The sequence below is a fragment of the Enterobacter cloacae complex sp. SHL020 genome, assembly GCF_049236945.1.
Lineage (GTDB): Bacteria > Pseudomonadota > Gammaproteobacteria > Enterobacterales > Enterobacteriaceae > Enterobacter > Enterobacter dykesii.
Map to the genome: position 1 here is coordinate 1 of NZ_JBMKJF010000006.1, position 57,671 is coordinate 57,671.

The following is a 57,671-nucleotide window of genomic DNA, read 5'->3' on the forward strand; positions in this document are numbered from 1 at the left end:
CCCTCTTCATCCGTACTGCCGCCGGACGGCGTCTGGTGGTAAGGAATGACCTCATAGCCGCTGAACGGCTGATGCTGCGTGGCAGCGTCGGTGAGTACCAGGGTGTGCTTGTCCGCCTCGTGGCGGAAGTGATACGCAATCCCCTCCAGCTCCATCAGGCGGCTGATGAAGTCCAGGCTCGACTCCTGATACTGCACGCAGTAGTCCCACACCCGGTAGCTGCCGGTGAGTTTGTCCTCAACGTTGACCTGATGCTCAGCCAGCAGGGTTTTGACAATCTGCGGCACCGTCTGCCCCTGGAAGATACGCAGGTTACGGTCGCGCTTCATCGGCCACAGGTCCGGCTCAACCGTCAGCTGGTACACCGCATAGCGGGTGCCCGTCAGCTCAACGGCGCTGACCGCCACGCGGGTAATCTTGCCGTTAACATAGCGGGACGTCAGCAGGCTCTGCGTCGGGATGGTCACCGTGACCGGCTGGCCCAGCAGCTTGCTGCGGTCAATGCGCGCGTCCGTGCCGAGCACGGTCAGCGTCAGCGCGAACGACTCGGACATCGCCTCGCAACCCGTCAGTTTCCAGAACAGAAGCCCCTCCACCGGGAGCTGAACGGTAATTCGGTTGAGCATAATCGTTAATCCATATGGCTTATGCGATACAAAGGATTCCTGTAACAAACCTGCCGTGCTGAATACTCTTCAAACCCAGGCCTTTAATTTATGCAGGTTGTTTTTTATTAAAATAAATCAGCGAATAGATCTTTAAAAATTCAGACAACACAAACAACCCCAAATTTAGCCAAACATTCGAAACACCGAAAATGCTTACTAATACAGGGAATAGTGGCACTGAAAATCTGAACGAGATCAGACGGAAAACTTCCTGAAACAGTGCAAATTTAATTGCGTAGGTCTTTCTTTTAAAGAAAAACCAGGCTGATGCAATAAGCGATAGTAAAAGAATCAGATCTAAAATGAAAAAGAGCGTTACCAGTCCGCCGCCTGAGACATCGTTCGTCAGGCTGTTAAAAGCCATAATATCTGAAATAAATGGAACTCTATCCTGCCGCAGTGCATTAATGCAGTAAAGTAAGACCGCCAGAACATCCATACATCCCCAGAAATACCATAACTTACTTTTTAAACTCATAATCTTCTTCTCTTACTCCTGGGATCCAATGCCATGATTTACCGCCAATAGCCCAGGCATCATCCCCTTCCTGATACTTTTGGTAAATAGAACGCTTTTCTCCATAACGTCTGATGACAGACTGTTCAGAGAGTAATGCCCGCGAAGTGCTATCCAACTCTGCGGGTAAAGGGGTCCATTGTTGAATTTTGTCACGTGAGGTATTCATATAATCTTTACCGTCCGATCCAAAAACTCGCCCCTCATCCCCCATGCTTGTTAAACGGTTTATCACCATTACCAGAACATTTTTCGTGCCATGATAATCATTGTCTACCGTTTTCCAGTATCCCGGACCATAGTGAGCCGTTACAGGAACAAATGTATCTCTCGTTGGCGCGGGTTTGCCGAACAGAGCAACATTATTACGATAACGCTCAAGGACATAATTTATATAAGCAGAGTTATAACGCGTTTCATCAACACAAAATAACTCTCCTGATTCTGATATGAAAAAAGGATAAGTCGCCTTTGTCCGTTGCCGCCGGTCAATTAACACTACTGCACCCGTGTCAATTAAGCGCTCGATCTTATTAAGATTTTGTGCATACAGCGGATCAAAAACCGCGTTAGGATTAAATTCGTAGCGATGTCGTAACGTCAAACCCTCTATGCTGTGGAAAGGATTTGACACCCCACGTACCACAACAAACTCGCGTCCTACATCGCTCCGGGCATAAACAGGAGAGACAATCTTTTCAAATTCCTTTGGATGAAGCCTTTGGTTTCGAAGATCGTACACTTCCATAAAATCTCCTGTTTATCTATTTACGGATTCACCAGCCAGGTGCCCGGCTTGGTGATATCCAGCGTCTGGCCACGCGTTCTTCCATTGCCCTGGAGTTCAATCTTCACCTCACCGGCCGGCAGCTTGAGCGATGCATAGCCGTTGGTCGCCGGACGCAGCGCTTTTGGCTCGCCGTTCACTTTCAGCGTTTCGCCGTCGAGGATGCGGATATAGACCAGCGCGACCGGGCTGGTGTCGACAGGCGGCGGAGTCTGCTGGGCCGTCGCCTGCTCGTTAACCTTCGCCGTTTCCGGCTTCACGTCCGGCGCGTTTGCGGCGGTCTCAGTCGGACGCGTCTCTGCCGGTGCCTGTGCAGCCTGCTCGGGAGCATCGTTACCGCCGCTGAACAGCATCGCCCCAGCGACAATACCCACCAGCACGCCTGCGGCAACCATGCCCGGGATCTTGTAGCGGCGCCAGTCGAGCAGCGAAGCCGGCTGTTCCTCTTCCACCGGTACCAGCATCGTGCCAGGCTTTTTCGCCGTCAGCACGTCGTTGATACCGGCGACCGGCATCTCAATCAGCGCGGCGAACTCGTCGATGGACTGGGGACGGTCCTCCATGTGCAGCGCCAGCGCGCGGTCAATGGCCTGCAGCAGCGGAATGGAATAGCCCTGCGGCATGATTTCCACCAGCGGTTTGCAGGTATCCTGAATCGAACGCACCACGCTGACCGGCGGCGGAGAACCCACAATCAGGGTACGCAGCACGGCGCCGAGGGCGTAAATATCCGTCCACGGGCCCTGCTCGCTTTCGTTATCGTCGGTGTACTGCTCGATCGGCGCAAAGCCAGGGCGCAGCATGGTTTCGGTTTCGTCGGAGAGGTTACCGATGGTGCGGCGCGCGGAGCCGAAATCAAGCAGCACCGGCAGGCCGTTATCCTGAATCTGAATGTTATCCAGAGAGATGTCGCGGTGCAGATAGCCTTCGTTGTGGATGGTCTTGATCGCACCGAACAGCATCGGCAGCGTGCGGCGGATCCAGGCCTCGTTGATCAGCTCCGGCTTTTCCTCACGCAGGCGCGAAAGCGTGGTGCCGCTGTAAAACAGCGTCCCCATGTAGGCCGTGTCGTTTTGTACCCAGAAACGCAGGACGTGCAGCAGATTCGGGTGGTTAAAACGCGCCAGCAGACGGGCTTCCTGGATGAAGCTGTTCAGGCCTGCGGAAAACGCTTTGCCAAAGCGCTCGCTGCGCAGCACCAGGGTCATGTCGTCGCCGCGCACGGCGAGCGACGAAGGCATAAATTCTTTGATAGCGATAGTGCGTTCGAGCTGGTGATCCCACGCGCGATAGACGATGCCAAAACCGCCGCCGCCGATCACCTCTTTGATTTCAAACTCGTTGAAGCGGTACCCGACCGGGAGCGCGTTTGGGACAGTCCGATTGTTATCATTATCCGTCATCTTTTACAGTTCTCTTGATGATTATTACGCGGCAAACTGACAGTGAAACTCGCCCTGCTCGCAGGTGACGTGCAGACGTCGGTACTGCTCGTCGCTGCGGCTGGCGGTAAGTAAGATCTGGCTCATCTGAGGCAGCAAGGTGTTGGTCAGAATAGCATCCACCATGCGGCCGCCGGACTCCACCTCGGTACAGCGCTGAACAATCTGTTCCACCACGCTGTCGTCAAACTCAGAAATAATGCTGTGATTCTCTTCCAGACGACGCTGAATGCGCTTGAGCTGCAGGCGAACAATCTGCCCCAGCATCTCGTCGCTGAGCGGGTAGTACGGCACCACCAGCAGGCGGCCCAGCAGCGCCGGTGGGAAGACCTCCAGCAGCGGCTGGCGCAGAGCGCCGCTTAACGCGTCAGGCTCCGGCATCAGCTCCGGATCGGCGCACATGGCGCTAATCAGGTCGGTGCCGACGTTGGAGGTCAGAATAATGATGGTGTTACGGAAATCGATGTGGCGCCCCTCGCCGTCTTCCATCCAGCCTTTATCAAAGACCTGGAAGAAGATCTCGTGGACGTCCGGGTGCGCTTTTTCAATTTCGTCCAGCAGCACCACGCTGTACGGACGGCGGCGAACGGCCTCGGTTAACACCCCGCCTTCACCATACCCTACGTACCCCGGAGGCGCACCTTTTAAGGTGGAAACGGTGTGCGCTTCCTGGAACTCGCTCATGTTGATGGTGATAACGTTCTGCTCGCCGCCGTACAGGGATTCGGCGAGCGCCAGCGCGGTTTCAGTTTTACCGACGCCGGACGGGCCGCACAGCATAAAGACGCCCACCGGTTTGTTCGGATCGTCCAGCTTCGCCCGCGAGGTTTTCACGCGGCGGGCAATGAGATCCAGGCCGTGACGCTGGCCGATAACGCGCTGGTTGAGCGTGTCGGCGAGGTTGAGCACCGCGTCGATCTCGTTTTTCACCATCCGGCCCAACGGGATCCCGGTCCAGTCAGAGACCACCGCGGCAACCACGTTTTCATCCACCGCCGCAAACAGCAGCGGTTCATCGCCCTGCAGGGCGTTCAGCGCCTGCTGCTGCTCCGCCAGCTGGCCGCGCAGCTCGGCGCTATCTTCCTCGCCCGCCGCGAACAGCGCCGCGCGCAGGCGAATGATCTCCTGCACCAGGCTACGCTCTTCTTCCCAGCGCCGGGACAGGGCTTCGCGTTTTGCTTCATACGCGTCGCGATCGGCGAGTAAAGCGGTCACGCGATCGGCATCACCGGCCCCCACGCGCGCTTCGCGTTCAGCAATCTCAATTTCCACATCCAGCGCGGCAAGGTGGCGCAGGCAGTCTTCCAGCTGCGCAGGGGGGGCGCTCTGGCTGACCGCGACGCGGGCGCAGGCGGTGTCGAGCAGCGCAACGGCTTTATCCGGCAGCTGACGCGCCGGGATGTAACGATGCGACAGCTTCACCGCCGCGCTGACCGCTTCGTCGAGCAGCAGGACCTGGTGATGCGTCTCCAGCGGCGAAACGGTGCTGCGCAGCATCAGAATGGCTTTCGCTTCGTCCGGCTCGTGAACCTGCACCGTCTGGAAACGGCGGGTCAGCGCCGGGTCTTTCTCGATGTATTTTTTGTATTCCGCCCAGGTGGTGGCGCCGATGGTGCGCAGCTGACCGCGCGCCAGGGCAGGCTTCAGCAGGTTCGCCGCATCGCCGGTTCCCTGCTGGCCGCCTGTGCCAATCAGGGTGTGGATCTCATCGATAAACAGAATGATCGGCGTGGCGCTGGACTGGACCTCATTGATTAACGCCTGCAGACGGGCCTCGAACTCGCCTTTCATGCCTGCGCCTGCCTGCAGCATGCCAATATCCAGCAGCCACAGCTGAATATTTTGCAGCGGCTCCGGCACGTCGCCGTCGGCAATACGCAGCGCCAGCCCTTCCACCACCGCCGTTTTCCCGACCCCGGCTTCCCCGGTCAGCAGCGGGTTGTTCTGACGGCGACGCATCAGGATATCCACCATCTGGCGGATCTCCTCGTCGCGCCCGACAACCGGGTCAATCTTCCCTTCGCGGGCGCGGGCGGTCAGGTCCTGGCCGTACTGGGCCAGCGTCCCCTGCGCCGCCGGTACCGCACCCGCCGGTGAGTCGACGGCGGCGGCGGCCTGCTGCGTCTCTTTGCTGTTGGCGCAGATAGCGTCGAACTGCTCAATCAGCACCTCGACGTTAAGGCGGGTGAACTGCGACGAGATGCTTTTCAGCACGTTCGCCAGGTTCCAGGTTTTAAGCATGCCGATCAGCAAATGGCCGCCACGAATACGGCTGACGCCAAACTTCAGCGATCCAAACACCCAGGCGCGCTCCACGGCGCTGTCGATATGCTCGGAGAGATCGGAAACGGAACTGGCGCCACGCGGAAGGACATCCAGCGCGGCCACGATATCGCGGGTCAGCTGCTGTTCATCAAGGGCAAAGTGGCGGATGACCTGCTGCAGATCGCCATCCTGCTGCTGCATCAGCTGATGCAGCCAGTGCACCAGCTCAACATAGGGGTTGCCGCGCAGCTTGCAGAACGCAGTGGCGCTTTCCAGAGAGGTAAATAACAGCGTATCCAGTTTGCCGAAAAGCACGGCACGGCTAATTTCTGACATGTTAGTTTCCATTAACAATGATTCGGTATACGGAAGGATTACCGCTCTGCGCGATACACCAGATCGCCACGCGGGACGGGCTGCGGCTGAAGGCCCAGCCAGGTGTTATAGCCTAATCGCCCCTTGCTGCCGAGCGTGGTGCCCTGCACCGCGTCTTCACGCAGGATCACCCGCGTTTCCCATTCAAACTCCACCCCGGCGTACTGACGCACCCAGTCGCGCAGCTCGGTGACCCACGCTTCCCCCGGCAGAAAACGGTTGTACTCCTCCGCGCTCAGCGGGCCAATTTCGATGCGAAACTTGTGCTGCACGTCGCGGACGGCGACGCCGAGAAAGGCGGACTCCCCCATGCGCGGCATGCGGCGCCCTGCTCCCAACTGCGCCTGCTCGCGCGTGGAGAGCGGCATCCACTGCGGCACGTTGCTGACCAGTTTGACCGGCGCCTTAAAATAGCTGCGCAGGATCTTCTCCAGTCCCTCCGGATCCCGCCCGTGCCGGGTCAGGTGTCCGGCGTGGGTAAATCGCGCGTGCGAGCTCAGGCTGCCTTTGTTCATCTGCCCCGGCTGGCCCATGCCAATCAGCGACGCCAGATACCCCTCAAAGCGCCTGTTATCGGCGCGATCCAGAGAGACCGCCGGCTGCGCATCCGCCCAGGCGCGGTAAAACAGCAGCGTCAGGCGATGATGGAACAGGTCGGCAAACGCGCTGAGGCTGGTGTCCTGATGATGATAAATCCGCTCGCGGGCGTATTCGGTCATGTGGACCGGCAGCGGGCCGTTCGGGCCAAACAGGCCGAAGCTGAGGATAGATACCTCATGCAGCCCGCTCTCCTCCCGCTGGCGGACCTGAGCCAGCGTCGACGGCGCAAAACTCATCGACGGCTGCTGGCCGATGCGCAGCGGTTCAAATTTCGGCAGCGGCGCGCGTCCCAGCGGGTAGCGCTCGCCGCCCTGGGCATCAATGCGCCTTAACAGCTGAAACAGATCGTAGCGCCAGGGCGTCTCGCGAACCCCTTGCCAGAACGCGTCCGGCAGCCGGGTCAGGCGATGCACGCGCAGCGGTGCAGTGGCAGCGTCACTCATATCAGCGCCCTTTTACCCATGCGCGGCGCCCAGTAGCCAATCTCGCCGCGCTGCTGACTCTTCAGGGTGAATTCCGTAAAGCTGTTGATGGACACCAGGCGGGCAAAGAGACGTTCCATTACGCTGCCGAAAAGCCACGGGCTGGCGCCGGAAAAGGCTCGCTCATCCACCGTCAGGGTGATGCCGATCCCGCGGGCGAAAACGACCGGGCCGGGTTCAGGCACGCGGCGGTGAACCGGCTCCAGCACGCAGTGGCGTACCCCCTCCACCTGGCGCGCAACGGGCGTTTCTGCCAGGTTGGCGTACAGCCCTAACAGCTGGCGCAACGCGGCCGCGCCGTCTTCGTTTTCGCTGTCCATCAGGCTGAGGTAGTTCATCTGCAGCTGGCTGATGAGCCGCCAGGTGCTGAACCCTTCCGCCAGCGCCGGACGCGGCGGCGTCGGGCCTTTGCGCAGGGTGAGGGATTTCACCGGCATGGAGTCGGCCATAATGAACTGCCCGAGCTCCTGCTGCAGCATCAGCGGCAGATCGCGGCTGGTGCAGAGCACCTCGGCAGAGATATAGCGCAGGTTGTCCTGCCACGGGGCGTGCTGTTCATCCACCAGCGAAACAAACACCTCTGAACCGATATAGCCGGTACGGGTGCCGTAGCGCAGGGCGTGCTCGGACAGCACGCGCTGTTCGCGGCGCAGGGAAAAATAGGCCCCGTAGTTGCCCGCATCGCCGCTCCAGGTGCTCCAGAATGGACGAAACGTCTGGTCATCGCGCTGGCCGTCCGCGCTGCCATAGATTTTTTTGACCGCGTAAATTTCATAATCCAGCGGACGAATGTTATCGACCACCAGATGGTATTCATGCTGGCCTTCATTCAGCTTCTGACGCGCCGCGACCTTTGGGAAAAGGTTGATGACCGGCGTACAGTGCAGCGCCAGATGGCTGGCATCGACCACCCGCTCCAGCTGTTCATCTAACTTATCCAGCAGAATGAAGATGTCGAAGGCTTTTTCGCCTTCACAGCGCTGGATAAGCTTGCCCAGACCGCTCAGGCTAATGAAGCGGAAGCGGGCCGGAAACGCAAAGTACTCCTGCAGCAGGCGATAGCCGTCAAAGTTGCGCAGATCGTCCGGAAGCAGAGCCTGGTCAGGATCAAAGCCCTCCTGGCGCAGCGCGTCCGACGCCAGCAGCTGTCGCTGCGGCTGCGGGCTGACCGTCTGGCAGACGATCCCGGCGTGATGCTCCATCACCAGCTCCAGCAGCTTCAGCGCTTCAATGTCCGGACCGCCGAGGAAAAATTCCAGACGGTCGAAATCCAGGTGCCCGAGGTTTTGCGGGCCGTCACAGGCGATGCGGATCCGCAAGGCGCTGCCGATCCCCTGCTGGCTCAGCCCCAGCTGCGCCAGCGGCAGATCGGCTGGCACGCCGCCCAGTTCGACCTTGTCGATTTTCAGCGGCAGCAGGTTGACCTCGTGCGCCGTGGTATAGCTGCAGGTCACGCCGGTTTTTTTCAGCGCCAGGCTGTCCATCATGGTGCCGCGCGGCACAATGAAGCCTTTGCTCAGGTCGCCCCGGCTGCTGTCGGGCTCAATCTCCGCGATCGCCATCGACGGCGTGGGCGCGAGATAGTTAGGGGCAATCATCTCCAGCAGACGCTGGGAGAAGCGCGGAAACTCCGCGTCCATTTTCATCTGCACGCGGGAGGTCAGGAAGGCGAAGCCCTCCATCAGACGTTCGGTATACGGGTCCGCCACCTCGATGCCGCGCATGCCCAGCCGCCCGGCGACCTTAGGATAGCGCTCGGCAAACTCGGCCCCCATTTCGCGCAGGTAGGCCAGCTCGCGGTTGTAATATTCGAGCAGTTTACTTTCCATGATTACCCCGCATCTTTCAGTTCAAAATGGCCGTTTTCCAGATCGACATCGGTACGAAACAGAAACTCCAGCGGGTACGGCACGCACCATAAACGCCCTTTGATCTCGATGGAGAGCACGTTGTGCAGATCCAGCGAGGAGGTATCCGACACGCAGCGGACCTGCAGCCCCTGCGGCAAAATGCGCGGCTCAAAATTGATGATGGCCTCGGTGAGCTTGCGCTGAATGTCGTGCCATTCGATATCCGACATTCTTTTCCCGGCCAGCGGCGCGACGCCGAAGTTGACCACCGAGCGGTTCACGTGCGGCAAGGCGCTCAAGTCGCCGGAGGCATCGTGGTTGATGGTATTAAACAGCCACTGCAGATCGCGCAGGACGTTGCGGCGCAGGGCGGCGTGGGTGATCAGATTGCTGTTGGCCGACTCGCGCTTTTTGTCCGGGTCGTTATCGGTGAGACGATCCAGCAGCGAGGGCTGCATTTTGTCGCGCGCCCCCACCTTCTCCTGCTTGCTGCGGGCTTGCCAGCCGCTGCGCAGCAGATCGCCTTCGCCAGCGGGATTACTCATCGGCTCCATCCGTCGCAAACGTCACGAGGCTTAAGGACAGCAGCGGGCTTTCGCTTTGCTCGCTCAGCCAGACCTTCTGGCCCCTGCCTTCGTAAAGAGTGCCGTCTTCGTCGAGCGGCTGCCATTCTGTGGTGCGGCCCAGCTTGACCGCATCAGTGGCATCGGCAGCAAACGGGTAACGCGCCGGGATCTGACACACCTGCTCCGTCCCGTCCGTCAGGCGCACCAGCGCGTGACGCCAGACCAGATCGGTCACGCTGGCGGGCGCCTGGAAACGGATCTCCGCGATGGCGCTGAACGGCAGCCAGGAATAACGGCCGTTCACGATGGTTTCGCAGACCGGGCCGAGACGGGCATCGCCATCCATCAGCCACTCGAAAGCCTGCGTCTCCTCGTTTTCGAGGATAATCTGGCCGGAGGTGGCCTCAGCCCGATCGAGGGCTTCCAGACGCAGCGCCCGGGCGCGCTCGCCCTCCTCGCTCAGCGCCGCGGCCAGGGTCGTCAGCCACGGCCACTGGGTTTCTGGCATGGCCGGACGCGCCTGTCCCGCCATCACCTGGGCGCGCTGCAGCTCGCCCTGAATGGATTGCTCCAGCAGCGTGACGGTGGGCTTCGCCTGCGGCTTCAGCGCCAGCCAGCTTTTCAGCTGGGTCAGCGCGCGCGTCCAGTTGCCGCTGAGGGTTAAAAACTGCACGAACGCGGCGCGGAGGTCGGCATCCGCCGGACGGGCTTTGATTTCAGCTTCAAGACGCGCCAGCGCATCGCTGAGCGACTCGCCCGCCAGGTGTTGATAGAGCGTATTCATAGCCATTCCTTAATTCGCCGCGCGCCATGCGCCGATGGCCGGGTCGCGCAGCTGAGGACGCAGGGTGTCAATCAGGACGATATTCAGCGGCGTGCCGGGTGCAACCCAGGCGCTCCAGGTTTTTTTCACCGCCGCAATACGCGCCTGCAGTTTTGCATCGTCGCTGGCGATTTCGCGGGAAATCTCCACCGCTACGGTGCCGTTGCTTTTCCAGCTGTTCAGGGCGCTATCGTAAGGCAGGATCATCCAGCTCTGGTCGCTGTTTGGGGTGCTGAATACCATGCGCTCTTTGTTGACGGAGGTGATCAGCGCGTTTTCAGGATCGGCGCTTTGATTCAGCCCGGTCACCGGGAAGCCGTGGATGTAGGTCACCGCCATCTCTTTCTGTCCGCCGTTGCGGGACTGCGAAACCACGGTGTGTCCGCTCAGCCAGCTGCCGTTACCGCAGCGGGTAGTGTCAGAATCCGGAATAAAGAGCGCCGGAGCGGAAGCGCCACCCTCCCAGAAGGTGCGCAGGTGGCAGCCGTCCTGCAGGGTAAATTCCTGCCACGGCGTGCGGTCAGCCGCGACAGTGCGGGAAGCCACGTTCTGGTCCGGCGGCAGCAGCGCGCCGCTGGCTGGGGTTGCGGTGACGGTCGCAGCAGGCGCGGCCTGCTCCTGTTTCACCACCAGCGCCCAGTCCTGCGCTTTGCCTGCCGTACCCTGCGCCAGCGTGGTACCCGCCGGATCGTTGAGCGTCCAGCTAAGCTTATTCACTTTGCTGCACTGGTGTTCCAGCAGGGAGCCAAGACGCGGCACAAAGTTCTCCAGCACGGAGACGTCTTTCTTGCCGTTCGCCACAATGCGCAGCGCCACCTCAGGCTTACACCAGCTCTGCGGCGTGTTGTCTTTGATGTTGTCGATCCAGATATCCAGCTTCTGCGCAGGAGACTGCACGATGCGGAAATTCTCAGCCTGCGCGGTGGAGGTGACCGCCAGAAGTGCCAAACCCGATAGCCAAAGTTTCATATCGTTCCTTGTGTGTCTAATCAGTTCCGCAGGGAAGAAATTGTGCTGCGTCAGAGAGGGTGTGCAGCAAAGTGGTGTCCTGAGGGTTGCCCATCCATACCGCCAGGGCAGTATAGTTATCCTGAGCATTCCCCTCCTGTTCGCCATTCTTTTGAATGATTTGGTTCATTAAGGTCAGCCACTCCTGCGGCGTATTGACCATATGCAGCGACTGCTTCATTTGCTCTTCGCTGACGCCGTGCCAGAACCCGTCGGTGCAGAGTAAGAATGCATCGCCGTCTTCAACCTGCACCACGTCGCTGTAGCTCGCTTCCGGCCCGCCGTTTTCAATTCCCAGCGCCAGATAGAGCAGGTTGCTGTTCAGGTTGTCGGTCTGGTGTCCGGCGTCTTTCATCTGCTGCACCAGGCTATGGTCGGTGGTCACATGCCACAGCCATCCCCGGCGAAACAGGTACAGGCGGCTGTCTCCGGCGTGCGCCCAGTAGGCCAGGCCGTAATCACGGTCAATGAACAGGCTGACCAGCGTCGTGCCCATCCGGCGATAGTCCTGAACGGCCTGCTGTTCGCTGAGGATAGTGCGGTTAGCCGTCTGCACGTAGTCGCGGATATGCTGCGCATTAAGATGTTTGTCGCCATCGAAGCGGGAGATAATGCTGTTGCGGGCCAGCTCTGCCGCCACCTCACCGCCCGGCAGGCCCGCGATGCCGTCGCAGACGACAAAGCAGGCTGAACGTTCCCCTATGGTTTCTCCCGTCTGATCCTGGTTGCTGGCGCGCGTCCCCTGGCGGGAGAGAGAAGCCGTTGCGATATTCATTTGTCTTCCGATCCGCTCTGTGAGTCTTTGTACTGATTCACCTCCATGTCGTACGCATGAAGGAAGGCCTCGCCGAACAGGGTGTGGAAGTCATCCTCAATTTCGCCAGCCGTCTCGCCATAGCTGCGAACAAAATAGTCCCACAGGGCGGCTTTGCGGCTGCCCGGCAGCGCCAGACGAGAGGTCATCCCGTTCTGCTTCGCCTGCTCTTCCAGCTGTTCCGGATTAAAGGACTGTAGCATCGCGGCAATGATGGCGCGGATACCGGAGATCATGCCCAGCTGGTGCGCCTGCAGGTCGATCAGCGCGTCGCGCACGGATTTGGTCGGCGGCATAAAGCCCGGCATCGGGGTGCCGAACATCTGGATCAGCACGGTTTTGCCGGTCGGCAGCAGCTTGAACGGGTTGTTGGCATCGTCCAACACCATGGTCATGTCGGCTTTTACGCCGCGCTTTAGAATGGATCGCGAGGAGAGCAGCGCCACGGTCCCCTGAGAGAACATGCCGAGGATCTGCCCGAGCTGACGCATATTTTCACGGTCAAACTGCGGGACGGGCTGCATTTCGCTCAGACCCATCCCCTCCAGCAGCGCCTCCAGCAGCTCGCCCTGCAGCACTTCGCCCTTCTCACCGCTGTTTGCCGTGGCGGCAGGGGCGGCGGCGTTATTGACAGGGTCAATGCGCAGACGGCCTTTCGGTGCCTGAGCGCTGCTGCGCGCAACGGCCTGTGGCGTAGGCATGGTGAAGCCTGCGTAATCCGTTCGCGCGGGCTCTTCTTCAGCACGCGGTTCTTCCAGCGGCTCAGGGGCGAACAGCGGAGAATCGGCCAGCACGTCCTCTTCCTGCTCGGGTTCAGGCACTGGCGCAGGCTTTTCGGCAAGAATGTCATCCGGATGGGTTAATGGCGCGCCGCCCATCAGCCCGAGCGGGTCGTCATTACGCGCGGCTGGCGCGCTGGCCTTACCGCCAAACAGGGCCAGCGGATCGAGCTCGTCCGTCGCCTCGTCTTCCGGCTTCACGGGGCTATTCTCGCCCGGCGGCACCAGCGTTGACGGGGTGACGTCGTCAAAAATACTCTCTTTTTTGAACAACGCTTCGTCGCTGAACAGCGTGTCCGGGTCAACGTTCTTACGCTCAAGCTTTGGATCGCTGTCGTTAAACATCGCCAGCGGATCTTCCGCGTTACGCTCCGGGGCCGCAGACTGGGAGAACGGATCGTGCGATGCCGCAGGCTGCGGTTTTGTACGGTTGCTGGAGATGCTGTCGGAGATGGAGAACTCCTGCATCAGGCTATCCCAGATTTCCGTTGGCACGGCGGTTGGCTCGGCCTTCCCGCGCGGTGCGGCGCTCGCCGGCTTCGGTTGCGGAGCGGGCGCGGACGCGGCTGCCGGACGCGCCTGCTGATGCATGCTGGCCGCCATACGGCTCACGGGCTGGGTATCGTGGATCAGTTCGGTGACTTCGATACGGTAGTCATCAATACCGAGAATGTCGCCATCCTGCAGCTCAACCTGACGCCCTCGCTCCAGCGGAATGTCATTTAATACCACGCGGGTGACGCTGCCACGGTTGGTCACGCGGCATTCGCCCTGGGCGTCAACGTGAACAATGGCCTGCAGGCGAGAGATGGTGCGGTCATTGTCCGGCAACACCAGATTGTTATCCGTACCGCGCCCAATGGTGCCGCCCGGGGCGTAAAAATCACAGCTGCTTTGCGGCGGCTGATGACCGGGTTTCGTAGAAATAATCGTGAATCGCATGGCGTATTCCTGCTGGTATGATTAGCGCTCAAACGCTGCCGCTCTCGGGGCGAGAACGGCGGCGTTTGGGGGCCGATTCCATCTGTTCTATTCTGGCGTTTTGAGCGGACGAATCGCGTCGCTATTGGCGATTAAGCTGCACTTCAATACCTGATAATGACCCGGCTGAGTGCCACCCACTTTCTCTTTCAGTAGAGAAGCAATCACCTTATCTGCTTTTTCAAAATTCTCAGCAGGCAAATTGCTAGCTTCGAGCCATGCGGCGGCGCTGGCCTCTGCATCAGCTTTCAGGGCTTTGCTGTCCGCAATCTTACCGATACACCGGTTTTGCACCCAGTTTTCAAAGATTTGTTGCTGAGAAAAAGCACTGATATCAGGCAGCGTTTGGGCATAAACAACAGAGGCATTTAATGCCAACACGAGCAGCAGTAAACGTTTCATTTCAGGCTCCAGAACGTTGCGTTGGTAGGAATAAACGAGCCATTTCCAGGAGAACCAAGGAAATGACAGTCATCAGAGCAAATATTTCCATTCCAGAGTGTTACGTGCCCGGTAGCATCACTCCAGCCGTGCCCGGTAAAGATGATAATGCCTTGCTTCCCAGCAAATTGGGAAGGCGTTGGGGAAGAAACTGACATATCTGCATTGCCCAGTACCGTGGGTAGAAATGCAATCATATCTTTAACGCGGAACATATAGCGCTTTTTGTCGTTTCCGGTAACTGTCGCATATTTGCTATTAGAAGGAATCGGGATACCACAGTAATTTAAAACGTAGCTCATACGAATTGGGCAGGCATTTTTAAAAATACCAGCATCAATATTATGCTGAACTTTTCCACCCAATAACTTGCCAACCTGTTCTACGTTTACGTTCACTTCTCTGAATCGGTTCCAGGCGGCGCCAAAAGCAGGACGCATTTGAGACATCTAGTTTCTCCTTGATAAGAAGCTCAGGATAAAGTGAGCCCTTTCGGGCCCACTATTATTATGCTTCTTTGTTTTCTTTGATGTTCCAGCCAGCGCTGCTTTCAGCACCTTTACCACCAGACGTGGTCTGCTCCCAGTACTGTTGTTTCACTTTCGCAGCCTGGAATGCATAGGTCACACCAACGGTATCGCCGTTGTCTGCACCGGTGTACTGAACAGAAGTGACCAGCACATCTTCCAGCGTGATGCGGGAGTATTCCACCTGCTGGCCGCCGGCTTTACAGACGGACAGCTCAACTTTAGTCAGGTGTTTACCGCTGGCGCAGTGTTTCAGGATAGCGGTGGTGGATTTGTCGATCAGCGCGTTAACGTGCAGGTCGTTAAAGTTAACTTTACCGGCACCGCCGCCACCGCCAACGCTCATATTACCTGGCTGGGAAGCACCCCAGGAGAAGGAGGTAATATCAGTCCAGCCGGTGTGGTTAGAATCTTTAGATTCGCCCGTAACACCCTCGACCTTCAGAAACATATCAATAGCCATAATATCTACTCTTCGTGGATGAACAATATTGCTTTCGAAAAAGCACTTATATGGCAAACAGGAAAGCATGGGGCTGAATAAAACCGTCCATATTTTACCTCTGCCTCACATCAAATGACCCGTGTCATTTGACAGTCTTACATTCCTTCGAAAAAACGGAAGGAATGTGAAGTCATTATTACCGGGCGTTATTCTGGAACCGAATAAGCCCGGCATTACCGGGGATTAATTTTTGAATTCTTACGGACAGTGATGTTTGAGGAAAACAGGATAACCACCGCAGCGGTATTTTCCCCCTTCCCCCACCCTCTCCGTCAGGGGAGAGGGGGCGTCCGTGTCTTCATCACGCGTCTTTCGTCTTCAGCGACGGCAGTTTAGAAACCAGACGCAGGGAAACGGTCAGACCTTCCAGCTGGTAGTGCGGACGCAGGAAGAACTTCGCGGCGTAGTAGCCCGGGTTATCTTCAATCTCCTGCACCTGCACTTCCGCCGCCGCCAGCGGTTTGCGGGACTTGGTCTCCTGGGAGGAGTTAGCCGGGTCACCGTCGACGTAGTTCATCACCCAGTCGTTCAGCCAGCGCTCCATCTCTTCGCGCTCGCGGAAGGAGCCGATTTTGTCGCGCACGATGCACTTCAGGTAGTGGGCAAAGCGGCAGCAGGCGAACAGGTACGGCAGACGTGAGGCCAGACGCGCGTTGGCGGTGGCATCCGGATCGTGGTACTCGGCCGGTTTCTGCAGCGACTGCGCGCCGATGAAGGCGGCAAAGTCGGAGTTTTTGCGGTGAACCAGCGGCATAAAGCCGTTTTTCGCCAGCTCGGCTTCACGACGATCGCTGATGGCGATCTCGGTCGGGCACTTCATGTCCACGCCGCCGTCATCGCTCGGGAAGGTGTGGCACGGCAGGTTTTCCACCGCCCCGCCGGACTCCACGCCGCGAATCGAGGTGCACCAGCCGTACTCTTTGAAGGAGCGGTTGATGTTGGCGGCCATCGCGTACGCGGCGTTCGCCCAGGAGTAGCTGTTGTGGTTCGCGCCGTCGGTCTGCTCTTCGAAATCAAAGCTGTCGACCGGGTTGGTGCGAATGCCGTACGGCAGGCGCGACAGGAAGCGCGGCATCACCAGGCCCAGATAGCGGGCATCTTCGGATTCACGCAGCGAACGCCAGGCGGCGTATTCGGTGTTCTGGAAGATCTTGGTCAGGTCGCGCGGGTTAGCCAGCTCCTGCCAGGACTCCATCTGCATCACGCCCGGTGCGGTACCGGTGATAAACGGACAGTGCGCCGCAGAGCCGATGCGCGCCATTTCGCCCAGCAGCTCAACGTCCTGCGGGCTGTGGTCGAAGTAGTAGTCGCCCACGATGCAGCCAAACGGCTCGCCGCCGAACTGACCGTACTCCTGCTCGTAGATTTTCTTGAAAATCGGGCTCTGGTCCCAGCCCACGCCCTTGAAGCGCTTCAGGGTGCGGCCCAGCTCCTGCTTGGAGATGCTCATAAAGCGAATCTTCAGCATCTCGTCAGTTTCAGTGTTGTTCACCAGATAGCTCAGACCGCGCCAGGCGCTCTCCAGCTTCTGAAACTCGTCGTGGTGAATGATCTGATTCACCTGCTGCGACAGCTGCTCGTCGATACCGGCGATCAGGTTCTGAATGGTGCGGTAGGTGTCGTTCGAGAAGGTGACGGTATTTTCCAGCGCCTGCTGCGCCAGGGTTTTGACCGCGCTTTCTACGGCTGAACGGGCCTGATCGGTTTTCGGGCGGAACTCTTTGTTCAGCAGCGCGCTGAATTCATCCTGGCTGAACGCCTGACCCGCCTGCTGCTCGTGTTGTTGAGTCTGGTTGCTCATCGATTATTCCTCGCTACCTTTCGCGCTTTCGTCATTTTTCGGCAACTGGCTCAGGGATTTGAGCAGCGTCGGATCCTGCAGAATTTTAGCGATCAGCTCTTCCGCACCGTTTTTGCCGTCCATATAGGTCAGCAGGTTGGAGAGCTGGGTACGCGCTTCCAGCAGCTTGTTCAGCGGCTCAACCTTGCGGGCAACCGCATCCGGCAGGAAGTCGTCCATGCTGTCAAAGGTCAGATCCACGTTGAGCTTACCTTCGCCGGTCAGGGTGTTATCCACCTGGAACGCCACGCGCGGCTTCAGCGCCTTCATGCGTTCGTCAAAGTTGTCGATGTCGATTTCGAGGAATTTACGCTCGTCGACGGCCGGCAGGTTTTCCACCGGTTTGCCGACCAGATCGGCCATAACGCCCATCACAAACGGCAGCTGAATTTTACGTTCTGCACCGTAGATCTCTACGTCGTACTCGATCTGCACGCGGGGGGCACGGTTACGTGCGATGAATTTCTGCCCACTGTTACTCATTGCCATGATGTTCTCCATCAAAGATGCGCGGTGAAGGTAAAACGACAGGCTCCATGCCTGACGTCATAATGCCTGGACGCGCTATTCGCGGCGCCCAAAGATGTTTTCCAGTTGGTTAACGCCGTCTGGCGCCAGGTCGCGAATAATGTCCATAAAGTTAAGTTCTGACAGCCGCTGCACCCGTTCAATCATCAGCGGTGCGGGGTGGCTCGGTTCGTACTGCGCAAAATACTGCTTCGCTTTTTCCAGCATCAGCTGCGCGTCGGCGCGGCTGGTGACCTGCACGCTACGCCAGTCGGTGACCGGCTGAGCGGGCTGCGCTGCCGCCGACTGCTGCTCGGCCTGTGGTTCAGCCTGCGCCTCACGGTTCGGCAGCAGCTTGCTGATGTCGGTCACCTGACACGCGCTGGCGACCAGTCCGACGGTTTTCAGCAGCTGCTCCATCTCGGGCACGCCGCTTTCACCGAGATGCCCGGTAAGCAGCTCGCGAATCGCCAGCAGACGTTCGTTAATGACGATAACCGCTGCGGTTCCCGGCTGGTCGCCCCGGGCCAGCTCGTCAATCAGCCGTGGACGGCCGCCGGGATAGTCCGGGCATTCCGTCTTGCTGCCGTCCAGCAGGGCCTGAGCATCCCGGAGCGAAATTTCATCGCCGTTTGAACGCAGAAGCGAGGCGTTTCGCACGGCGACGGTGAGGTCAGATTTATCGCTCAGCCCCGCCAGGGCATTAATGCGGTAGAACGGGTCGGTTTCGCCATACTCTTCCAGCAGCGGATAGAGCGTCTCCCAGTAACGGGCGATCGCCTCCTGCACCAGCAATAATCCGTCCGCGTAGCCCGCCAGCCCGCGGCGGCGCGTCCAGGCATGAGTTAACGCCAGCAGTACGCGAAGATCTTTGGTGCGGGTCAGCAGGCTGGTGGCGTATTTTTCCACCGTGTTCCAGTCAGCGGGCTCTGCCGGGATAATGGTGTCGCCAAACTGCTGTTCCGCTTTCCCAAGGCTTGCCTGGTTCATCGCCTGGAAGTCGGCGTCGTACTCCAGGTTTTCGCCGCAGGGTTTTTCGGGACTGATTGGCGCGAGAAATTCTTCGATATTCATGAGATCCCTGCTTATTCAAACATGGGCGGATAGAGACCGTGACGCCCCGGACGGGCGCCCCCTGCCGGGTCGAACAGCAGGGTGAAAAGCTGCCCGGTAAAGTTACCGCTGTGCACGTGGGTGTACAGCGGGTAGCCGTCGCAGCGGTTGGTCCACCAGTAGCTGGTCTGGCGCAGCGGATCAAAACACTCGGCCGCCTGAGGCCAGCCCAGCGTGCTCTGGCCGTCCTCGTCATAGCCAATCACATCAAGGATGTCGGAACGCTTTTGCGGCTCGACGGGCTGCGGCGCCGGAATGGTCATCAGCATCTCATCCAACTGCGAGGCGGAAAAACTGTTGCGCACCGCGTGCAGCCCCAGGCGCCCAATCTGCTGGTACCAGCTTTCGGCCTGGCTGAGCAGGCTGGTCGACCACTCTGACGGGGCGAAGCTCAGCTGAAGGCAAACCGGGTACTGTCGGCCAACGCTGTCGCGGCCGGGCAGCAGACAGCCCATCTGGATCATCTGGCTGCCAAGCATAGGCGGTACCACAAAATTCCAGACTGGCGCTTTGTGAAACTGGCGCTCGCCGCTGCGCTGCTCTTCCTGCTGCCAGGCCAGCAGACCGGCCTGGAACCAGTGTGACCACTGGCGCTGTAAAGTGTCAGGAAAGCGACGCTGCAAAAAATCTCCGGCGCTGGGTAATTTGCCATACCAGCTGTAGCGGTTCATCGCAGGGGTATTCGTCATACGGCTGTCCTTGCGGTTATGGGCATGAGAAACGGGGAAGCTGGAACGGGTTACGAATGCTGTTTGGCGCAAACTCCAGCGTGACCTGATGTCCGTCGACGTTGAAGGTGGCCTGACGGCTCAGGCTACCCGCACCCGGGCTGGTGCTCGCTTTATCAAAGAAGCGGTTGAGCGCCCAGGCGCCGTTGGTGACCAGCGTCGCCGTGCTGCCGTTAGCCAGCCCCAGCTGCATGCGTACCTGGTTGGTGCCGCCCGGCCCCGGCCAGTTCATGATCTGCACGGCCTGCGGACCGTGGCTGTAGCGCAGCAGCTGGCCGTCAACGTCCAGCGTCAGGTTCAGAATGGTGTTATCCATTCGCACGGTGCGAACCGTCACCTTGAAGGACGGCGTCGTGGCGCCATTAGCAAAGAAGGCGTCGCGAATCGACTGGGCCTGCTGGAACGGTCTCAGCAGCCCTTCGCTTCCCGGCAGCGTTTTCCCGTCGATGCCCGGCATAAAGCGCCAGTTTGCCTGCGTGGTATCCACTTTATTGGTCAGATTGTCGCGGAAGAAAGCGTCCATCAGCCCGGTTCCCGGCGCAAACATGCGCGCGAGATCGTCAGGCGTAAGCTCGGTGCTGGCGCTGCGCACCAGCGGGTAACGGCCGGCGATTGCCTGACGGCAGAATCCTCCCACCTCAACGTTAATCCGCTTCCGCACGTTTTCGAGGTCGCGGCGCTGGGTATCGCTGCTGGCGCCCACCGCCATATTGCTGAACATGGTTTGCAGCCCGCCCGGCAGGCGACCAGCGCTGGCCTGCAGGCGGCTGATCGCCTCGCCGCCCGGTGCGGGCATGCCGCTGTTGGCGGCATCCTGGACGGCAGTCAGGTAGCGATAGAGCTCATCCACCTGCTTGAGAAAATCATCAAACACGATGGTCTTCCCGCCCTTCTCCAGCGGCTGCGCCAGCTCAATCATCGGCGCGTAGTGGTCGGTGACCAGCTGCTCTGGCGCCAGGGTGACCACGGCGGCCTGGGTCGGCGCTGCGTCGTTGTTGCTGAACAGGGCTTCCAGCGTGCGGGTGGCGCGGTTGCTCTGATCCTGCGCTTTGCCCGCATCTTCCGGCGCTGGCGCGTTGCGCGACAGCGTCAGGACCTGGCTCAGGTTCTGCACCAGACGGCGCAGCGGCGAGTTTGCGCCGGAGAGCAGGCGCGCGGTGTTGATGCGCTGGGAGAGATCGGCGCTGTTATTGAGCTGAATGTCGGCGAGGAAGCGATCCCAGTTAGCGATAAAGTCGCGCATGTAGAGCTGGCGCACGGCGTTATCGATCTGCTGTTTATCCTCCTGCGCCGTCGCGGCCCCCAGCACCCAGGCGTCGTCCTCGTGCAGGGCGGTGGTTACGCTGTCAATCTGGCCGTTAAAGCTTTTCCAGTAACCGTCCGGCGTATACAGACCCGGTACGCCTTCGCTTACCGGCTTGCCGCTTTTGCGTGAAAACACCAGCTCGCTCTGCGGTCCGCCCAGGTCGGAAAGGGAGACCGGCTTCAGGTTCTCATCATGTTCCAGCAGGCGTTTGAGGCGGCCATAGACGCGCGTGGAGAGCGGCTGCTGGCCGATCATCGCTCTTTCGCGGGCCACCAGAGATTCCTCCTGCGCGTACGGCGAGGCCTGAATTTTCGGTTCCAGCAGCTGCGTCAGGTGCCATTCAAGCTGCTGTAGTTGCGCCTTCGTGACGTTCTGCGGCAGATTTCGCTGCAGGTTGAGCATCACCCACGAATGCAGGAATTTGCCGTCGTAGTGCTTCGGCTGATACAGCATCTGATAGGCTTTCAGAGCTTCATAGCTGTATTCCACATCGCTGCCGTTGTCGTTGCGAAGCCAGGTGGTGATGTGCATGGCGACGGCAGGCAAAAGCATCTGATCCAGCGCTTTCTGGTACAGCGACTGCGAGGCGTCGCTGACGTCATCTCCGCGGTAGAGCCCCATACGGCGGGATACGGGCGGATCGTTCACATCAAACGCGTCGCTTTTCGGCAGGTCCACCAGACCGTTCAGCAGCGGCAGCAGATCGAACAGGTCACGCTGGGTCTGGTTTTGCAACGCCTTACTCTGCTGGTCCAGCAGCGGCACCTTAGCATCCACCTCTTCCAGATAGGCCTTGTTTTTGGCATAGCTGGTCAGCCACAAACCGCCGAGGATGACCAGCAGGGCCAGCAGCGCCGCGTAGCCGGACCAGATCACCGCCCGGTTGCGCAGCTCCCACCAGCGGTTTTCGCCCGCGATCCCGGCTTCCTGGAAGATGACGTTTTGCAGGAGGTTCTTAATGAAGAAACTCTGGCCTTTTGCCCCCGGGATCGGCGCTTCTTTGCTGACCGAATCCCAGTTATCCGCCTCTCCCCCTTCCGGTAGCGACAGCGCGCGGTTCAGTTCACCCATCACTCGGTCAAACGGCATGCCTTCCTGCGTTCCGCTGGCGAAGTAGATCCCGCGCGGAGAGAACTCGGTTTCGAAGTTGGAGCGGGCGAAGACCGTGCTCAGGTAATCCGCCAGCAGCGGACGCAGCGCGGCGAACTCCTGCGGGAAGAGATACGCTTCGGCGCGGGTTTTCGCGTCGTGCTCTTTCAGCATGGTTTCCGGCAGCCCGGCATCGAGGCGCTGCTGCAGCAGGGAAAACTCCTGCTGGAAGTTGCCCATCAGGTCGTAATCGGCGTGTTTGGTTTGTTCCCACGGCAGCGTAAAGCCCCAGATCTGGTCGCGCTGCGCTTTGTCGTAGTCGGCAAACCAGGCGCGGAAGCCTTTAAGCAGGTCGGCCTTGGTCACCATCACGTAGACCGGGAAGCGAATACCCAGCTGTTCATGCAGCTCGGACAGACGCTGGCGCAGGTTCACCGCCTGCTGGCGGGACGCCTCGGCGGACTGGGTGAGCAGGTCAGAAATGCTGATAGTGATGATGACGCCGTTAATCGGCTGGCGGCGGCGATACTTACGCAGCAGGTTGATGAACTCCAGCCATTCGCCGGCGTCCTGCACCTGCTCGCTCTCCTGGGTGGTATAGCGGCCCGCCGTGTCCAGCAGCACCGCTTCATTGGTGAACCACCAGTCGCAGTTACGCGTGCCGCCAATGCCCCGCAGCGCGGTCTTACCGAAGCGATCGGCCAGCGGGAACTGTAGCCCGGAGTTGACCAGCGCCGTGGTTTTACCGGATCCCGGCGCGCCGATAATGACGTACCACGGCAGCTGATAGAGATATTGCGTGCTAAAGCGCTGCGTCCACTGGGCGCCCTGGCCCGCCTTGCTGAAGTGCGCTTTTTTCAGCATCTGCGCGGCTTCATCAAAGCGGCTGGCGAGGATCTGCTCCTCGTTGTTCAGTCGCTTCTGCGGATCGGCGGCTTCCGGGCTGGCGGTGTTCTCTTTGAGCTTGTCCATCAGCTTGCGGTTCAGCCAGGCGTTGTACAGGCGCGGCAGAATGTGGCCCTGTGCCCAAAGCAGATAGACCACGGCAATACTGATAATACGGTTCTGTTCAGACTCAAGCGGTCGGGTGTCCACGATGGACAACAGGGGACCAATCATCCAGATCACCGCCGCAAGCGCCGTTACGCCGAGGAAGCTCCACAGAATGCGGTTGGTCAAAATGGAAAGAAGTGTAGTCAGCATCCTTAGTTTCCTTGCGGCAATCCGTTCAGCTCAGCCTGAGTGTTTTCAGGCGACACCAGCAGAGTAATTTCCACACGGCGGTTACGGGCGCGATTTTCAGGCGTCGTGTTCGGCGCCACCGGGTTAATCTCGCCCCGCCCTTCCGCTTTCACGCGGCCAGGCTGAGAGAGGCTTCCCTGCAGCATTTTCTGTACCGAGCGAGCGCGTTCCAGAGAGAGTTCATAGTTCGAGGCAAAGCGTGCGCTGCGGATCGGCACGTTGTCGCTGTAGCCCACCACCAGAATTTTGCCGCTGACGTTATTCATCGCCTGCGCAATGCGGTTGATGACCGGTTCATAGCGGTCACGCACGACGGTAGAGGCAGAAGCAAACAGCCCGTCGCCCTTCAGGATAACGACGCTGCGATCCGCTTCGTCCTTCACCGCGACCAGGCCAGCCTCGATTTCAGGCTTCAGGAAGCCGCGCAGGTTAAGCGCCGCCGGAAGCTGACGGGCCGGCTGCTGAATAGTGGTTTCCGGCAGCTGGGACTGGTAAATCTTCGCCAGCACCGGGTTGGTGTTATCGCCAAGGCGCCAGTTAAGCACGATATAAAACAGACAGGCGATAAACCCGGCCAGCGCCACGCAGGCCCACAGGGGAACCATCGGCCGCCAGAGCTTGCGCAGTACCGGACGATCTTCCGGATGGGGAGAAAGCGGCGGCGGATAGCTGCCGCGCACGCCGCGGATCATCTGCCACAGCCGCTGCTTGATGGTTTCAAGCTGCGTGCGGCCATTATCCAGCACCCGATAGCGTCCTTCGAAGCCCAGCAGCAGGCAGTAGTTGATCATCTCCAGCAGCAGGATATGCTCGCGCGGGTTCTGCGACAGGCGCGCCAGCAGCTGGAAGAACTTCTCGCCGCCCCAGGTTTCGTTGTGGAACGTCACCAGCAGACCGTTGCTTGACCAGACGCCGCTGCTGCCCCAGGGGGTAAGCGCGGCAGCCTCATCGAGCGCCGTACACAGGCAATAACGCGCCCCGACGATCACTTCGTAGGGCAGCCCCGCCTGCTGGCAGCGGACTTCGAAACGGCGAATTTCATCGATCAGGCGCTGGCGTAGCGCCACCTGATCGTCATGGGAGACCGAATGACGGATCTGCGGAATCGCATTGAGCAGCGGATTGGCGGCCGCCACCAGCTGATTGTTGCTACTGGCCCCGGTAAACGCGGCATCGCTGCCGGTGTCCTGTCGTTCCTGCATATTAAGCGCTCGCTTTATTATTCTGTCGGGCTACGGATGGCCCAAAACTCCATATCCAGCCCCGGGAACTCCCCTGCAAGGTGCAGGGCGAATGCGCCGGACTTATCCATCTCGTGCCACAGCTCGCTGCCCTTCTCCAGTTCAAAGTAGCTGTAGCCGGCATGCCACGGGATCTGCGGCGGCGCGACCGGCATGGCGCGCAGCATAATGCCCGGCAGCTGAAGCTGAACCAGATCGCGGATTTTCGAGACCGGCGCGACCTTCATCTGCGCCGGGAAATGGGTTTGCAGGTGTTCGCCCGGCACGTTGGCTTTTACCGCCAGCACGAAGCCGAACTCGCGCACCATGCTGGTTTCAGGCACTGTAGCGATGTTCAGGCCGTGAGAGCGTTCGTTAAGCGGCAGCTGAATCGCGTGGTCTTCCATCACCAGCGACAGTCCCTGACGCAGCATCAGCATCAGCTTGCTGAAGCAGTTAGCCAGATCGTCATGATCGTAAATCGGCAGCACGCTTTCGGCGGTACGCTGGGACGTCCAGGTGGCGAGCTCGGTCGCAAACGGCAGCCAGCTGCGCCAGAGCGTTTCCGGATGCAGCAGCGGGAGGGTTTTTAAATGAGAAACCTCGCCCAGATGACGGTTAACCAGCGACAGCAGCGTGAACTCAATCAGTTCGGAGGTGTTAAAGCGGCCAGGCTGGCGCAGACGACCGCCAATTTGCTGGCTGCGCTGGACCAGCAGACCGTGCAGATCGTTGATCATGCTGTAGATCTGCGGGCTGTTGTTGGCGTTGAGCATCGGCGGGATGTAGCTGTTATCGAGCCGCACGTGGTTGTCGTTACGTTTCTCCGTCACAAACGCCACGCCGATGGCGGTCCATTCTGCCGTGAGGTCTTTTTCCAGCATCAGGGTCAGACGCAGACGGCCAAACTGGACGGTGGCATCCCCCACCGACATGGCGTTGTCGTCTTCCACCTCTTGCTCGAAAGCGATGAAGCGCGCCAGCGAGGCCGGCTCTTCGCTAAAAATCACCTCTTCTCTCTCGCCACGACGAACCGGCAGCGCGAGCACCACCTTTTCGTTGGTGAGATTGTCAGGAATTTTCAGCGGTGCAGGACCGTTGCGCCCGTTACGCACCTGGAAAAAGGTGCCGTCCGGCAGCAGGCCACTGCAGTAGCTCAGGGCAATGCATCCCTGACGCAGCATCGCTTCATCCAGTTCAACGTCAAGAAAGCCCCAGAGATACGACCGCTGCAGCGCGCCCCATTCACGAACATGGTTGAGCAGATAGCTTTCAGTCCGCTGAAAATGGTGTGGACGCAGGAACATGCCTTCGGTCCAGACGACCTTTTCTGCTTTCGTCATGATGATGTGTTTCCTGTGTTGAAGCGCGTTACTGGCTGATGACCCGAATGCCGTTCACGTCGAGAAAAACGTTGGCCTGAAGTTCATCTGCGGACCATTTCCAGAACTGGTAGATATGATTTTCGCCAGGCACGGGCAGAGGGAGTGAAACGCGCCATTTTTTGCCATCCAGCACCTGATACTCCGCCATCACTCCGATGTAGCGGGCCTCCGGAGAGCTTTGTCCGCTGAGGGTTTTGGACAGCTGTCCCGGCATCAGGAAGAACACGTCGCTGTTCAGCAGATTCGCGCCAAGCGTGGCTGACGCGTTATTCTGCAGGGAGTAGAAGTCGCTGGACATGAAATCCGCATCGGATTTCAGCAATAACACCCGGACCTTAAGCGGCGCAGATTCATTGATTTGTGGATGAGCCTGAAACTGCAGATTGTAGCGGGAGGGGTCGCTGTGTGAAGACGACGTACAGCCACTGACCAGGGCGAAAATCACCGCGTAAAAGAATAACCACAGCTTATGAAAATTTTTATTATTCATAAAAATGCGCTCATGCAAGCCGTTTAGTTCAGGATCCAGGTACCGTTAGCGCTGTCTTTGCAGGCTTTGCTGTTGCCGTCGACGTCGACACAGGTCGCTTTTTTACGCGCCTTCGGACGAATAGCCTGTTTACGCACGGCGGCGTCGTACAGGTCGGCCTTGATCACGGCGCGCATCGGGACGTAACCAATCAGCTGATCGTTACCTTCATCGGCAAGCGCCATCCAGTAGTGTTCAACCTGCCCCAGCACCACGTAGGTTTTTCCGGTCTCGAGATTACGGATAACTTTGCCGCCGAAGTCAGGACGGCTCATCAGGGAGGCCGGATACATGGCGCGATACGGTTCGTTGACCGGGTTGAACTCCGCCGGCGGCGTGACAGCGTGACGGTGGGTTAAAGTTACGCCGTTGACCTGGCTGGTCTCGATCGTATCGTCGTTGATCACAGGTTTCTGCGGCGCTTTACAGCCCGCCACCGCCATTACAAACAGAAGTGAAAACAGTACGCGCATTTTCATATGCTTTTCCGTAGCGATATTTCGATGATGAAGATAAGGGAGTGAAGTTTGACTTTAGTGCTATTGTTAAAATAGCCAGGATATTTTCGGGGCGTTACTATTTTAAGGGCATAGCTACCGCACGAGCCCTTCAGAATAAGGCCCAGTGTCTTCCTGACATATTTTGACAAACGGTAAACAAGTTTACATGAGCTTCGCCTCAATTCAATATTTACCGCTACGTAACTGTTGGTAAATGAAGCAGTCGGAAAATTATAGGATTAATCCTATGAAAAAAGCCGATACGACCTACACGCTGTTATTTCCCCACCACATCACCACTCATGTTATTGTATTATAATTAAAAATAACAAAAGAGAACCACTTTCATTAACGCAGTACTGCTATTATCGCCACTACCATAATTAGTAGAATTCGCGTATTGGTGAGGTCAGTAGAATATATGAACGATGAATTATTTGTTGCACTAACAGGGTATCTTTAATATTGAATGCACCCGACAACGTGAATGTGGCTATTTCACTTATGTTGCACGACGTTAATTTTACGCCTCAAAATAACTTTATATTTCGCGTTGTGATAATTACCCTGTCAGGCATAAATTATATCCTTTAATCATTAAGCCTGAGTTAACCTTCATGACCTTATCGCAGCCGAAAATGCTCGCGATAGCCCGCCAGCTGTGAATGTTTTTTATTGCCACCGCCAACAGGCTTCATTCGAAATTTTATTGTTGCTACATCCTCCCCTGCTCATCCCATCTATCTTGCCTACCGGGTGATAGATAAGATTTATTATTAAAATGATAAAAAATCGTTATAATTTCTTTAAATATTTAAGCATTAAATCCGATAAACCACTGTAATAAAAAGAATTTAAGATAAGGCATTTTTCAGCACCGCATGCGCGTAGCCATCCGGTCGTCATTGCTTTCGCTTATTGTCTTGTACAGCGCTTTTACGGGTTCAGACGTTGTGTGACCGAAGAAATCAGGAGTGGGTATGAATAAGAAAAGACGCTCGGTGCCGGGTATCAGACACTATGACGGTCCGGCCGGAGGCTGGGGCGCGTTAAAAGCGACGGCAATCGCGGTACGTACCCAAATGGATACCCTTGATGCTCCCGCCACGCTGCTGCGCACCAACCAGCCTGACGGTTTTGACTGCCCGGGCTGCGCGTGGCCGGATAAAGAACACAAATCGACGTTCCAGTTCTGCGAGAACGGCGCCAAAGCGGTGACCTGGGAAGCCACCAGCAAACGCGTTACCCCCGCGTTTCTGGCTGAGAACAGCGTCTCCTCGCTGCTGGCAAAATCGGACTTTGAACTGGAAGGCTACGGTCGACTGACGCATCCCCTGCGCTACGACCGGGCAAGCGATACCTTCCGGCCCGTCGACTGGGAAGAGGCGTTTCAACGCATCGGCGAAGTATTGCGCGGGCTCGAACCGGACCAGGTCGAGTTCTATACCTCCGGACGCGCCTCTAACGAAGCGGCGTATCTGTTCCAGCTGTTCGCCCGCGAATACGGCACCAATAACTTCCCCGACTGCTCGAATATGTGTCACGAGGCCACCAGCGTCGGTTTGCCGCGTTCGATTGGCATCGGGAAAGGCACCGTCTCGCTGGACGACTTCGATAAGACCGAGCTGGTGATCTCCATCGGCCACAATCCCGGCACCAACCATCCGCGAATGATGGGTACTCTCCATGAGCTGGCCCGTCGCAACGTGCCGATTATCGTCTTTAACCCGCTGCGCGAGCGCGCCCTCGAACGCTTCGCCGACCCGCAAAGCGTGATTGAAATGGCGACCTACGGCTCAACGGATATCGCCTCGACCTATTTCCAGGTGAAGGCCGGGGGCGATGCCGCCGCGCTGAAAGGCATTGCCAAACATCTGCTGGAAATGGAGGCCGAACGCGGTGACGTGCTCGACCATGCGTTTATTGCCGAACACACCCAGGGCATTGAGGACTTCGCCGCCGATATCGCGCAAACCCGCTGGGACGAGATCGAGCGCGAGTCTGGGCTGAGCCAGGCGGCGCTCAAAAAGGTAGCCGACGCCTATGCGAAATCAAATGCCACCATCATTACCTACGGAATGGGCATTACCCAGCACAATAAAGGTACGGCAAACGTCCGCCTGATCGCCGACCTGCTGCTGCTGCGCGGGAATATCGGCAAGCCCGGCGCGGGAATCTGCCCCCTGCGTGGCCACTCTAACGTTCAGGGGAACCGCACCGTCGGGATTAGCGAGAAACCCACGCCGACCTTCCTGAACCGTCTGAAGGACGTTTTCGGCTTTGAGCCGCCGTCTCACCACGGACACGATGCGGTGCAGGCCACGCAGGCGATGATCGACGGCCACGCGAAGGCGCTCATCTGCCTTGGGGGTAATTTTGCCGTCGCGATGCCCGATCACGAGCGGGGTTTTCCGGCGATGGGTAACCTGGATTTGAGCGTTCACGTCGGGACCAAGCTGAACCGTACCCATCTGCTGGTGGGCAAAGAGACCTTTATTTTCCCGTGTCTTGGCCGTACCGAGCTGGATGTTCAGGCCACCGGCCGCCAGTCCATTACCGTCGAAGACTCCATGTCGATGGTGCATGCCTCGTCCGGCAAGCTGAAGCCCGCCTCACAGTTACTCCTCTCGGAACCGGCTATCGTCGCCGGCATGGCGAAAGCCACGCTGCCGGAAACCCGCGTGGACTGGCTGACGCTGGTTGAGGATTACGATCGGATCCGCGATCTGATCGAGCAGACCATTCCGGGCTTTGAGAACTACAACGCGCGGATCCGCGTTCCCGGCGGCTTCCGCATGCCGCTGCCGCCAACGCAGCGCATCTGGCCAACGGCGACGGGAAAAGCGATGTTCTCGGTGTTCGACGGCGTTCACGAGAACGCCAGCGGCGAAGGTGAGCATGTTATGCGGCTAATCACGCTGCGCAGCCACGACCAGTACAACACCACCATTTACGCCCTTGACGACCGCTACCGTGGCGTATTTGGCCGCCGCGACGTGTTGTTCATGAACGAGGACGATATGGCGCAGTCAGGCCTGGAACACGGCGATCGTGTGGATATCGAAACCGCCCTCCCCGGCAGCGTCCAACGTCTGACGGACATTACCGTGGTGGCGTACAACATCGCGCCGGGCACCGTCGGCGCCTATTACCCTGAGGCCAACGTGCTGGTGCCGCTTGATTATCTGGATAAGGACAGCGGTACGCCGTCGTATAAATCCGTTCCGGTTCGCATCACCCTGCGCTCAAAAGAGATCCGCATGCTGTAAGGCTGCTCGCGCAGAGAGAATGATGGATATTAAACAGTTAAAATATTTAATCGCGCTCGACGAGACCCGCCACTTTGGTAAAGCGGCCTCGCAGTGCAACGTCACCCAGCCGACCCTCTCCATGCGTATCCGCAGCCTGGAAGAGGAGCTGGGGCTGGTGCTGATTGTGCGCGGGCAGCGCTTTGAAGGGTTTACGCCGGAGGGGGAACGCATCCTCGCGTGGGCCCGCGCCCTGCTGGCCGCGCACGACGGGCTACAGGCGGAAGCCGCACTGTGCAAAGGCCTGGTGGTGGGCGAACTCCGTCTGGGGATGGTGCCGCTGGCGAGCGTGGATCCGATGATCTTCATTCGCCTGCTGACGCAAAAATACCCGGAGCTGACCTACAGCCTCTATTCCATGTCCTCCGCGCAGATTGCCGACGGCGTCAGCCGTAATCAGCTTGAGCTGGGAATTTGCTACCTCAACAGCATCGACACCAGCCTGTTTGACGTTATCCAGCTGCCAAAAACGAAGATGGGCCTGCTGCACGACGTCCGCCATTTTCAGCTCGGCCAGGCAACGCTGACCTGGCACGACCTGACGGATTTTCCGCTGGGGTTCCTGACCAAAGGGATGCATTACCGGGCGCACATGGAGGCCAGCTTTAAATCTGCTGGCATCGAACCGACATCCGTTTTCGAGAGCGACTCGACGTTCCAGATCATTCAGGCGGTTCAGAGCGGCGTGTGCTGCGCCGTCATGCCGCTGAACAACGGGCTGGAAGCGCTGAACAGCAACTTCAGGATTGTCCCCATCGCTGATGCGAACATTGAGACTCCCGTCGGGCTGATTATGCGCAGGCAGAAGCCCGTCTCCTCACTGGCGCTGCGCTGTTTTACCGACGCGCAGGCGATTTATCACGCCAACAATGAGGCGTAGGCCTCGCGCGTCACCACGCTAAAACCGTCAATCAGCACCGCGTCGCGTACCTCCCGGTATTCCGGCGCATCCACCAGCTCGCGGAGCGCATCGCGAATGGCGTTAAGCGTTTCAGGGGAGGTGTTATGCGAGGTGATCAGCGGCAGCCCCGGCGTCAGCGGGGTGCGGTCAATGACCGCCAGCCCCGCAAGCCGTTCCGGCTCATGGCGCTGCAGCAGAGCCCAGGTCACGCAGTCGATGGCCGCGATATCCCCTGTACCGCGTTTCACATCAATCAGCGACTGGCGATGGCTGCCGCTGAAGGACGTTTGCGCGAAAAAGGGACTGCCGCTCGCCAGGGGAGCCACTATTTTTCGCAGCGCATTGTAGCCGGACTGAGAATCCGGAGAATTACAGACCGCCCGACGTCCGCGAAAATCCGCCAGCGTGAGGTGCCGATCCTCCTCGCGCACCGCCAGAAAGCTGCGGTACTGGATCCCTTCGCAGCCCGGTGCCGCGTAGTGAAAACAGCCGACCACCTGCACGTCCGGGAGCTGCGTGACCAGCGGATAACCGCAGGTCTGGCTGAGGACAAGCGCAGGCTGTCGCCAGTGGCTCAGCAGGTCAGACTCCGGCCAGCCGGGGTCGCGATCGACGGTCACAACGCGCGCAGCCAGCAGCCCCTTTACCGCCAGCCAGAGCGCGCGGGTATCGGCGCGATCCACGGCATACATGGGAAACGCCAGCAGGTTACTCATACCCTTCCCCCTGTTGTTTTGCGGGATGAACGGTGACGTCGACGGGTCTCACCCAGAACTGACGCAGCCATTCACCATAGCCTCTGACGAGAAAACCGTGGTTTCGCTCCCGGTACGCCTCCCGGTTTTGCTGGTAGATCGCCTTCAGCCCGTACCAGGGAACGCCCGGCAGATCGTGATGTACTGAATGGTAGTTGAGATTCAAAAACAGTACCCGCCAGAATAACCCGGCCTCGTTAATGACGGAGCGCGCCAGCGGATCGTCCGCCGCGCGATGTTCGAAAAACGATCGGACCTTGGTCAGCGCCAGCGCCGGATAGCTGACGGCCAGAACGAACCAGACGGGTGAAAAACCGACGTGCGTCATCCAGGAGAAGAGTGTCGCAAGCAGCGTGATGTGAACCAGCCACATCGTCATCGCCCGCAGATGAAGATGACGAAACGCCGTCGCGGCGCTGCCCAGCGTCTGCAGGATATCCAGCAGCGGCGCCAGCAGAAGCCGCCCGGCAAAGGTATTTCGGGCCCGGATCAGGCGCTTCTGCCAGGGGGAAAAGCGCGCCCAGCTCTCGTCGGTAAAATAGTACGACTCCGGGTCATCCACCGGATGGGTCAGGCTATGGTGCCGATGATGGGCGAGATGGGAGTCCCGGTACAGGCCATACGGATACCAGACCGCCAGCGGGAGCGTGCCGAACAGCTGGTTAAGCCAGGCAAAACGCGTGGGGTGCCCGTGGATCAGCTCATGCTGCAGGGACATGTACCAGGCGGTAAACCCGATGAGCATCAGCGTGGCGGGCAGCAGGCCGAGCGTATGCCAGAACGCCAGCGTGGCAAACCAGCCCGCATAAATCGTGATAATCAACAGCCACGTGGGCAGTTCGCTGCGCCATAAAAAACCCGATGCAAGGTGGCGGATTTGTTCGCGTTGTTGCGGATGTAAATAGAGGGAGCTTCGTTTACTCATTCCTTCAGACGCCGTTTCGCCAGAGATAATTCTCTGACGATCGGGGATAACGCCTGAAATAACAAAGAACTTAAATCGCATTGCTTTGCCAGAAAAGTGGAGCGCACGCGCTGCTTGACTTATTCTGTGATAAAGGTACTTTTCAGGACATGAAAAAGATCCTGATTATCGTTCCCGACGGCGGCATGCTGTTTGAAGCCGCCGGTATCGCCGACATTCTGATGCAGGCCAACCGGCTGCATCCGGAAGGGCTTTCCCACCCCCGCTACCGGATTATCATCGCCACCACGCAGCCTCACCAGGTGATCCACGGCCAGTCCGGCCTGAATCTGCTGGCGGACTATCGCCTGCCGGAGCTGGATCCGCGCGAACCGCTGGACACCATTATCATCACCGGACGCGGCATGAACGAGCAGGAGAGCACGGCGGTGGTGGACTGGCTGCATCTCGCTGCGCCGCATGCCCGGCGGGTAGCCTCTATCTGCGGCGGCGCGATGCTGCTGGCCCAGACCGGCCTGCTGGACGGTCGTCGCGCCACCACCCACTGGCGGCTGCTGGAGACGATGCAAGCCCAGTATCCGTCAATCCAGGTCGAAGGCGGCCCGCTGTACATTCAGGATGGCCCCATCTGGACCTCCGGCGGCGTGAGCTCCGGGTTCGATTTGACCCTGGCGCTGGTGGAGGACGACTACGGATTTACTCTCGCCCGCGACGTGGCGCAGGATATGGTGATGTATCTGCGCCGTCCCGGCGGCCAGCTGCAGTTCAGCCGTTACAGCCTGCAGCAGCCCGGTGCATCGGGCCCGATAAGCGAACTGCAAGCCTGGATTCTGCAAAACCTCACCGCCGACCTGTGCGTGGAAAATCTGGCCGAGAAAGCGGCAATGAGCCCGCGTAATTTCACCCGCGTGTTTACTCGCGACGCGGGAGTTTCTCCGGCCCGCTACGTGACCGAAGCGCGTCTGGCCGCGGCCCGCCAGCTGCTTGAGCAGACCCATGACTCCCTTGAGCGCGTTGCCGAGCAAAGCGGGTTTGGTACCAGCATTAACCTGCGCCGCATCTTTGAGAAACAGCTTCACCTCACGCCCGGCGAGTACCGCCAGCGCTTCCACTGCCGCAAGATGGCGTAATCTGATCCTTTTTTGTCGTTTACGCCAGCCGGCCCGACGCCTACAGTGGCTCCAGACAACAGAGATAAGGAGTGCACCATGGTTAAGGTCGGTATTAACGGTTTCGGCCGTATCGGACGTAATTTCCTGCGCGCGGCGCTGGGTAACCCGGATCTGCAGATTGTGGCCATTAACGATCTGACGGACAGTAAAACCCTCGCCCACCTGCTGAAGCATGATTCCCTTCTGGGCAAACTGCCCGCGCCCGTTGAAGCGGCTGACGGCGCGCTGCAGGTAGACGGGCAGCGGATCGTCGTATTTAGCGAACGCGATCCGGCGAATATCCCTTGGCGTGATGCCGGGGTAGACGTGGTGATTGAGGCCACCGGCTTCTTTACCGAGCGGGAAAAAGCGGCGGTGCATATCACCCACGGCGGCGCCAAGCGCGTCATCATTTCCGCCCCCGGGAAGAACGACGATCTGACGATTGTGATGGGGGTTAATCACGAGCAGTACGATCCCGCCCGACACGCGGTGGTGAGCAACGGGAGTTGCACCACAAACGGTCTGGCGCCGGCCGCTCAGGTGCTGCATCAGCAGTTCGGGATTGAGCATGGCCTGATGAACACCACGCATGCCTACACCAACAGCCAGGCGCTGCACGATCAGCCGGAGAAAGATCTGCGCGGCGCGCGCGCGGCGGCGCTGTCGATTGTGCCTTACTCCAGCGGCGCGGCAAAAGCGCTGGGGAAAGTGATCCCATCCCTTGACGGCAAACTGACCGGGTACTCCCTGCGCGTACCGGTGCCGGTGGTGTCGATTGTAGATTTAACGGTAACGCTGAGCCGTAACGTGACCGCCGAAGAGGTGAACGAAGCGTTCCGCAACGCGGCCGCCAGCGGGCCACTGAAAGGTATTCTGGGCTATAGCGATGAACCGCTGGTCTCCAGCGATTACCAGGGCGACCCACGCTCCTCGATTATCGACGGGCTTTCCACGCTGGTGATTGGCGGGAACATGGTGAAGATCCTGGCGTGGTACGACAACGAGTGGGGCTTCTCTAACCGTCTGGTTGATCTGGCGGTGTGGATGGATAAGAAAGGGCTGTAAGTCTTACCGTGATGCCGGGTGGCGCTTGCGCTCACCCGGCAAATAATTCACTCCGCCTTCACTTTTACTCCCATAAGCACAATCACCATCGCCGTTACCAGCAAAAGACCGCTGCCCGCGAATACGCCGCTGGCACCGTTGAGGTCAAATACCGCCCCGCCCCCGGCCGCACCGGCACTGATTGCCAGCTGAATTGAGGCCACCAGCAGCCCGCCTGCACTTTCGGCTTCATCCGGTACGGTGGTAGCAAGCCAGGTTGACCAGCCCACCGGAACCAGACCAAATGCAAAGCCCCACAGCGCGACCAGGAACCCGTCCAGCATCGCCAGATGACCAAACGCCACCATCGTGAGCGCGAGAACGCCCATCGCGAACGGCACCAGCGCCAGCGTCAGGCGCAGATTGCGTGCCAGCAGATGCCCGGCAACGGAGGTGCCGACAAAGTTGGCGAGCCCAAAGCCGAGCAGGATCAGCGAAATGGTTTCAACGCTCGCCTGCCCCACCGTTTCCAGGAACGGGCGCAGGTAGGTAAAGAAGGCGAAATGGCCGCTGAAGATCAGGATGGTCGCCAGCATGCCGCCGATCATCCCCGGACGACGCAGCACGCGGAACAGCGTACTCAGGCTGCCGCTGCTCTCCGGCTTCATGGACGGCAGCACCCAGAGCTGCCACAGCAGCGCCAGCATGCTCGGCAGAATGCAGAGCACAAAGACGTTGCGCCAGCCGATCAGGCTGCCCAGATAGCTGCCCAGCGGCGCCGCGACCACCGTGGCAATTGATACGCTGGAGAAGATCACCGCCAGCGCCTTCGGCACTTTATCCGCCGGAACCAGACGCATCGTTGTGGCCGTCGACATCGCCCAGAATCCCCCGATGGCTACTCCCAGCAGAAGGCGCCCCATGAGCAGGACGTGCAGGTTGGGCGCAAAGGCCACCAGCAGGCTGGAGATAATTTGCAGCACCGAGAAAAACATCAGCACCCAGCGGCGGTCGATACTTTTGGTCGCCGGCGTAATCAGCAACCCGGTGACCAGCGCCACCAGCGCGGTGGCGGTGACGGCCTGTCCGGCCATTCCCTCACTCACGCCCAGGCTCGCGGCCATCGGCGTTAACAGACTGGCGGGCAGAAATTCTGCCGTAATCAAACCAAACACCCCCAGCCCCAGTGAATAGACGGCCCGCCAGGCGGGTTTTGCAGGCGCTACCGCCTCGCTTGCCGCGACACATGAACTCATCTGTTGATCTCCCGTTATAAAAATGTGACTACTGTCGCAAAAGAATAGAAGGTTCACCCAGGACGATCTATGACATATAATCTCCACTTATTGATTATTCGTCCGGAGTTGCGCCATGACCGTCCAGTCACCCGATCTGATCAGCGAACTTTTACGCGGCATGCGCCTGTCAGGCGTGAAATACCGGCGGATTGAAGCCAGCGCGCCGTTTGGCGTCGCGTTTCATCAGGCGCCCGGCCGGGCGCAGTTTCATTTTGTGAGCCACGGTAGCGCTATGCTGCGCATGGAGAGCAGTGCAACGTTCGAACTGAGCGGTGGCGACGCCCTCTTTATTCCCGGCGGGAATTCTCATGCTTTGCTCTCTGACGAGCAGGCCACCATTACGCCCATCAACGCCTTCCCGAGCGAGCCTATCTGCAGCTCGGTGTGTGCTATCACCTGCGAGCCCTGCCCGGAAAGCGAGAACACCCTCATCTTTAGCGGGTGCATGGATTTTGAGCTGGGCGGGATGCAGCCGCTGATCAAGGCGATGCCGGAAGTGATGATGGTCAGCCGGCTGATGTCCACCTGGCCGGAAATTCATCCGCTGCTGGCGGCGATGGAGCGGGAATCCGCGGCGCGTCAGGCTGGGTATGCCGGGATCCTTGCGCGCCTTGCCGACGTGGTGGCGGCGTTAATCGTGCGCGGCTGGGTTGAAGGCGGGTGTGGTAAAGCCACCGGCTGGGTGCAGGTTCTGCGTGACCCGCGCCTGAGCCGGGCCATTTACGCCATGCACCAGCAGCCCGGCCTGAACTGGAGCGTGGCGGATCTGGCAAAAGAAGCGGGCACGTCCCGTTCCGTGTTCGCCGAACGGTTCCTGGCCGCGACGGGAACCACCCCGGCAAAATATCTCAGCGAGCTGAGGATGCGACTGGCCATCCAGTACATTCGCCACGAAAATCAGCCGATTGAAACCGTCGCGCTGCGGCTGGGATACGGCTCTCTGGCGGCCTTCAGCCGGGCATTCAAGCGCATCATCGGACATGCGCCGGGCACGCTGCGGGAAGCCAGCCAGACGCCGGAAGAGGTCTGACGGGCAAGCAATTATTAACGCGAAGCGGGCAATATTCGTCTAAGGTTTTCAGGTGATTGACAACAGCGGTCACGCTGTTTAGTGAAGACAGGAGACGAACTAATGATAAGACCTCGTACACTACGCCCCGCGTTTTTGCCCCTTGCGTTAGGCGGCGCGCTGCTCGGCGTAACGACATTCGGTTATGCCGACGATACCCCCGCAGCCCAGACAACCTCGCCCGATATTTTGCTGGGCCCGCTGTTTAACGATGTGCAAAGCGCCAAACTGTTTCCCGATCAGAAAACCTTCGCAGATGCCGTCCCCAAAAGCGACCCGCTGATGATTCTGGCGGATTACCGGATGCAGCACACGCAGTCCAGCTTTGACTTACGCCACTTTGTCGAGATGAACTTTACGCTCCCTGCGGAAGGGGAAAAATATGTTCCGCCTGCTGGACAAAGTTTACGTGAGCACATCGACGATCTCTGGCCCGTGCTGACGCGCACCACGGATAAAGCCAGCAACAAATGGGATTCCCTGCTGCCGTTACCCAAACCTTACGTTGTGCCCGGCGGACGTTTCCGCGAGGTCTACTACTGGGACAGCTATTTCACCATGCTGGGCCTGGCAGAGAGCAATCACTGGGACAAAATCAGCGACATGGTGGATAACTTTGCGTATGAGATTGATACCTTCGGCCACATTCCCAACGGCAACCGCAGCTATTACCTGAGCCGCTCCCAGCCGCCGTTTTTCTCAATGATGGTTGAACTGCTGGCGACCCACGACAGCGATGCGCTGAAGAAGTACCGCCCGCAGATGGAGAAAGAGTATGCCTACTGGATGGACGGCGTCGACGCCCTTCAGCCGGGGCAGGCTAACAAACGCGTGGTGAAGCTGGACGACGTCGCGATCCTCAACCGCTACTGGGACGACCGCGACACCCCGCGCCCGGAGTCCTGGCTTGACGACGTGAATACCGCCAAAAGTAACCCTAACCGGCCTGCGACCGAGATCTACCGTGATTTGCGTTCCGCTGCGGCCTCGGGCTGGGACTTTAGCTCCCGCTGGATGGACGATCCGCAAAAGCTCGGCACCATCCGAACCACCAGCATTGTCCCCGTGGACCTGAACGCCCTGATGTTCAAGATGGAAAAACTGCTGGCGCGGGCAAGCCAGGAGAGTGGCGACGCCGCCAGCGCAAGCAAATACGAGGCGCTGGCGACGGCGCGTCAGAAAGCCATCGAGAGCCACCTGTGGAATGATAAAGAGGGCTGGTACGCGGATTACGATCTGAAGAGCAAGAAGGTACGCAATCAGCTCACGGCGGCCGCCCTCTTCCCGCTTTACGTGAAGGCGGCGGCGCAGGACCGGGCCGATAAAGTCGCCGCGGCAACCTCGTCGCGCCTGTTGAAGCCGGGCGGTATTGCGACCACCACGGTCAATAGCGGCCAGCAGTGGGATGCGCCAAACGGCTGGGCCCCGCTGCAGTGGGTGGCGGCGGAAGGGTTGCAGAATTACGGGCAAGAGAAGGTCTCGATGGATGTGACCTGGCGCTTCCTGAAGAACGTTCAGCACACTTATGACCGGGAAAAGAAACTGGTCGAGAAGTATGACGTGTCGACAACCGGTACGGGCGGCGGCGGCGGCGAGTATCCGCTGCAGGACGGCTTCGGCTGGAGCAACGGCGTGGCGCTGAAAATGCTGGATCGGGTCTGTCCGAAAGCAAAACCGTGCGACAGCGTGCCGGAGAATCAGCCTGCGGCGAATGATGAGGCTGCGCCGGTGAAAGCTGCTGCACAGTGAGGGTATTGCCGGGTGTCGGCTACGCCTTACCCGGCCTGCGTGCTGGCTCTCTCCCTCCGGGAGAAGGTTAGCCAGTAAGTTTTGAGCAGAAGCAATAACGTTGTTTCAGAACGCCTGAACACTTTCAGCGATGCCATGGTCCGGCTGTAAATCGCTGAGGCATTTCCTTCCGGCCGGGGCGAGGCGCATGGATGCGCCGAGAGGGCGGGCTTTACAGGGATGTTACCTCCGCCCGTCCCCGATAAGCCGGAAGGAATACGCCGAGGGCACCGCGAAGCGGCGTTTTACCGCCGGGAGCCCGGGTTGCCAGGGTTGCCAGGGTGGCGGCGACTGAGCCACCCTGGCACGTTCACCGGTCACATCGTTACAGAGTAGCAAGGAACATAAAGTGAACGGAATGACCACCACAGCCGTATGTTCCCCCTCACCCCAGCCCTCTCCCTCAAGGGAGAGGGGGCAGTCCGATTGCGCATTTTTGACGGGGTTTCCCTGGTTCCTTAGAAACTATAACTCGCCCCTAACTGATACGTCCTGTCACGTCCAATCCAGCAGTTGGTCGCGTCGTAGCAGGTCAGCGTCTCTTTGTTGGTGATATTCTGCGCGCTGGCTTTGAGCGTTAACCCTGCCAGCGAGGGCAGGATTTCGCCCATCCGGTACGAGGCCGCCAGATCGTACTGCGTAGTGCCGCCCAGTTTTCCCGCATCGTTTGCCGGAGAGATTTCCATCGGCCCGGTGTAGCGTGCGCCCGCTCCCAGCATCAGTCCTTTCAGCGGCGTATTTTCAAAGGTGTAATCCCCCCAGAGGTTGAAGGCATTCTCCGGGACCTGCGTTGGACGTTTACCTTTGTACTTGTCATCTTCCCTGTTGATCGCGTGTGTGTACGCATAGTTGGCAATCAGCGTCAGGCTGTCCGTCGGACGGCTGATGGCGGACAGCTCTGCCCCTTTGGATTCCACTTCCCCGGTCTGACGATAGTTCAGGAAGCCCGGATCGGAGGTGACGACATTTTTCTGCCGGATGTTAAACACCGAGGCGGTAAAGGTGGTGGCGTAGTCGGCCAGCAGATATTTCACCCCGCCCTCCACCTGCTTGCTGGTGGTCGGTTTGACGTCTTTCGCCACGAGCGTGCCCTGCGGTGAGACCGGCGCAAAACCTTCTGAATAGCTGATAAACGGCGACAGACCGTTATCGAAGGCGTAAAGCGCGCCCAGGCGTTTGGTGACGCGATCCTGCGACACCCAGGCTTTATCACCGTTTTGCAGGTAGTTGGTAGTGACGGAGCGGTAATCGTCGTAGCGCAGGCTGCCCAGCAGGTTGAGGCCGCCAAATTCAACCTGATCCTGCAGGTAGTAACCGTTTTGCTGGTAGCTGAGACGGTTTTTCTGGGCGGTATAGAGCCCCAGCGCGCTTTCCTGGATCTGCGAATAGTCAGGATACCGCATATCGATACCCGGCGTGGCCGACGCGTAGCGATAGTGGAAATGGGAGTTCAGCTTCTGATAGTCAAACCCGGCCAGCAGATGGTGTTTCCACTCGCCCAGCGCAACGGTTTTGGTCACCTGGTTGTCGATGTTGAAGCTCTTAAGGTCTTCATCGGTGGTGTAGGCAAAGCGGTTGAGCTGATACACCTCGCTTCCCGTCCCTGTCGCGTAGACGCTGCGCTGGTGGGTATCGACGTCGAAATAGCGCGCCTTCTGGTTAAAGCCCCAGCCGCTCTCAAACTCATGTTCAAAGCTGTAGCCCAGCATCCACTGACGCTGCTTAAACCCGCTCCACTCATCTCCGGCGTAATCGCGCTTGCCCGCATATTTCGAGCGCAGGTAGGCGAGCGGCAGCGGGTTAGACGGCGTCAGGCTCGGGGTGTTTTGCGCCAGCGCGTCCAGGGTGAGGCGGGTTTTGCTGTCCGGCTGCCAGGTGACGGACGGAGCAACCAGGTAGTTTTCATACCGGGTGGTGTGCGGCTGATCGTCGTTTTCCGTGGCTTTGCCCAGCAGACGGTAGTTCCAGTCGCTGTCGGCAATCTGCCCGGTTGAATCGAGATAGCCCTCTTTCAGATTACGGTTTCCGGTATTAACGCCGATCTCCGTCCGCGCTTCCCGCTGCGGTTTTTTACTTTGAATATTCACCAGCCCACCCGGCGAACCGCCGCCGTAAAGGACCGATGAGGGGCCTTTCAGGATATCAACGCTGTCGATCAGCAGCGGATCGATGCGCGCTTTGGTATTGCCGGTGACGTTATAGGGCAGCTGCAGCCCGTTGTAGAACTCCTGGTCAACGGTAAAGCCACGAATTTTATATTCGCTCATGTAGGAGGTATTTCCCCGCACCTCGGTTGAGACGCCCGGGGCATAGCGCAGGATTTCATTCACCGAATTCGCGTGACGCTTTTCAATTTCCGGCGCAGAGAGGGTCGTGATGACCTGCGGCGTTTTACTTTCGGCAACGGCCGATTTGGTGGCGCTGTTCGTCCAGGCCGGCAGCGCGTTGCCCTGCTCTGAGCCCGTGACGACGATGGTGGATTCTTCGGCAAACGCCGGGACCTGCAATGCCAGCGTGACGGCCCCTGCCAGAGCGCAAAGCGTAAAACGTGAGGTATTCATAATGTCGTCTTGTTGTTAGATGAAATACGAAACGACAATTATTATCATTTAGATTAACAAATCAATACTCCGGCAAAAAAAACGGCCCTCCGCAGAGAGCCGTTTATGTCAATTTATGCTCGTCGCAGTAACCGGAAGATGCCCAGCACCACAATGGCACCCACGACAGCGACCAGAAAACTGTGCAGGTCGAAACCACTTATGTTGCCTCCAAAGCCAAACATCGTCGCCAGCCAGCCGCCCACAACCGCACCAACGACCCCGAGTACGCAGGTCAAAATAAAGCCGCCGCCATCGTTTCCCGGCATGATCAGTTTAGCGATAGCGCCAGCAATAAGACCAAAGATAATCCAGGCGATGATACCCATAGCGATGCCCTCTTGCAGGTTTAACGCGTGCGCAGAAAACCTTCTGCACAGCTAACTTAAGTATAGGTCATCGCCGGAAAACCATTTTCATCTCACCGACTTATCTTTGCTTAAACAGGCAAAAAAAACTCACCGGTTTGTATTAAGTTTCATTGCAGATTGCCGATAACGCTAAGACAGTCTGTCATCAATCAAGGAGCCATCCGGCGTGAGTCATTACAGTGAGCAGTTCCTCAAGCAAAATCCGCTGGCTGTATTAGGGGTATTACGCGACCTGCAAAAAGGTGAAGTGCCGCTGCGCATCAGCTGGTCGAATAATCAGTTCATCAGCAAGATCCTTGACGCCTCGCAGGATCGGCTGGTGATTGATTTAGGCAGTCAGGAGTATGAAAACCGCGCGGCGCTAAAAGCGGAGAATATCGCGGTGATGGCCGAAACGCAGGGCGCCAAAGTGGAATTTGTCCTGTCGCGGCTGGAACTGAGCGAATATCAGGGACTGCCGGCTTTTGTTACCCCGCTTCCGACCAATCTCTGGTTTGTTCAGCGTCGTGAATATTTCCGCATCAGCGCCCCGCTCCACCCCGCCTATTTTTGTAAGGCCAAAATGCCGGACAAAAAAGAGATCCGCTTCCGCCTCTTCGATCTGTCGCTCGGCGGCATGGGCGCGCTGATGGATACGCCGAAACCTGACGGGCTGGTAGAGGGCATGCGGTTTACGCAAATTGAACTGGATATGGGGGGCTGGGGTCGCTTTTATTTCGATGCACAGCTAATTGCGATTAGCGACCGCACCGTCGTGGACAGCAAAAATGAAACCATCACCACGCCGCGTCTGAGCTTCCGTTTCCTCAACGTCGGGCCCGGCGCTGAGCGTGAGCTTCAGCGTATTATCTACTCCCTGGAGCGAGAGGCGCGGGAACGCGCAAATAAGGTCCTGTGAAGAAATCGGGCAGCGTGACCGCCGCCCGTCTGCGGCATTACATGGCATCCATCGCTTTCTGTACTTTCCAGATATAACGAGGCGCCTGTGGTGCCGGGTGATTTTTCGCCACATGTTCAAAGAATTCGTCTTTGTCCATGTCGTTAATCTCTTCTATCGCCTCTTTGCGGTCAGAGGAGAAGGTTCTGAGCAACGCGCCGGCACCGTTAACGTAAGACACCACCAGCGCGTACTGCATCACCTCTGGATCCTTAATCCCCTTCAGCACGCCATGCTCCATAATGCTCAAATAGGCCGTGCCCATTGAAATGTTGCGTTCCGGGTTTTTCAGCTCGCTGGTCGACGGCTGGCCGCTCCAGCCCATGTAGCGGTAAACCTCTCTCCCCGCCGTTGACGCTTTAAGCTGCATCAGCCCCACCGCGTTGGATTTGCTGACAAGCGTCGGATTACCGCCGGACTCCACCGCGATGATCGCCGTGATGAGACGCGGGCTTACGCCCCAGGCCTTCCCGGCTTGCTCACTGATCGGCATCCACTGCATGGCCCGTTTCACCGGCACTTCCGGGTTCCAGGGCGGGTTTTGATAATCATGTTTGGTACTACAGCCAGCGAGCAACACAATCAAAAAAGCAAACCATCTCAATTTCACGTCATCTATCCTTATAGCCGGTCATCGCGGTGCGCCGCCTCTTGAAGCAGGCAGCGTATAAGCGGCATGATATAGACAATTAGTTTCTCATTCAGCAAGGAATTGCCATGTCTCAGTTTCATCTTATCGCGCCGTCGGGCTACTGCATTAACCAGGACGCGGCGCAGCGGGGCGTTCAGCGTTTGCTGGAATCTGGCCATCAGGTAGAAAATCAGACGATTATCCCCCGCCGCCAGCAGCGTTTTGCCGGCACCGAAGCGCAGAGGCTGAATGATATCAATAGTCTGGTGAACCTGACGGGCGAAAACCGGATTGTGCTTGCGGTGCGCGGCGGATATGGTGCGAGCCGGCTGCTGGAGAGCATTGACTGGCAGGGGCTGGCGCTGCGCCAGCAGCAGGATCCGCTGCTGATCTGCGGTCACAGCGATTTCACCGTCATCCAGCTTGGGCTGCTGGCCCTGCATAACGTCATTACCTTCAGCGGCCCGATGCTGGCCGGTAACTTCGGCGCCCCGGAGCTGGATGCGTTTACCGTGGAACATTTCTGGCGCGCGCTGCGCAATTCCACCTACAGCGTGGAGTGGCAAGGCAACGGACCGCACTGGGAATGTGAAGGCCAGCTCTGGGGCGGCAACCTGGCGATGCTGGTCTCGCTCATCGGCACGCCGTGGATGCCGCACATCGAGGACGGCATTCTGGTGCTGGAAGATATCAACGAACATCCGTTCCGCGTCGAGCGCATGCTGCTGCAGCTCTATCATGCCGGTATTCTTGAACGCCAGTCCGCGATTGTGCTTGGCAGCTTCAGCGGCTCTGCCCCGAATGACTATGACGCGGGTTACTCCCTTGAGACCATGATCGACTTCGTTCGCTCGCGGCTGGATATTCCGGTCATAACCGGTCTCGATTTTGGCCACGAGCAGCAAACCGTGACCCTGGCGCTGGGGGCGCACGCCACACTGATCCATAATGATTCCGGCAGCCGGCTGACCATCAGCGGTCATCCTGTCATAAAGGCATAAAAAAGCCGTTATACCCCCTTAATAAAACGCTGTTGCCGTTGTTAATATGTTAGGGTTTTAGTAACAGCGTTAACATTGAGGTGGGAGTAAGAGAACATTGGATGCCGCAGCGATAATCAGCCTTTTCATTTTGGGTTCCGTCCTTGTAACCAGCAGTATTTTATTAAGTTCATTTTCATCGCGTCTCGGCATACCTATTCTTGTCATTTTCCTCGCCATCGGCATGCTGGCCGGCATTGATGGCATTGGCGGTATCCCATTCGATAACTACCCCTTCGCCTACATGGTGAGTAACCTCGCGCTGGCGGTGATCCTGCTGGACGGCGGGATGCGCACCCAGGCGAGCTCCTTCCGCGTGGCCTTAGGGCCTGCGCTGTCGCTCGCCACGGTCGGCGTGTTGATTACCTCCGGCCTCACCGGAATGATGGCCGCGTGGCTTTTCCATCTCAATATCATGGAAGGTTTGCTGATTGGCGCCATCGTGGGCTCAACCGATGCGGCAGCGGTGTTTTCCCTGCTCGGCGGAAAAGGGCTTAACGAACGCGTTGGCTCCACGCTTGAGATTGAATCCGGCAGTAACGATCCGATGGCGGTATTTCTCACCATTACGCTTATCGAGATGATTCAGCAGCATGAAAGCGGGCTGAGCTGGATGTTTGCGTTACATATCCTGCAGCAGTTCGGTCTGGGGATCGTCATCGGCCTGGCGGGGGGATACCTCTTACAGCAGACGATCAACCGCATCTCGCTGCCCGCGGGGCTTTACCCCCTGCTGGCGCTGAGCGGCGGCATTCTCATTTTTGCCGTCACCACCGCAGTGGACGGCAGCGGTATTCTCGCGGTCTATCTCTGCGGGTTCCTGATGGGCAACCGCCCTATTCGCAACCGGCATGCCATTTTGCAGAACTTCGACGGCCTGGCGTGGCTGGCGCAAATCGGCATGTTTCTGGTGCTGGGCCTGCTGGTTACGCCATCGGACCTGCTGCCGATCGCCGTTCCGGCGCTGCTGCTGTCCGCGTGGATGATCTTCTTCGCCCGTCCGCTGTCTGTATTTGCAGGCCTGCTGCCGTTTCGCGGCTTCAACCTGCGCGAGCGGGTTTTTATTAGCTGGGTGGGCCTGCGCGGCGCGGTGCCGATTATCCTTGCTGTGTTCCCGATGATGGCCGGTCTGGATAACGCGCGGCTGTTCTTTAACGTGGCGTTCTTCGTGGTGCTGATTTCCCTGCTGTTCCAGGGAACCTCGCTCGGATGGGCGGCGAAAAAAGCCAAAGTGGTGGTCCCGCCCGTGGGCTGGCCGGTCTCCCGCGTGGGCCTAGATATTCACCCGGAGAACCCGTGGGAACAGTTTGTCTATCAGCTGAGCGCCGACAAATGGTGCGTGGGAGCCTCGCTGCGCGATTTGCACATGCCGACCGAAACGCGCATTGCCGCCCTGTTCCGCGATAATGTCCTGCTGCACCCTACCGGCAGCACCCGCCTGCGCGAAGGGGATATTCTCTGCGTGATTGGTCGCGAGCGCGACCTGCCCGCACTGGGCAAGCTGTTCAGCCAGTCGCCTCCGGTGGCGCTGGACCAGCGCTTCTTCGGCGATTTTATTCTGGAAGCCAGCGCCAAATTTGCGGATGTGGCGCTGATTTACGGTCTGGATGAAGGTGCTGAAGACGGTGATAACCCGCAAACGCTGGGTGAAATCATCCAGCAGCGGCTTGGCGCTGCGCCAGTCGTGGGCGATCAGGTGGAGTTTGCCGGGATGATCTGGACCGTTGCCGAAAAAGAAGATAACGCGGTGCGGAAAGTCGGTTTGAGGCCGATGGATGAGGAAGTGGAGTAGTTTTTTTGCCGGGTGGCGCTAACGCTTACCCGGCAAAGATAGGTTACACCGTCACAACCGGCACTCTTGGTGCCAGCGCGCACATCAATTCGTACCCCACCGTGCCCGCCGCGGCAGCCACGTCATCAATTTTGATTTCGTTACCCCACAGCTCGACGGGTGAACCAATGCCCGCCTGCGGGCATGGCGTCAGGTCAACGGCCAGCATATCCATAGATACGGTGCCCACCGTTCCGGTGCGAACCCCATCGACCCACACCGGCGTGCCGGTGGGCGCGATACGCGGATAGCCGTCGGCATACCCCCCCGCCACGATGCCAATCCGCTGCTCGCCCTTTGCCCGGTAGCGGCTGCCGTAGCCCACCGTGTCCCCGGCCTTCAGCGTCTGCACGCCAATGATTTCACTGCGCAGGGTCATGACCGGCTTCAGGCCGCTGTTGGCGATATCCTGCCACTGGCCTGAGGGAGACGCACCGTACAGAACAATCCCCGGACGCACCCAGTCATAGTGCGCCTCGGGATGCCACAGCGTGGCCGCCGAGTTCGACAGCGAACGCGGGCAATCCAGCCCTTCTGCCGCCTGCTCAATGCGGACCATAGCATCGGCAATGCCGTCGGGTTTTTCCGCGTCGGCAAAATGCGCCATCAGCGTCATTTCGCCCACGTTCTTCATGGCGCGCAGCTGCTGCCAGACCGTATGCACCCGCTCAGGCTGAAAGCCCAGGCGGTTCATGCCGCTGTTCACCTTGAGGTAGATATCCAGCGGCGCATGGAGCTTCGCATCCTGGATCGCCTTAATCTGCCAGTTGCTGTGAACGCTGGTGGTCAGCCGGTACTTATCCAGCAGCGGCAGATCGTCCGCATGGAAGAAGCCTTCCAGCAGTAGAATCGGCCCTTTCCAGCCGCGCTCGCGCAGCAGAATGGCCTCTTCCAGATTCAGAAGCGCAAAGCCGTCGGTCGCGCTCAGCGCGCTCCAGATACGATCGATACCGTGGCCGTAGGCATTCGCTTTCACCACCGACCAGACGCGCGCACCGGGGGCCGCCCGACGAACAATTTGCAGATTATCCTTCAGGGCCTGCAGGTTGAGCTGGGCCAGAACAGGACGGGACATGACAACTCCTTAGCTATGCGCGCCGTGCAGGTGCTGTGGACGCGAAGGCGTAAACCCCGATTGATAGCGCGCGGCGCTTAAATCGTCAAACGGAATTGCCGGCGTGCGTCCGGAAATCAGGTCGCTCAGCAGCTGGCCCGATCCGCAGGCCATCGTCCAGCCGAGCGTGCCGTGTCCGGTATTGGTCCACAGGTTTTTGAACGGCGTGCGGCCCACGATCGGCGTGCCGTCCGGGGTCATCGGACGCAGGCCGGTCCAGAACGTCGCCTGCTCAACAAAACCGCCGCGCGGGAAGAGATCGCCCACGACCATCTCCAGCGTTTCACGACGCGGCTGCAGCAATTCGGTGTTGAAGCCGACAATCTCCGCCATGCCGCCTACACGAATACGGTTATCGAAGCGGGTAATGGCGATTTTGTAGGTTTCGTCCAGAATGGTCGACACCGGCGCGCCGCTATCTTCTTTCACCGGAATGGTCAGCGAGTAGCCCTTCAGCGGATAAACCGGAATGTCGAGAATGCCTTTCAGCATGGCGGTGGAGTACGAACCAAACGCCATCACGTAGGCATCGGCTTTGATCACCTCGTCGCCGCACTTCACGCCGTAAATTTTTTCGCCTTCCGACAGCAGCTTGTCGACAGAGGTGTTGAAGCGGAACTTCACCCCCGCCTGCTCGCACATCTGCGCCAGACGTTGCGTAAAGAGCTGGCAGTCGCCGGTTTCGTCATTCGGCAGGCGCAGGCCGCCCGTCAGCTTATGCGCCACTTCCGCCAGCGCCGGTTCAATCTGGCCAAGCTGGCTAGCTTCCAGCAGCTGGTACGGTACGCCGGCATCTTCCAGCACGGCGATATCGCGGGTGGCATTTTCGTACTGTTGCTCGGTGCGGAACAGCTGCAGCGTCCCGCCCTGACGGCCTTCATACTCAATCCCCGTCGACGCGCGCAGCGCTTTCAGACAGTCGCGGCTGTATTCCGCCAGGCGCACCATGCGCCCTTTGTTCTCCATGTAGTGGCGGGTGTCGCAGTTGCGCAGCATCTGCCACATCCACTTCAGCTGGAACTGCGTGCCGTCAAGGCTGATGGCCAGCGGCGCGTGGCGCTGGAACATCCATTTAATCGCTTTCAGCGGAACGCCCGGCGCAGCCCACGGTGCCGCATACCCCGGAGAGATTTGCCCGGCGTTCGCCGCGCTGGTTTCAAGCGCCGGACCGGATTCACGATCGATAACGGTTACGTCATGTCCCGCCTGACTTAAATACCAGGCGCTGGTTACCCCAACGACACCACTTCCCAGTATGACAACACGCATAGCCACTCCATTATGTGCAAAAGAACAATCTTCTAATTACAGATTGATAACCTAGTTGAAAATATTATTCAACATACGACTTTTTTATGGTGACTTACCTCACACATCCCCCAGCATCAGGGGATAGTGCTAATTTGGGATCTCCTGCTGCGCGTTATTTTTAACCAGCATAATATGCTGAGGCATACCGTTTTTTTGCCGTATCAAAAACGCGAAATCGCAAAGAAAAAATTTCTGCCCCAGCACGCTTTTTAACACGTTGATCTATGCTTGAAAGGAGGCTCTCCAGACAGAGAGAGCACCCACAACGAGGGCGCGCTAATGGCTACTATTGATTCCCTGAACAAGGACAACACACGTCTGAGCGATGGACCCGACTGGACCTTCGAGCTGCTGGATGTTTACCTCGCCGAAATCGACCGGGTCGCAAAGCTGTATCGTCTGGATACCTATCCCCATCAGATTGAAGTCATTACGTCCGAACAGATGATGGACGCCTACTCCAGCGTCGGGATGCCGATTAACTATCCGCACTGGTCGTTTGGTAAAAAATTTATTGAAACGGAACGGCTGTATAAGCACGGCCAGCAGGGGCTAGCGTATGAGATTGTGATTAACTCCAATCCGTGTATCGCCTATTTAATGGAAGAGAACACCATTACCATGCAGGCGCTGGTGATGGCGCACGCCTGCTACGGGCACAACTCCTTTTTCAAGAATAACTACCTGTTCCGCAGCTGGACGGACGCCAGCTCCATCGTCGATTACCTGATCTTCGCCCGTAAATACATTACCGACTGCGAAGAGCGCTACGGCGTGGACGAAGTGGAAAAACTGCTCGACTCCTGCCACGCGCTGATGAACTACGGCGTGGATCGCTACAAACGTCCGCAGAAAATCTCCCTGCAGGAGGAGAAAGCCCGGCAGAAAAGCCGCGAAGAGTACCTGCAAAGCCAGGTGAACATGCTGTGGCGTACCCTGCCGAAGCGTGAGGAGGAAAAAACGATCGCCGAGGCGCGTCGCTATCCTTCCGAGCCGCAGGAAAACCTGCTCTATTTTATGGAGAAAAACGCCCCGCTGCTGGAGCCGTGGCAGCGTGAGATCCTGCGCATCGTGCGCAAGGTGAGCCAGTATTTTTACCCGCAAAAGCAGACGCAGGTGATGAACGAAGGCTGGGCGACCTTCTGGCACTACACTATTCTCAACCATCTGTACGATGAGGGAAAAGTGACCGAGCGGTTCATGATGGAATTTCTCCACAGCCATACCAACGTGGTGTTCCAGCCGCCCTACAACAGCCCGTGGTACAGCGGAATAAACCCGTATTCGCTTGGCTTCGCCATGTTCCAGGACATTAAGCGCATCTGCCAGTCGCCGACGGAAGAAGACAAGTACTGGTTCCCGGATATCGCCGGTTCTGACTGGCTGGAAACGCTGCACTTTGCGATGCGCGACTTTAAGGATGAGAGCTTCATCAGCCAGTTTATGTCGCCGAAGATCATGCGTGATTTCCGCTTCTTCACCGTGCTGGACGACGACCGCAACAACTATCTGGAGATCTCCGCAATCCACAACGAAGAGGGGTACCGTGAGATCCGCTCTCGCCTCTCTTCCCAGTACAACCTAAGCAACCTTGAGCCCAATATTCAGGTGTGGAACGTCGATTTGCGCGGCGACCGCTCCCTGACGCTGCGCTATATCCCGCACAACCGCGCGCCGCTGGATAAAGGACGTAAAGAGGTGCTGAAGCACGTGCATCGCCTGTGGGGGTTTGACGTGCAGCTGGAGCAGCAGAATGAAGACGGGAGCGTCGAGCTGCTGGACCGCTGCCCGGCGCGGTTGAATACGCTGTAGAGTCTGCTGTGCCGGGCAAGGCGTAGCCGCCACCCGACGAAAAAAAACCTCTCGTATGAGAGGTTTTTTCTTTTAGCGGGTCTGAATCGCTAAATCACCCGGCAGCGTTTTCTGCATACGGTGCCAGATTTCACCGGAATCGTGACCGTAGCGGCGCACCGTCTCATAAACCTGATCGTGAAGGCCTTCGGTACAGAGCTTGCTCAGCTTATGGTAGAAGCCCAGCGCCAGGCTACGCGCTTCCGGATTAGCAAAGTAGTGGCGGCCAATGCGGGTGTAAAGCCCTTTCATACCGTTGAGGATCAGGCCGTACACCGGATTGCCGGAGGCAAACGCCAGGCCGCGAAACACGTTGTAATCGAGGGTGGCAAAAGCATCGGCATGATCTTCCACCTCGTTCGCTGTGGCCAGCACCGCAAGGGCCTCTTCCGGATGCTGACGGAAAGCGGTACGAATAAAGATCGTCGCGATGTTGGTGCGAACGGAGAGCAGATTATCAATGAGCTGCGGCACGCTTTCATGGTCAAGACGCGCCAGCGTTTCAAGAATGTTCAGCCCGGACGTTTCCCAGAAGTTGTTTACTTTCGTAGGCTTACCGTGCTGGATCGTCAACCAGCCATCGCGCGCCAGCCGCTGAAGCACTTCACGCAGCGTGGTGCGAGTGACGCCAATCAGTTCAGAGAGTTCGCGTTCAGCCGGAAGAATGGACCCCGCAGGGAAACGATTATTCCAGATGCTTTCAATGATGTACTCTTCCGCGAAACCCGCCGGGCTCTGCGCCTTAATGACCATAGTGAGATTTCCATTACACAGCTTTAGCAAATTGGACTCATCATACCAGAGGCACGCAGTAGCAGGTAGCGCGGCAAAGAGAGAAAAGAGGGATCGCCGTTTCATTTTTGTGAAATTTACAATGCAGCCTTATCCGCCTCCAGGCCGTGATTTTTGCGTATACTGATGTTTTGTCTTACTTGACGGGAAGGACGTCTGTTGTGGAAATTTCTTTTGGGCGCGCGCTATGGCGCAATTTTTTAGGTCAGTCTCCTGACTGGTATAAACTGATACTGCTGGTTTTCCTGGTCGTTAATCCCATCATTTTTAGCGTGAATCCCTTTATCGCCGGCTGGCTGCTGGTGGCGGAGTTTATCTTCACCCTGGCCATGGCGCTAAAATGTTATCCCCTGCTGCCGGGCGGATTGCTGGCGTTTGAAGCCGTCGTCATCGGTATGACCAGCGCCGGGCATGTCAAAGCAGAGCTGGCGTCAAATCTCGAAGTGCTTTTGCTGCTTATGTTTATGGTGGCGGGCATCTACTTTATGAAACAGCTGCTGCTGTTCATCTTCACGCGCCTGCTGCTCAGCATTCCGTCAAAAATGTTCCTCTCGCTGGCGTTTTGCCTTGCCGCCGCCTTCCTGTCGGCCTTCCTGGATGCGCTGACGGTCGTCGCGGTGGTGATCAGCGTTGCTGTTGGGTTTTACGGTATTTATCACCGCGTGGCCTCCTCTCGCCCAAATGAGGACCTGCAGGATGACAGCCACGTCGAGGCGCATAACCGTGACGTGCTGGAACAGTTCCGCGCGTTTCTGCGCAGCCTGATGATGCATGCTGGCGTGGGTACCGCCCTGGGCGGCGTGATGACCATGGTGGGCGAGCCGCAAAACCTGATCATTGCCAAAGCGGCGGGCTGGCACTTCGGTGAGTTCTTCCTGAGAATGGCGCCGGTGAGCGTACCGGTGCTGATCTGCGGGCTGGCGACCTGTCTGCTGGTGGAGAAGTTTCGCCTCTTCGGCTACGGGGCGCAGCTCCCGGAGCCGGTACGTCAGGAACTGCATAAATTCGATGTGCAGAGCCGAAGACAGCGGACGCGCCAGGAGACGCTACGACTGATTGTTCAGGGGATCATCGGCGTCTGGCTTATCGCGGCGCTGGCGTTCCATCTTGCCGAAGTGGGGCTGATTGGCCTGTCAGTCATTATTCTCGCCACCACCTTTACCGGCGTGACGGACGAACATGCCATCGGCAAGGCGTTTACCGAAGCCCTGCCGTTTACCGCGCTGCTGGCGGTGTTCTTTGCCGTCGTGGCGGTGATTATCGACCAGCACCTGTTCGCGCCGATTATTGCCTTTGTATTACAGGCATCACCGGATGATCAGCTCTCGCTGTTTTACCTGTTTAACGGCCTGCTCTCGTCGATCTCAGATAACGTCTTCGTCGGGACGGTCTACATCAACGAGGCCAAAGCCGCTATGGAGCAAGGCGTTATCAGCGCCGGACAGTTTGAGCTGCTGGCCGTGGCGATCAATACCGGCACCAACCTGCCGTCGGTGGCGACGCCAAACGGCCAGGCCGCCTTCCTGTTCCTGCTGACCTCCGCCCTCGCGCCGCTCATACGTCTTTCTTATGGCAGGATGGTGTGGATGGCGCTGCCCTATACGCTGGTGCTCACGATCGTCGGATTGCTTTGCGTCAAAATTACCCTCATTCCCTGTACGCAATGGCTGGTACAAGCGGGTATACTTGCGGCGCAGTAAACTATGCATCTCGGGCAGTTCGCTGCCCGTTTGCCTTTTCGCACGATAAACATCCAATTACGTTTTATTTCGCCAGGTACAGGTGGCGCGAAAAACGAATTCGTTTACACTGCGCTTTCTAAGCATGTTCCAGGGAAATGATTATGTTGAGATTTTTAAACCAGTGCTCCCGCGGTCGCGGAGCGTGGTTGTTAATGGCCCTGACCGCCTTTGCGCTGGAAATGGTCGCGCTGTGGTTCCAGCACGTAATGGGTCTTAAACCTTGCGTGCTGTGTATTTACGAACGCTGCGCGCTGTTCGGCATTATGGGTGCAGGCCTGGTGGGCGCAATTGCCCCTAAATCGCCGCTTCGCTATGCCGCTATTGCCATCTGGATTTACAGTGCCTGGAAAGGAATTGAACTCTCCTGGCAGCACACCATGATGCAGCTGCATCCGTCACCGTTTATGACCTGCGATTTTGCCGCCCGCTTCCCGAGCTGGCTGCCGCTGGACAAATGGCTGCCGCAGGTGTTTGTCGCATCCGGTGACTGCTCCGTTCGTCAGTGGGAATTCCTGACGCTGGAGATGCCGCAGTGGCTGGTGGGTATTTTTGCCGCCTACTTCGTCGTGGCGCTGCTGGTGCTGATTGCCCAGCCTTTCAAACCGAAGAAACGCGATCTGTTCGGAAGGTAAACGCAAAACGGCAACCAAGGTTGCCGTTTTTAGCGTTTGCGCCCTCTCCCGTGGGAGAGGGTTGGGGTGAGGGCATCAGGCCGCACAAGCACAAAAAAACCCGCCTCGGCGGGTTTTTTAATCTCAACGGGTCGGGTGATTCATGATGTGGTCTTCCCAGTCACGCACCTCGGACTCTTTCACCGCAATGTGGCGCACAGAAATACGCTCGCCGTGCATCGCCGCTTTTGACCCGGTCAGCAGCGGGTGCCAGTTCGGTAAATCTTTGCCTTCCGCCAGCAAGCGATACGCGCAGGTATGCGGCAGCCATTCAAACGTCGGCAGATTATCCCGGGTTAACTTGATGCAGTCAGGCTCAAATTCAAACCGACGCTCATAGTTGCGGCACTGGCAGGTTTTAATGTTTAACTGCTTGCAGGCAACGTTGGTGAAGTAGATTTCGTCCGTATCTTCATCCATCAGCTTGTGCAGGCAGCACTGCCCGCAGCCGTCGCACAATGATTCCCATTCCGCGTCAGTCATGTCGTCGAGAGTTTTGCTTTGCCAGAAAGGGATGTCGTTCATCAGGATGTCCACACGTCAAAAGAAAGCGCACCTTATAACGAGTCTGGCACGTTGTTGCAAGTTTTGCCGCCCTCTTCAGGCGGCAAGATGGGGTTACAGCACGCGGGTTTTCAGCGACAGGCCGTTGAAACCGACCTCAAGCTCGTCACCGCTGAGTAGCGGGCCAACGCCTTCTGGGGTTCCGGTCAGGATCACATCGCCTGGTTTAAGGGTAAAGAAGCGGCTCATGTAGGCGATCAGCGGCACAATCTTATGGATCATGTCCGCCGTGGTGCCCTGCTGGCGGATCTCGCCGTTAACCTTGAGGCTGAGCGGCGTGTCCTGCGGATCGCCGGTAAATTCGCTCACCGGCACAAACGCCGAGATCGGGCAGGAATTATCAAACCCTTTTGCTTTTTCCCACGGCTGCCCTGCTTTCTTCATTTTACCCTGCACGTCACGCAGGGTCAGATCCAGCGCCACGCCGTATCCGGCAATCGCTTTCTGAACATGTTCTTCTGAGGCCTGGCGCAGCGTGGCACCAATCAGCACCGCGAGTTCAACTTCGTGATGCACCGAGCCGAGCCCCTGCGGCAGCGCCAGCGGCTGGCGGATATCGCAAAGCGCCGTTTCAGGCTTAATAAACAGGACCGGCTCTTCTGGCGTAGCGCTGCCCATCTCCTGAATATGTTTTGCATAGTTGCTGCCTACGCAAACCACTTTGCTGACGGGATAATCCAGTAATGCACCTTGCCAGTTATGATGTTGATACATGGTCGACCCCTAAACGGTTGATGTGTTGTGCCCAAAAACAGTTGAGACTATTTTTTACCGTTCGCCTCAAGATGCTGTTTTAATAAATTCTCGGGTGGCGGTGGAAGCTGTAAATAATAGCCTTGCTCGGCTAAGGCCGTTTTCACTTTATCCAGATCGGCATTAATCAGTTTCTTACGACCATCAAGCGGCAGCAGCATCGCCAGCTGTGGTCGGCCAAAATTTTTCATTAATTCTTCAGGCACGCGTGAAAAATCGTCTTTCTTTTCGACATAAAGATAGGTCTGGTCACGGCTTGTACTTCTGTAGATCACACAAAACATGTTTTTACTCTGAATTAATGGGTGGTTGCTTGCCTCAATATACTCCTGACTATAACATGCCTGATACTCTTCGGAATATCGCAGCGAGTGGTTGCGGTTAATAGCAAATTGAGTAAGGCCAGGATGTCAAACACGCCCATCGAGCTTAAAGGCAGTAGCTTCACCTTATCAGTGGTACATTTGCATGATGCAAAACCCGAGGTTATTCGTCAGGCGTTAGAAGACAAAATCGCCCAGGCTCCCACCTTTCTAAAGCACGCCCCTGTTGTTATCAACGTCAGCGGTCTTGAAGCGCCGGTTAACTGGAAGCTTCTCCAGCAGGCCGTCTCCTCGACCGGACTGCGTATCGTGGGCATCAGCGGCTGCAAAGATACTGAGCTGAAAGCGGAAATTGAGCGTGCGGGGCTGCCCCTTCTGAATGAGGGCAAAGAAAAAGCCTCGCGTGCGGCACCCGTTGCCGTGCAAACGCCCCCTCCTGCGGTTCAAAACGTTACTACCGTCACAAAAACGCGAATGATTGATGTGCCGGTTCGTTCCGGTCAGCGCATTTATGCACCAAACTGTGATCTGATTGTTACAAGCCACGTCAGCGCTGGCGCTGAGCTGATTGCAGATGGCAATATTCACGTATACGGTATGATGCGTGGACGTGCGCTCGCAGGTGCAAGTGGCGATCGAGATGCGCAAATATTTTGTACTCACCTGACGGCGGAACTGGTGTCCATCGCAGGTGAATATTGGCTGAGCGACAAGATCCCAGCCGAATTTTATGGCAAAGCGGCTCGCCTGCTTCTGGCAGACGACGCGTTGACCGTTCAACCGTTAAATTAATCCCTTTTTAACAAGGAATTTCTATGGCACGCATTATTGTTGTTACTTCGGGTAAAGGAGGCGTTGGCAAGACCACCTCCAGCGCGGCCATCGCTACTGGTTTGGCCCAGAAGGGAAAGAAAACCATCGTTATCGACTTCGATATCGGTCTGCGTAACCTCGACCTCATCATGGGATGTGAGCGTCGCGTCGTGTATGACTTCGTGAACGTCATTCAGGGCGATGCCACGCTGAACCAGGCGATGATCAAAGACAAGCGCACCGAGAACCTCTACATTCTCCCGGCTTCTCAGACGCGTGACAAAGACGCCCTGACCCGTGAAGGTGTGGAAAAGGTGCTCGACGATCTGAAAAAAATGGATTTCGACTTCATTGTCTGCGACTCCCCTGCGGGCATCGAAACCGGTGCCCTGATGGCGCTCTACTTCGCTGATGAAGCGATCATCACCACCAACCCTGAAGTTTCATCCGTGCGTGACTCAGACCGCATTCTGGGGATCCTCGCCTCTAAATCCCGTCGTGCGGAAAATGGCGAAGACCCGATTAAAGAACACCTGCTGCTCACCCGCTACAATCCGGGCCGCGTGAACAAAGGTGACATGCTGAGCATGGAAGACGTGCTGGAGATCCTGCGCATTAAGCTGGTGGGCGTTATACCGGAAGATCAGTCCGTGTTACGTGCCTCTAACCAGGGCGAGCCAGTGATCCTTGATACATTGGCAGATGCAGGTAAAGCTTACGCCGATACCGTTGACCGTCTGCTGGGAGAAGAACGTCCTTTCCGCTTCATTGAAGAAGAGAAGAAAGGTTTCCTCAAACGCCTGTTCGGAGGATAAGTTATGGCATTACTGGACTTTTTTCTCTCGCGGAAAAAGAACACCGCCAACATCGCAAAAGAACGTCTGCAAATTATCGTTGCGGAGCGTCGTCGTAGTGACGCCGAGCCTCACTACCTGCCGCAGCTGCGCAAGGACATTCTGGAAGTGATCTGTAAGTATGTGCAGATTGACCCAGAGATGGTCACGGTGCAGCTGGAACAAAAAGACGGGGATATTTCGATTCTGGAGCTGAACGTTACGCTCCCGGAAGCGGAAGAGTCGCGTCCGTAGGTTTGTGATTTCGTCGCCCCGGTAAGCGCTGCGCGCCGGGGAAATATGCCGGGTATATCGCCCGGCATATTTTTTTATCGCGGGTAACCTTCCAGCAGCGTATTCAGA

At 58.1% G+C, this 57,671-nt stretch carries 52 protein-coding genes (1 of these 52 running past the window's edge); 15 read left to right on the forward strand and 37 right to left on the reverse strand.

The genetic code is table 11. The features are described from left to right. From ACOTZB_RS15210 to ACOTZB_RS15325, 24 genes are all read right to left on the reverse strand, one after another. The coding region (locus ACOTZB_RS15210; protein ID WP_421627653.1) for a type VI secretion system Vgr family protein at positions 1-626 on the reverse strand (626 nt) is incomplete at its 3' end. An 88-nt stretch (positions 627-714) separates the two neighbouring features. Beyond that, the gene (locus tag ACOTZB_RS15215) at positions 715-1,146 is read right to left on the reverse strand and encodes a hypothetical protein (protein ID WP_421627655.1); all 432 of its coding nucleotides are present in this window, start codon (positions 1,144-1,146) and stop codon (positions 715-717) included. Further along, positions 1,130-1,933 carry a hypothetical protein gene (locus ACOTZB_RS15220; protein ID WP_052119558.1) on the reverse strand — a complete coding sequence of 268 codons (804 nt, stop codon included), beginning with the start codon at positions 1,931-1,933 and terminating at the stop codon, positions 1,130-1,132. The genes ACOTZB_RS15215 and ACOTZB_RS15220 overlap by 17 nt, the downstream gene beginning before the upstream one ends. Before the next feature lie 20 nt (positions 1,934-1,953). Further along, positions 1,954-3,375: a serine/threonine protein kinase gene (locus ACOTZB_RS15225; protein ID WP_421627657.1), complete on the reverse strand. Its 1,422-nt coding sequence runs from the start codon at positions 3,373-3,375 to the stop codon at positions 1,954-1,956. Between the two features lie 24 nt (positions 3,376-3,399). Further along, positions 3,400-6,015 (reverse strand): type VI secretion system ATPase TssH, encoded by a 2,616-nt coding sequence (gene tssH / locus ACOTZB_RS15230; RefSeq protein WP_421627659.1) that lies wholly within the window; start codon positions 6,013-6,015, stop codon positions 3,400-3,402. Between the two features lie 38 nt (positions 6,016-6,053). Further along, entirely contained in the window at positions 6,054-7,097 is a 1,044-nt protein-coding gene (gene tssG / locus ACOTZB_RS15235) for a type VI secretion system baseplate subunit TssG (protein ID WP_421627661.1), read from the reverse strand. Continuing rightward, complete coding sequence (tssF, locus tag ACOTZB_RS15240; RefSeq protein ID WP_421627663.1) at positions 7,094-8,965, reverse strand: type VI secretion system baseplate subunit TssF; 1,872 nt, start codon at positions 8,963-8,965, stop codon at positions 7,094-7,096. Before tssF ends, tssG begins: the two co-directional genes overlap by 4 nt. 2 nt (positions 8,966-8,967) lie before the next feature. Beyond that, a complete protein-coding gene (gene tssE / locus ACOTZB_RS15245; RefSeq protein WP_047652264.1) occupies positions 8,968-9,531 on the reverse strand; it encodes a type VI secretion system baseplate subunit TssE in 564 nt (187 codons plus the stop codon). Then, positions 9,524-10,336, reverse strand: coding sequence for a type VI secretion system accessory protein TagJ (locus ACOTZB_RS15250; protein WP_421627665.1), 813 nt, complete (start codon positions 10,334-10,336; stop codon positions 9,524-9,526). Before ACOTZB_RS15250 ends, tssE begins: the two co-directional genes overlap by 8 nt. Positions 10,337-10,345: 9 nt before the next feature. Continuing rightward, a complete protein-coding gene (locus tag ACOTZB_RS15255) occupies positions 10,346-11,344 on the reverse strand; it encodes a hypothetical protein (protein ID WP_047652266.1) in 999 nt (332 codons plus the stop codon). A 16-nt stretch (positions 11,345-11,360) separates the two neighbouring features. Then, positions 11,361-12,158, reverse strand: coding sequence for a PP2C family protein-serine/threonine phosphatase (locus tag ACOTZB_RS15260; RefSeq protein WP_014884226.1), 798 nt, complete (start codon positions 12,156-12,158; stop codon positions 11,361-11,363). Then, positions 12,155-13,918 carry a type VI secretion system-associated FHA domain protein TagH gene (tagH, locus tag ACOTZB_RS15265; protein ID WP_421627667.1) on the reverse strand — a complete coding sequence of 588 codons (1,764 nt, stop codon included), beginning with the start codon at positions 13,916-13,918 and terminating at the stop codon, positions 12,155-12,157. The genes ACOTZB_RS15260 and tagH overlap by 4 nt, the downstream gene beginning before the upstream one ends. Positions 13,919-14,005: 87 nt before the next feature. Continuing rightward, complete coding sequence (locus tag ACOTZB_RS15270; RefSeq protein ID WP_193806600.1) at positions 14,006-14,359, reverse strand: T6SS amidase immunity protein Tai4 family protein; 354 nt, start codon at positions 14,357-14,359, stop codon at positions 14,006-14,008. Then, the gene (locus ACOTZB_RS15275; RefSeq protein ID WP_193806598.1) at positions 14,356-14,847 is read right to left on the reverse strand and encodes a type VI secretion system amidase effector protein Tae4; all 492 of its coding nucleotides are present in this window, start codon (positions 14,845-14,847) and stop codon (positions 14,356-14,358) included. The genes ACOTZB_RS15270 and ACOTZB_RS15275 overlap by 4 nt, the downstream gene beginning before the upstream one ends. A 58-nt stretch (positions 14,848-14,905) precedes the next feature. Then, a complete protein-coding gene (locus ACOTZB_RS15280; RefSeq protein WP_008502640.1) occupies positions 14,906-15,388 on the reverse strand; it encodes an Hcp family type VI secretion system effector in 483 nt (160 codons plus the stop codon). A 343-nt stretch (positions 15,389-15,731) separates the two neighbouring features. After that, entirely contained in the window at positions 15,732-17,231 is a 1,500-nt protein-coding gene (gene tssC / locus ACOTZB_RS15285) for a type VI secretion system contractile sheath large subunit (protein ID WP_023336028.1), read from the reverse strand. A gap of 3 nt (positions 17,232-17,234) precedes the next feature. After that, complete coding sequence (gene tssB, locus ACOTZB_RS15290) at positions 17,235-17,759, reverse strand: type VI secretion system contractile sheath small subunit (protein WP_008502644.1); 525 nt, start codon at positions 17,757-17,759, stop codon at positions 17,235-17,237. Between the two features lie 75 nt (positions 17,760-17,834). Beyond that, positions 17,835-18,851, reverse strand: a complete 1,017-nt coding sequence (gene tssA, locus ACOTZB_RS15295; protein ID WP_193806593.1) for a type VI secretion system protein TssA — start codon at positions 18,849-18,851, stop codon at positions 17,835-17,837. An 11-nt stretch (positions 18,852-18,862) separates the two neighbouring features. Then, positions 18,863-19,579, reverse strand: a complete 717-nt coding sequence (gene tagF, locus ACOTZB_RS15300; RefSeq protein WP_337279659.1) for a type VI secretion system-associated protein TagF — start codon at positions 19,577-19,579, stop codon at positions 18,863-18,865. Between the two features lie 16 nt (positions 19,580-19,595). Continuing rightward, entirely contained in the window at positions 19,596-23,216 is a 3,621-nt protein-coding gene (gene tssM / locus ACOTZB_RS15305) for a type VI secretion system membrane subunit TssM (protein ID WP_421627669.1), read from the reverse strand. Between the two features lie 2 nt (positions 23,217-23,218). Further along, the gene (locus ACOTZB_RS15310; RefSeq protein WP_421627670.1) at positions 23,219-24,457 is read right to left on the reverse strand and encodes a DotU family type VI secretion system protein; all 1,239 of its coding nucleotides are present in this window, start codon (positions 24,455-24,457) and stop codon (positions 23,219-23,221) included. A 17-nt stretch (positions 24,458-24,474) separates the two neighbouring features. Then, positions 24,475-25,818 carry a type VI secretion system baseplate subunit TssK gene (tssK, locus tag ACOTZB_RS15315; RefSeq protein WP_024909829.1) on the reverse strand — a complete coding sequence of 448 codons (1,344 nt, stop codon included), beginning with the start codon at positions 25,816-25,818 and terminating at the stop codon, positions 24,475-24,477. A 28-nt stretch (positions 25,819-25,846) separates the two neighbouring features. Then, positions 25,847-26,350, reverse strand: a complete 504-nt coding sequence (tssJ, locus tag ACOTZB_RS15320) for a type VI secretion system lipoprotein TssJ (RefSeq protein WP_047652274.1) — start codon at positions 26,348-26,350, stop codon at positions 25,847-25,849. A gap of 23 nt (positions 26,351-26,373) precedes the next feature. Further along, positions 26,374-26,868 carry a hypothetical protein gene (locus ACOTZB_RS15325; protein WP_032658425.1) on the reverse strand — a complete coding sequence of 165 codons (495 nt, stop codon included), beginning with the start codon at positions 26,866-26,868 and terminating at the stop codon, positions 26,374-26,376. A 1,001-nt stretch (positions 26,869-27,869) separates the two neighbouring features. Between ACOTZB_RS15325 and ACOTZB_RS15330 the strand changes: the two genes are divergently transcribed. Both ACOTZB_RS15330 and ACOTZB_RS15335 read left to right on the forward strand, forming a co-directional pair. After that, positions 27,870-30,158: an FdhF/YdeP family oxidoreductase gene (locus ACOTZB_RS15330; RefSeq protein WP_421627671.1), complete on the forward strand. Its 2,289-nt coding sequence runs from the start codon at positions 27,870-27,872 to the stop codon at positions 30,156-30,158. Positions 30,159-30,180: 22 nt separating this feature from the next. Further along, entirely contained in the window at positions 30,181-31,077 is an 897-nt protein-coding gene (locus ACOTZB_RS15335; RefSeq protein ID WP_421627827.1) for a LysR family transcriptional regulator, read from the forward strand. On the opposite strand, the gene ACOTZB_RS15340 is transcribed toward ACOTZB_RS15335, so the two are convergent. Beyond that, positions 31,056-31,814, reverse strand: a complete 759-nt coding sequence (locus tag ACOTZB_RS15340) for a phosphate/phosphite/phosphonate ABC transporter substrate-binding protein (protein WP_421627672.1) — start codon at positions 31,812-31,814, stop codon at positions 31,056-31,058. The genes ACOTZB_RS15335 and ACOTZB_RS15340 overlap by 22 nt on opposite strands. Next, complete coding sequence (locus ACOTZB_RS15345) at positions 31,807-32,778, reverse strand: fatty acid desaturase (protein ID WP_421627673.1); 972 nt, start codon at positions 32,776-32,778, stop codon at positions 31,807-31,809. The genes ACOTZB_RS15340 and ACOTZB_RS15345 overlap by 8 nt, the downstream gene beginning before the upstream one ends. Positions 32,779-32,927: 149 nt before the next feature. On the opposite strand from ACOTZB_RS15345, the gene ACOTZB_RS15350 reads away from it, so the two are divergent. Beyond that, entirely contained in the window at positions 32,928-33,908 is a 981-nt protein-coding gene (locus ACOTZB_RS15350; protein WP_421627675.1) for a GlxA family transcriptional regulator, read from the forward strand. 78 nt (positions 33,909-33,986) lie between these two features. Beyond that, entirely contained in the window at positions 33,987-34,997 is a 1,011-nt protein-coding gene (gene gap / locus ACOTZB_RS15355) for a type I glyceraldehyde-3-phosphate dehydrogenase (RefSeq protein ID WP_047173199.1), read from the forward strand. 47 nt (positions 34,998-35,044) lie between these two features. On the opposite strand, the gene ACOTZB_RS15360 is transcribed toward gap, so the two are convergent. Next, positions 35,045-36,232 (reverse strand): MFS transporter, encoded by a 1,188-nt coding sequence (locus ACOTZB_RS15360; RefSeq protein ID WP_421627677.1) that lies wholly within the window; start codon positions 36,230-36,232, stop codon positions 35,045-35,047. A gap of 115 nt (positions 36,233-36,347) precedes the next feature. On the opposite strand from ACOTZB_RS15360, the gene ACOTZB_RS15365 reads away from it, so the two are divergent. After that, positions 36,348-37,304, forward strand: a complete 957-nt coding sequence (locus ACOTZB_RS15365) for an AraC family transcriptional regulator (protein WP_421627679.1) — start codon at positions 36,348-36,350, stop codon at positions 37,302-37,304. A gap of 102 nt (positions 37,305-37,406) precedes the next feature. Next, a complete protein-coding gene (locus ACOTZB_RS15370; RefSeq protein WP_421627680.1) occupies positions 37,407-39,092 on the forward strand; it encodes an alpha,alpha-trehalase in 1,686 nt (561 codons plus the stop codon). A 497-nt stretch (positions 39,093-39,589) separates the two neighbouring features. On the opposite strand, the gene ACOTZB_RS15375 is transcribed toward ACOTZB_RS15370, so the two are convergent. Together ACOTZB_RS15375 and ACOTZB_RS15380 are read right to left on the reverse strand one after the other, a co-directional pair. Further along, the gene (locus ACOTZB_RS15375) at positions 39,590-41,692 is read right to left on the reverse strand and encodes a TonB-dependent siderophore receptor (RefSeq protein ID WP_421627682.1); all 2,103 of its coding nucleotides are present in this window, start codon (positions 41,690-41,692) and stop codon (positions 39,590-39,592) included. Between the two features lie 113 nt (positions 41,693-41,805). Further along, complete coding sequence (locus tag ACOTZB_RS15380) at positions 41,806-42,060, reverse strand: GlsB/YeaQ/YmgE family stress response membrane protein (protein WP_008502662.1); 255 nt, start codon at positions 42,058-42,060, stop codon at positions 41,806-41,808. Positions 42,061-42,268: 208 nt separating this feature from the next. Between ACOTZB_RS15380 and ycgR the strand changes: the two genes are divergently transcribed. Next, entirely contained in the window at positions 42,269-43,000 is a 732-nt protein-coding gene (gene ycgR, locus ACOTZB_RS15385) for a flagellar brake protein YcgR (RefSeq protein ID WP_023312174.1), read from the forward strand. 37 nt (positions 43,001-43,037) lie between these two features. Here ycgR and emtA read toward each other — a convergent pair whose 3' ends face one another. Then, on the reverse strand, positions 43,038-43,649 hold the full coding sequence (emtA, locus tag ACOTZB_RS15390; protein ID WP_047652285.1) for a membrane-bound lytic murein transglycosylase EmtA: 612 nt from the start codon (positions 43,647-43,649) through the stop codon (positions 43,038-43,040). A gap of 107 nt (positions 43,650-43,756) precedes the next feature. Between emtA and ldcA the strand changes: the two genes are divergently transcribed. Both ldcA and ACOTZB_RS15400 read left to right on the forward strand, forming a co-directional pair. After that, entirely contained in the window at positions 43,757-44,671 is a 915-nt protein-coding gene (ldcA, locus tag ACOTZB_RS15395) for a muramoyltetrapeptide carboxypeptidase (protein WP_421627684.1), read from the forward strand. Positions 44,672-44,768: 97 nt separating this feature from the next. Beyond that, positions 44,769-46,502 carry a potassium/proton antiporter gene (locus ACOTZB_RS15400; RefSeq protein WP_126330095.1) on the forward strand — a complete coding sequence of 578 codons (1,734 nt, stop codon included), beginning with the start codon at positions 44,769-44,771 and terminating at the stop codon, positions 46,500-46,502. Between the two features lie 43 nt (positions 46,503-46,545). Here ACOTZB_RS15400 and dadX read toward each other — a convergent pair whose 3' ends face one another. Beyond that, complete coding sequence (gene dadX, locus ACOTZB_RS15405) at positions 46,546-47,616, reverse strand: catabolic alanine racemase DadX (protein ID WP_421627686.1); 1,071 nt, start codon at positions 47,614-47,616, stop codon at positions 46,546-46,548. Between the two features lie 9 nt (positions 47,617-47,625). After that, complete coding sequence (locus ACOTZB_RS15410) at positions 47,626-48,924, reverse strand: D-amino acid dehydrogenase (protein WP_421627687.1); 1,299 nt, start codon at positions 48,922-48,924, stop codon at positions 47,626-47,628. 321 nt (positions 48,925-49,245) lie between these two features. Between ACOTZB_RS15410 and ACOTZB_RS15415 the strand changes: the two genes are divergently transcribed. Continuing rightward, a complete protein-coding gene (locus tag ACOTZB_RS15415) occupies positions 49,246-50,778 on the forward strand; it encodes a SpoVR family protein (RefSeq protein WP_421627688.1) in 1,533 nt (510 codons plus the stop codon). Positions 50,779-50,850: 72 nt separating this feature from the next. Here ACOTZB_RS15415 and fadR read toward each other — a convergent pair whose 3' ends face one another. Beyond that, positions 50,851-51,570 carry a fatty acid metabolism transcriptional regulator FadR gene (gene fadR, locus ACOTZB_RS15420; protein ID WP_421627689.1) on the reverse strand — a complete coding sequence of 240 codons (720 nt, stop codon included), beginning with the start codon at positions 51,568-51,570 and terminating at the stop codon, positions 50,851-50,853. A gap of 200 nt (positions 51,571-51,770) precedes the next feature. Here fadR and nhaB point away from each other — a divergent pair, with 200 nt between their 5' ends. After that, complete coding sequence (gene nhaB, locus ACOTZB_RS15425; RefSeq protein ID WP_421627690.1) at positions 51,771-53,309, forward strand: Na(+)/H(+) antiporter NhaB; 1,539 nt, start codon at positions 51,771-51,773, stop codon at positions 53,307-53,309. A 143-nt stretch (positions 53,310-53,452) separates the two neighbouring features. Continuing rightward, positions 53,453-53,983: a disulfide bond formation protein DsbB gene (gene dsbB, locus ACOTZB_RS15430; RefSeq protein WP_047652291.1), complete on the forward strand. Its 531-nt coding sequence runs from the start codon at positions 53,453-53,455 to the stop codon at positions 53,981-53,983. 123 nt (positions 53,984-54,106) lie between these two features. Here the strand turns inward: dsbB and ACOTZB_RS15435 are convergent, their stop codons facing one another. From ACOTZB_RS15435 to ACOTZB_RS15445, 3 genes are all read right to left on the reverse strand, one after another. Next, positions 54,107-54,547, reverse strand: coding sequence for a YcgN family cysteine cluster protein (locus ACOTZB_RS15435; protein WP_047652292.1), 441 nt, complete (start codon positions 54,545-54,547; stop codon positions 54,107-54,109). A 93-nt stretch (positions 54,548-54,640) separates the two neighbouring features. Continuing rightward, positions 54,641-55,300, reverse strand: a complete 660-nt coding sequence (locus tag ACOTZB_RS15440) for a fumarylacetoacetate hydrolase family protein (RefSeq protein WP_032647730.1) — start codon at positions 55,298-55,300, stop codon at positions 54,641-54,643. Positions 55,301-55,347: 47 nt separating this feature from the next. After that, positions 55,348-55,623: a YcgL domain-containing protein gene (locus ACOTZB_RS15445; RefSeq protein ID WP_029742143.1), complete on the reverse strand. Its 276-nt coding sequence runs from the start codon at positions 55,621-55,623 to the stop codon at positions 55,348-55,350. Between the two features lie 123 nt (positions 55,624-55,746). On the opposite strand from ACOTZB_RS15445, the gene minC reads away from it, so the two are divergent. Genes minC through minE form a run of 3 tightly spaced genes read left to right on the forward strand, consistent with a single transcriptional unit; the run spans position 55,747 to position 57,563 of the window. Further along, complete coding sequence (gene minC / locus ACOTZB_RS15450; protein ID WP_421627692.1) at positions 55,747-56,454, forward strand: septum site-determining protein MinC; 708 nt, start codon at positions 55,747-55,749, stop codon at positions 56,452-56,454. Positions 56,455-56,477: 23 nt separating this feature from the next. Then, entirely contained in the window at positions 56,478-57,290 is an 813-nt protein-coding gene (minD, locus tag ACOTZB_RS15455; RefSeq protein ID WP_029742160.1) for a septum site-determining protein MinD, read from the forward strand. Positions 57,291-57,293: 3 nt separating this feature from the next. Continuing rightward, the gene (gene minE, locus ACOTZB_RS15460) at positions 57,294-57,563 is read left to right on the forward strand and encodes a cell division topological specificity factor MinE (RefSeq protein WP_008500504.1); all 270 of its coding nucleotides are present in this window, start codon (positions 57,294-57,296) and stop codon (positions 57,561-57,563) included. Between the two features lie 74 nt (positions 57,564-57,637). On the opposite strand, the gene rnd is transcribed toward minE, so the two are convergent. Then, a protein-coding gene (rnd, locus tag ACOTZB_RS15465; protein WP_421627693.1) for a ribonuclease D crosses the window boundary here: on the reverse strand, positions 57,638-57,671 show its end. It continues 1,094 nt past the right edge of the window; 34 of the gene's 1,128 nt are visible here — the last part of the coding sequence; its start codon lies beyond the right edge, outside the window; the stop codon is at positions 57,638-57,640.

Bases quoted from the DNA above. Each gene is read 5' to 3' on its own strand.
- ACOTZB_RS15270 (WP_193806600.1), bottom strand. From the start codon at position 14,359: ATGAAACGTTTACTGCTGCTCGTGTTGGCATTAAATGCCTCTGTTGTT.
- minE (WP_008500504.1), top strand. From the start codon at position 57,294: ATGGCATTACTGGACTTTTTTCTCTCGCGGAAAAAGAACACCGCCAAC.
- tssA (WP_193806593.1), bottom strand. From the start codon at position 18,851: ATGAATATCGAAGAATTTCTCGCGCCAATCAGTCCCGAAAAACCCTGC.
- ACOTZB_RS15380 (WP_008502662.1), bottom strand. From the start codon at position 42,060: ATGGGTATCATCGCCTGGATTATCTTTGGTCTTATTGCTGGCGCTATC.
- ACOTZB_RS15350 (WP_421627675.1), top strand. From the start codon at position 32,928: ATGAAAAAGATCCTGATTATCGTTCCCGACGGCGGCATGCTGTTTGAA.
- ACOTZB_RS15250 (WP_421627665.1), bottom strand. From the start codon at position 10,336: ATGAATACGCTCTATCAACACCTGGCGGGCGAGTCGCTCAGCGATGCG.
- ACOTZB_RS15440 (WP_032647730.1), bottom strand. From the start codon at position 55,300: ATGTATCAACATCATAACTGGCAAGGTGCATTACTGGATTATCCCGTC.
- ACOTZB_RS15360 (WP_421627677.1), bottom strand. From the start codon at position 36,232: ATGAGTTCATGTGTCGCGGCAAGCGAGGCGGTAGCGCCTGCAAAACCC.
- tssH (WP_421627659.1), bottom strand. From the start codon at position 6,015: ATGTCAGAAATTAGCCGTGCCGTGCTTTTCGGCAAACTGGATACGCTG.
- tssC (WP_023336028.1), bottom strand. From the start codon at position 17,231: ATGAGCAACCAGACTCAACAACACGAGCAGCAGGCGGGTCAGGCGTTC.
- dsbB (WP_047652291.1), top strand. From the start codon at position 53,453: ATGTTGAGATTTTTAAACCAGTGCTCCCGCGGTCGCGGAGCGTGGTTG.
- tssE (WP_047652264.1), bottom strand. From the start codon at position 9,531: ATGAGTAATCCCGCTGGCGAAGGCGATCTGCTGCGCAGCGGCTGGCAA.
- tssB (WP_008502644.1), bottom strand. From the start codon at position 17,759: ATGGCAATGAGTAACAGTGGGCAGAAATTCATCGCACGTAACCGTGCC.
- ACOTZB_RS15260 (WP_014884226.1), bottom strand. From the start codon at position 12,158: ATGAATATCGCAACGGCTTCTCTCTCCCGCCAGGGGACGCGCGCCAGC.
- ACOTZB_RS15335 (WP_421627827.1), top strand. From the start codon at position 30,181: ATGGATATTAAACAGTTAAAATATTTAATCGCGCTCGACGAGACCCGC.
- ACOTZB_RS15345 (WP_421627673.1), bottom strand. From the start codon at position 32,778: ATGAGTAAACGAAGCTCCCTCTATTTACATCCGCAACAACGCGAACAA.
- gap (WP_047173199.1), top strand. From the start codon at position 33,987: ATGGTTAAGGTCGGTATTAACGGTTTCGGCCGTATCGGACGTAATTTC.
- ACOTZB_RS15225 (WP_421627657.1), bottom strand. From the start codon at position 3,375: ATGACGGATAATGATAACAATCGGACTGTCCCAAACGCGCTCCCGGTC.
- tagH (WP_421627667.1), bottom strand. From the start codon at position 13,918: ATGCGATTCACGATTATTTCTACGAAACCCGGTCATCAGCCGCCGCAA.
- ACOTZB_RS15255 (WP_047652266.1), bottom strand. From the start codon at position 11,344: ATGAAACTTTGGCTATCGGGTTTGGCACTTCTGGCGGTCACCTCCACC.
- minC (WP_421627692.1), top strand. From the start codon at position 55,747: ATGTCAAACACGCCCATCGAGCTTAAAGGCAGTAGCTTCACCTTATCA.
- tssF (WP_421627663.1), bottom strand. From the start codon at position 8,965: ATGGAAAGTAAACTGCTCGAATATTACAACCGCGAGCTGGCCTACCTG.
- minD (WP_029742160.1), top strand. From the start codon at position 56,478: ATGGCACGCATTATTGTTGTTACTTCGGGTAAAGGAGGCGTTGGCAAG.
- ACOTZB_RS15340 (WP_421627672.1), bottom strand. From the start codon at position 31,814: ATGAGTAACCTGCTGGCGTTTCCCATGTATGCCGTGGATCGCGCCGAT.
- ACOTZB_RS15375 (WP_421627682.1), bottom strand. From the start codon at position 41,692: ATGAATACCTCACGTTTTACGCTTTGCGCTCTGGCAGGGGCCGTCACG.
- dadX (WP_421627686.1), bottom strand. From the start codon at position 47,616: ATGTCCCGTCCTGTTCTGGCCCAGCTCAACCTGCAGGCCCTGAAGGAT.
- tssM (WP_421627669.1), bottom strand. From the start codon at position 23,216: ATGCTGACTACACTTCTTTCCATTTTGACCAACCGCATTCTGTGGAGC.
- fadR (WP_421627689.1), bottom strand. From the start codon at position 51,570: ATGGTCATTAAGGCGCAGAGCCCGGCGGGTTTCGCGGAAGAGTACATC.
- ACOTZB_RS15215 (WP_421627655.1), bottom strand. From the start codon at position 1,146: ATGAGTTTAAAAAGTAAGTTATGGTATTTCTGGGGATGTATGGATGTT.
- ACOTZB_RS15220 (WP_052119558.1), bottom strand. From the start codon at position 1,933: ATGGAAGTGTACGATCTTCGAAACCAAAGGCTTCATCCAAAGGAATTT.
- ACOTZB_RS15280 (WP_008502640.1), bottom strand. From the start codon at position 15,388: ATGGCTATTGATATGTTTCTGAAGGTCGAGGGTGTTACGGGCGAATCT.
- ACOTZB_RS15415 (WP_421627688.1), top strand. From the start codon at position 49,246: ATGGCTACTATTGATTCCCTGAACAAGGACAACACACGTCTGAGCGAT.
- ACOTZB_RS15435 (WP_047652292.1), bottom strand. From the start codon at position 54,547: ATGAACGACATCCCTTTCTGGCAAAGCAAAACTCTCGACGACATGACT.
- ACOTZB_RS15325 (WP_032658425.1), bottom strand. From the start codon at position 26,868: ATGAAAATGCGCGTACTGTTTTCACTTCTGTTTGTAATGGCGGTGGCG.
- tagF (WP_337279659.1), bottom strand. From the start codon at position 19,579: ATGACGAATACCCCTGCGATGAACCGCTACAGCTGGTATGGCAAATTA.
- tssJ (WP_047652274.1), bottom strand. From the start codon at position 26,350: ATGAATAATAAAAATTTTCATAAGCTGTGGTTATTCTTTTACGCGGTG.
- tssG (WP_421627661.1), bottom strand. From the start codon at position 7,097: ATGAGTGACGCTGCCACTGCACCGCTGCGCGTGCATCGCCTGACCCGG.
- ACOTZB_RS15445 (WP_029742143.1), bottom strand. From the start codon at position 55,623: ATGTTTTGTGTGATCTACAGAAGTACAAGCCGTGACCAGACCTATCTT.
- ACOTZB_RS15370 (WP_421627680.1), top strand. From the start codon at position 37,407: ATGATAAGACCTCGTACACTACGCCCCGCGTTTTTGCCCCTTGCGTTA.
- ACOTZB_RS15410 (WP_421627687.1), bottom strand. From the start codon at position 48,924: ATGCGTGTTGTCATACTGGGAAGTGGTGTCGTTGGGGTAACCAGCGCC.
- tssK (WP_024909829.1), bottom strand. From the start codon at position 25,818: ATGACGAAAGCAGAAAAGGTCGTCTGGACCGAAGGCATGTTCCTGCGT.
- ACOTZB_RS15365 (WP_421627679.1), top strand. From the start codon at position 36,348: ATGACCGTCCAGTCACCCGATCTGATCAGCGAACTTTTACGCGGCATG.
- ACOTZB_RS15330 (WP_421627671.1), top strand. From the start codon at position 27,870: ATGAATAAGAAAAGACGCTCGGTGCCGGGTATCAGACACTATGACGGT.
- ldcA (WP_421627684.1), top strand. From the start codon at position 43,757: ATGTCTCAGTTTCATCTTATCGCGCCGTCGGGCTACTGCATTAACCAG.
- ACOTZB_RS15275 (WP_193806598.1), bottom strand. From the start codon at position 14,847: ATGTCTCAAATGCGTCCTGCTTTTGGCGCCGCCTGGAACCGATTCAGA.
- ACOTZB_RS15310 (WP_421627670.1), bottom strand. From the start codon at position 24,457: ATGCAGGAACGACAGGACACCGGCAGCGATGCCGCGTTTACCGGGGCC.